51 protein-coding genes and 2 pseudogenes (1 of these 53 cut by a window edge) are annotated in these 56,254 nt (G+C 71.5%); 30 read left to right on the forward strand and 23 right to left on the reverse strand.

The window, feature by feature from the left end:
- Positions 1 to 324, reverse strand: a 324-nt coding sequence (locus QSK21_RS27495; RefSeq protein WP_502871602.1) for a hypothetical protein, incomplete at its 3' end; no start/stop codon positions are given.
- Positions 325 to 617: 293 nt separating this feature from the next.
- Here QSK21_RS27495 and QSK21_RS27500 point away from each other — a divergent pair.
- Positions 618 to 1,823, forward strand: coding sequence for a helix-turn-helix domain-containing protein (locus tag QSK21_RS27500; protein ID WP_285700128.1), 1,206 nt, complete (start codon positions 618 to 620; stop codon positions 1,821 to 1,823).
- A 17-nt stretch (positions 1,824 to 1,840) separates the two neighbouring features.
- The gene (locus QSK21_RS27505; RefSeq protein WP_285700129.1) at positions 1,841 to 2,353 is read left to right on the forward strand and encodes an NUDIX domain-containing protein; all 513 of its coding nucleotides are present in this window, start codon (positions 1,841 to 1,843) and stop codon (positions 2,351 to 2,353) included.
- A gap of 118 nt (positions 2,354 to 2,471) precedes the next feature.
- Here QSK21_RS27505 and QSK21_RS27510 read toward each other — a convergent pair whose 3' ends face one another.
- Positions 2,472 to 3,446 (reverse strand): helix-turn-helix transcriptional regulator, encoded by a 975-nt coding sequence (locus QSK21_RS27510; RefSeq protein WP_285700130.1) that lies wholly within the window; start codon positions 3,444 to 3,446, stop codon positions 2,472 to 2,474.
- 93 nt (positions 3,447 to 3,539) lie between these two features.
- On the opposite strand from QSK21_RS27510, the gene QSK21_RS27515 reads away from it, so the two are divergent.
- Complete coding sequence (locus QSK21_RS27515; protein ID WP_285700131.1) at positions 3,540 to 4,658, forward strand: epoxide hydrolase family protein; 1,119 nt, start codon at positions 3,540 to 3,542, stop codon at positions 4,656 to 4,658.
- A gap of 63 nt (positions 4,659 to 4,721) precedes the next feature.
- Here the strand turns inward: QSK21_RS27515 and QSK21_RS27520 are convergent, their stop codons facing one another.
- The 3 genes from QSK21_RS27520 to QSK21_RS27530 are packed head-to-tail and all read right to left on the reverse strand — an operon-like array spanning position 4,722 to position 6,809.
- Positions 4,722 to 5,993 (reverse strand): cytochrome P450, encoded by a 1,272-nt coding sequence (locus QSK21_RS27520; protein WP_285700132.1) that lies wholly within the window; start codon positions 5,991 to 5,993, stop codon positions 4,722 to 4,724.
- 1 nt (position 5,994) lies between these two features.
- Positions 5,995 to 6,195 carry a ferredoxin gene (locus QSK21_RS27525; RefSeq protein WP_285700133.1) on the reverse strand — a complete coding sequence of 67 codons (201 nt, stop codon included), beginning with the start codon at positions 6,193 to 6,195 and terminating at the stop codon, positions 5,995 to 5,997.
- Entirely contained in the window at positions 6,192 to 6,809 is a 618-nt protein-coding gene (locus QSK21_RS27530) for a TetR family transcriptional regulator (RefSeq protein WP_285700135.1), read from the reverse strand. The genes QSK21_RS27525 and QSK21_RS27530 overlap by 4 nt, the downstream gene beginning before the upstream one ends.
- Positions 6,810 to 7,042: 233 nt before the next feature.
- On the opposite strand from QSK21_RS27530, the gene QSK21_RS27535 reads away from it, so the two are divergent.
- The 5 genes from QSK21_RS27535 (at position 7,043) to QSK21_RS27555 (ending at position 11,570) form a co-directional block, all read left to right on the forward strand.
- Positions 7,043 to 7,642, forward strand: coding sequence for a sulfite oxidase-like oxidoreductase (locus QSK21_RS27535; RefSeq protein ID WP_285700137.1), 600 nt, complete (start codon positions 7,043 to 7,045; stop codon positions 7,640 to 7,642).
- The gene (locus QSK21_RS27540) at positions 7,612 to 8,361 is read left to right on the forward strand and encodes a ferredoxin reductase (RefSeq protein WP_285700138.1); all 750 of its coding nucleotides are present in this window, start codon (positions 7,612 to 7,614) and stop codon (positions 8,359 to 8,361) included. Before QSK21_RS27535 ends, QSK21_RS27540 begins: the two co-directional genes overlap by 31 nt.
- A gap of 5 nt (positions 8,362 to 8,366) precedes the next feature.
- Positions 8,367 to 8,660, forward strand: a complete 294-nt coding sequence (locus QSK21_RS27545) for a DUF6510 family protein (RefSeq protein ID WP_285700139.1) — start codon at positions 8,367 to 8,369, stop codon at positions 8,658 to 8,660.
- A gap of 59 nt (positions 8,661 to 8,719) precedes the next feature.
- Positions 8,720 to 10,603 carry a Na+/H+ antiporter NhaA gene (nhaA, locus tag QSK21_RS27550; protein ID WP_285700141.1) on the forward strand — a complete coding sequence of 628 codons (1,884 nt, stop codon included), beginning with the start codon at positions 8,720 to 8,722 and terminating at the stop codon, positions 10,601 to 10,603.
- 481 nt (positions 10,604 to 11,084) lie between these two features.
- Positions 11,085 to 11,570: a hypothetical protein gene (locus tag QSK21_RS27555; protein ID WP_285700142.1), complete on the forward strand. Its 486-nt coding sequence runs from the start codon at positions 11,085 to 11,087 to the stop codon at positions 11,568 to 11,570.
- Positions 11,571 to 12,351: 781 nt separating this feature from the next.
- Here QSK21_RS27555 and QSK21_RS27560 read toward each other — a convergent pair.
- Positions 12,352 to 12,558: a hypothetical protein gene (locus QSK21_RS27560; RefSeq protein ID WP_285700144.1), complete on the reverse strand. Its 207-nt coding sequence runs from the start codon at positions 12,556 to 12,558 to the stop codon at positions 12,352 to 12,354.
- Between the two features lie 1,594 nt (positions 12,559 to 14,152).
- Here QSK21_RS27560 and QSK21_RS27565 point away from each other — a divergent pair.
- Positions 14,153 to 15,301 (forward strand): NDMA-dependent alcohol dehydrogenase, encoded by a 1,149-nt coding sequence (locus QSK21_RS27565; protein ID WP_285700145.1) that lies wholly within the window; start codon positions 14,153 to 14,155, stop codon positions 15,299 to 15,301.
- A gap of 128 nt (positions 15,302 to 15,429) precedes the next feature.
- On the opposite strand, the pseudogene QSK21_RS36190 reads toward QSK21_RS27565, so the two are convergent.
- Positions 15,430 to 15,651, reverse strand: a pseudogene (locus tag QSK21_RS36190) (protein-L-isoaspartate O-methyltransferase family protein); the annotation flags it as partial.
- Between the two features lie 403 nt (positions 15,652 to 16,054).
- Here QSK21_RS36190 and QSK21_RS27570 point away from each other — a divergent pair.
- The 8 genes from QSK21_RS27570 to QSK21_RS27605 are packed head-to-tail and all read left to right on the forward strand — an operon-like array spanning position 16,055 to position 24,038.
- Positions 16,055 to 16,402: an NADH-quinone oxidoreductase subunit A gene (locus QSK21_RS27570; protein ID WP_285700146.1), complete on the forward strand. Its 348-nt coding sequence runs from the start codon at positions 16,055 to 16,057 to the stop codon at positions 16,400 to 16,402.
- Complete coding sequence (locus tag QSK21_RS27575) at positions 16,393 to 17,586, forward strand: hypothetical protein (RefSeq protein ID WP_285700147.1); 1,194 nt, start codon at positions 16,393 to 16,395, stop codon at positions 17,584 to 17,586. Before QSK21_RS27570 ends, QSK21_RS27575 begins: the two co-directional genes overlap by 10 nt.
- A complete protein-coding gene (locus tag QSK21_RS27580) occupies positions 17,579 to 18,502 on the forward strand; it encodes a complex I subunit 1 family protein (protein WP_285700148.1) in 924 nt (307 codons plus the stop codon). Before QSK21_RS27575 ends, QSK21_RS27580 begins: the two co-directional genes overlap by 8 nt.
- Positions 18,503 to 18,504: 2 nt before the next feature.
- Positions 18,505 to 19,023 (forward strand): NADH-quinone oxidoreductase subunit J, encoded by a 519-nt coding sequence (locus tag QSK21_RS27585; RefSeq protein ID WP_285700149.1) that lies wholly within the window; start codon positions 18,505 to 18,507, stop codon positions 19,021 to 19,023.
- Complete coding sequence (gene nuoK, locus QSK21_RS27590; protein WP_285700150.1) at positions 19,020 to 19,325, forward strand: NADH-quinone oxidoreductase subunit NuoK; 306 nt, start codon at positions 19,020 to 19,022, stop codon at positions 19,323 to 19,325. Before QSK21_RS27585 ends, nuoK begins: the two co-directional genes overlap by 4 nt.
- Positions 19,322 to 21,133: an NADH-quinone oxidoreductase subunit 5 family protein gene (locus QSK21_RS27595; protein ID WP_285700151.1), complete on the forward strand. Its 1,812-nt coding sequence runs from the start codon at positions 19,322 to 19,324 to the stop codon at positions 21,131 to 21,133. The genes nuoK and QSK21_RS27595 overlap by 4 nt, the downstream gene beginning before the upstream one ends.
- A complete protein-coding gene (locus tag QSK21_RS27600) occupies positions 21,130 to 22,626 on the forward strand; it encodes a complex I subunit 4 family protein (RefSeq protein WP_285700152.1) in 1,497 nt (498 codons plus the stop codon). Before QSK21_RS27595 ends, QSK21_RS27600 begins: the two co-directional genes overlap by 4 nt.
- Entirely contained in the window at positions 22,623 to 24,038 is a 1,416-nt protein-coding gene (locus QSK21_RS27605; protein ID WP_285700154.1) for an NADH-quinone oxidoreductase subunit N, read from the forward strand. The genes QSK21_RS27600 and QSK21_RS27605 overlap by 4 nt, the downstream gene beginning before the upstream one ends.
- A 17-nt stretch (positions 24,039 to 24,055) precedes the next feature.
- Here the strand turns inward: QSK21_RS27605 and QSK21_RS27610 are convergent, their stop codons facing one another.
- Both QSK21_RS27610 and QSK21_RS27615 read right to left on the reverse strand, forming a co-directional pair.
- Entirely contained in the window at positions 24,056 to 25,261 is a 1,206-nt protein-coding gene (locus QSK21_RS27610; RefSeq protein WP_285700155.1) for a CaiB/BaiF CoA transferase family protein, read from the reverse strand.
- On the reverse strand, positions 25,258 to 25,944 hold the full coding sequence (locus QSK21_RS27615; protein WP_285700156.1) for a GntR family transcriptional regulator: 687 nt from the start codon (positions 25,942 to 25,944) through the stop codon (positions 25,258 to 25,260). Before QSK21_RS27615 ends, QSK21_RS27610 begins: the two co-directional genes overlap by 4 nt.
- A gap of 55 nt (positions 25,945 to 25,999) precedes the next feature.
- Here QSK21_RS27615 and QSK21_RS27620 point away from each other — a divergent pair, with 55 nt between their 5' ends.
- Positions 26,000 to 26,920: a hydroxymethylglutaryl-CoA lyase gene (locus QSK21_RS27620; RefSeq protein WP_285700157.1), complete on the forward strand. Its 921-nt coding sequence runs from the start codon at positions 26,000 to 26,002 to the stop codon at positions 26,918 to 26,920.
- Here the strand turns inward: QSK21_RS27620 and QSK21_RS27625 are convergent.
- The gene (locus QSK21_RS27625) at positions 26,912 to 27,304 is read right to left on the reverse strand and encodes a DUF2255 family protein (RefSeq protein ID WP_285700159.1); all 393 of its coding nucleotides are present in this window, start codon (positions 27,302 to 27,304) and stop codon (positions 26,912 to 26,914) included. The two genes, QSK21_RS27620 and QSK21_RS27625, sit on opposite strands and share 9 nt — an antisense overlap.
- Before the next feature lie 238 nt (positions 27,305 to 27,542).
- On the opposite strand from QSK21_RS27625, the gene QSK21_RS27630 reads away from it, so the two are divergent.
- Entirely contained in the window at positions 27,543 to 28,733 is a 1,191-nt protein-coding gene (locus tag QSK21_RS27630) for an MFS transporter (protein WP_352231332.1), read from the forward strand.
- Here QSK21_RS27630 and QSK21_RS27635 read toward each other — a convergent pair.
- Positions 28,620 to 29,525, reverse strand: a complete 906-nt coding sequence (locus QSK21_RS27635) for an AraC family transcriptional regulator (protein WP_285700161.1) — start codon at positions 29,523 to 29,525, stop codon at positions 28,620 to 28,622. The genes QSK21_RS27630 and QSK21_RS27635 overlap by 114 nt on opposite strands.
- Positions 29,526 to 29,805: 280 nt before the next feature.
- Between QSK21_RS27635 and QSK21_RS27640 the strand changes: the two genes are divergently transcribed.
- Both QSK21_RS27640 and QSK21_RS27645 read left to right on the forward strand, forming a co-directional pair.
- Positions 29,806 to 30,642 carry a geranyl diphosphate 2-C-methyltransferase gene (locus QSK21_RS27640; protein ID WP_285700162.1) on the forward strand — a complete coding sequence of 279 codons (837 nt, stop codon included), beginning with the start codon at positions 29,806 to 29,808 and terminating at the stop codon, positions 30,640 to 30,642.
- A gap of 15 nt (positions 30,643 to 30,657) precedes the next feature.
- The gene (locus tag QSK21_RS27645; protein WP_285700164.1) at positions 30,658 to 31,791 is read left to right on the forward strand and encodes a family 2 encapsulin nanocompartment cargo protein terpene cyclase; all 1,134 of its coding nucleotides are present in this window, start codon (positions 30,658 to 30,660) and stop codon (positions 31,789 to 31,791) included.
- Here the strand turns inward: QSK21_RS27645 and QSK21_RS27650 are convergent.
- Positions 31,788 to 32,336 carry a YciI family protein gene (locus tag QSK21_RS27650; RefSeq protein ID WP_285700166.1) on the reverse strand — a complete coding sequence of 183 codons (549 nt, stop codon included), beginning with the start codon at positions 32,334 to 32,336 and terminating at the stop codon, positions 31,788 to 31,790. The genes QSK21_RS27645 and QSK21_RS27650 overlap by 4 nt on opposite strands.
- Before the next feature lie 84 nt (positions 32,337 to 32,420).
- Positions 32,421 to 34,067 (reverse strand): serine/threonine-protein kinase, encoded by a 1,647-nt coding sequence (locus QSK21_RS27655; RefSeq protein WP_285700168.1) that lies wholly within the window; start codon positions 34,065 to 34,067, stop codon positions 32,421 to 32,423.
- 223 nt (positions 34,068 to 34,290) lie between these two features.
- Here QSK21_RS27655 and QSK21_RS27660 point away from each other — a divergent pair, with 223 nt between their 5' ends.
- The 4 genes from QSK21_RS27660 to QSK21_RS27675 all read left to right on the forward strand — a co-directional run bounded on the left by QSK21_RS27660 (position 34,291) and on the right by QSK21_RS27675 (position 38,638).
- Positions 34,291 to 34,905: a Dps family protein gene (locus QSK21_RS27660; protein WP_285700169.1), complete on the forward strand. Its 615-nt coding sequence runs from the start codon at positions 34,291 to 34,293 to the stop codon at positions 34,903 to 34,905.
- Between the two features lie 133 nt (positions 34,906 to 35,038).
- A complete protein-coding gene (locus QSK21_RS27665) occupies positions 35,039 to 35,587 on the forward strand; it encodes a PadR family transcriptional regulator (RefSeq protein WP_285700170.1) in 549 nt (182 codons plus the stop codon).
- A complete protein-coding gene (locus tag QSK21_RS27670) occupies positions 35,584 to 36,438 on the forward strand; it encodes an ABC transporter ATP-binding protein (RefSeq protein WP_352231333.1) in 855 nt (284 codons plus the stop codon). Before QSK21_RS27665 ends, QSK21_RS27670 begins: the two co-directional genes overlap by 4 nt.
- Positions 36,422 to 38,638: an FtsX-like permease family protein gene (locus QSK21_RS27675; protein ID WP_285700171.1), complete on the forward strand. Its 2,217-nt coding sequence runs from the start codon at positions 36,422 to 36,424 to the stop codon at positions 38,636 to 38,638. Before QSK21_RS27670 ends, QSK21_RS27675 begins: the two co-directional genes overlap by 17 nt.
- A gap of 136 nt (positions 38,639 to 38,774) precedes the next feature.
- On the opposite strand, the gene QSK21_RS27680 is transcribed toward QSK21_RS27675, so the two are convergent.
- The 4 genes from QSK21_RS27680 to QSK21_RS27695 form a co-directional block, all read right to left on the reverse strand.
- On the reverse strand, positions 38,775 to 39,206 hold the full coding sequence (locus QSK21_RS27680) for an SMI1/KNR4 family protein (RefSeq protein ID WP_285700173.1): 432 nt from the start codon (positions 39,204 to 39,206) through the stop codon (positions 38,775 to 38,777).
- A gap of 1,832 nt (positions 39,207 to 41,038) precedes the next feature.
- A complete protein-coding gene (locus tag QSK21_RS27685; protein WP_285700174.1) occupies positions 41,039 to 43,363 on the reverse strand; it encodes a SpoIIE family protein phosphatase in 2,325 nt (774 codons plus the stop codon).
- Between the two features lie 100 nt (positions 43,364 to 43,463).
- Positions 43,464 to 45,704: a hypothetical protein gene (locus QSK21_RS27690; RefSeq protein WP_285700175.1), complete on the reverse strand. Its 2,241-nt coding sequence runs from the start codon at positions 45,702 to 45,704 to the stop codon at positions 43,464 to 43,466.
- 37 nt (positions 45,705 to 45,741) lie between these two features.
- Entirely contained in the window at positions 45,742 to 46,362 is a 621-nt protein-coding gene (locus tag QSK21_RS27695; protein WP_285700176.1) for a hypothetical protein, read from the reverse strand.
- A 121-nt stretch (positions 46,363 to 46,483) separates the two neighbouring features.
- Here QSK21_RS27695 and QSK21_RS27700 point away from each other — a divergent pair, with 121 nt between their 5' ends.
- Positions 46,484 to 47,338, forward strand: coding sequence for an SAM-dependent methyltransferase (locus QSK21_RS27700; RefSeq protein WP_285700178.1), 855 nt, complete (start codon positions 46,484 to 46,486; stop codon positions 47,336 to 47,338).
- Positions 47,339 to 47,357: 19 nt separating this feature from the next.
- Here QSK21_RS27700 and QSK21_RS27705 read toward each other — a convergent pair whose 3' ends face one another.
- The 5 genes from QSK21_RS27705 to QSK21_RS27725 form a co-directional block, all read right to left on the reverse strand.
- Complete coding sequence (locus QSK21_RS27705; protein WP_285700179.1) at positions 47,358 to 49,502, reverse strand: serine/threonine-protein kinase; 2,145 nt, start codon at positions 49,500 to 49,502, stop codon at positions 47,358 to 47,360.
- Between the two features lie 60 nt (positions 49,503 to 49,562).
- A complete protein-coding gene (locus QSK21_RS27710; RefSeq protein ID WP_285700181.1) occupies positions 49,563 to 51,623 on the reverse strand; it encodes a serine/threonine-protein kinase in 2,061 nt (686 codons plus the stop codon).
- An 82-nt stretch (positions 51,624 to 51,705) separates the two neighbouring features.
- On the reverse strand, positions 51,706 to 51,882 hold the full coding sequence (locus tag QSK21_RS27715) for a hypothetical protein (protein ID WP_285700182.1): 177 nt from the start codon (positions 51,880 to 51,882) through the stop codon (positions 51,706 to 51,708).
- A gap of 102 nt (positions 51,883 to 51,984) precedes the next feature.
- Positions 51,985 to 52,353: an enoyl-CoA hydratase-related protein gene (locus tag QSK21_RS27720; protein WP_285700184.1), complete on the reverse strand. Its 369-nt coding sequence runs from the start codon at positions 52,351 to 52,353 to the stop codon at positions 51,985 to 51,987.
- A 15-nt stretch (positions 52,354 to 52,368) separates the two neighbouring features.
- Positions 52,369 to 53,412, reverse strand: a complete 1,044-nt coding sequence (locus tag QSK21_RS27725; RefSeq protein WP_285700185.1) for an acyl-CoA dehydrogenase family protein — start codon at positions 53,410 to 53,412, stop codon at positions 52,369 to 52,371.
- On the opposite strand from QSK21_RS27725, the gene QSK21_RS27730 reads away from it, so the two are divergent.
- Genes QSK21_RS27730 through QSK21_RS27745 form a run of 4 tightly spaced genes read left to right on the forward strand, consistent with a single transcriptional unit; the run spans position 53,405 to position 56,005 of the window.
- The gene (locus tag QSK21_RS27730; protein WP_285700186.1) at positions 53,405 to 53,749 is read left to right on the forward strand and encodes a MaoC family dehydratase; all 345 of its coding nucleotides are present in this window, start codon (positions 53,405 to 53,407) and stop codon (positions 53,747 to 53,749) included. The genes QSK21_RS27725 and QSK21_RS27730 overlap by 8 nt on opposite strands.
- Complete coding sequence (locus QSK21_RS27735) at positions 53,746 to 54,222, forward strand: LLM class flavin-dependent oxidoreductase (protein ID WP_285700187.1); 477 nt, start codon at positions 53,746 to 53,748, stop codon at positions 54,220 to 54,222. The genes QSK21_RS27730 and QSK21_RS27735 overlap by 4 nt, the downstream gene beginning before the upstream one ends.
- Positions 54,219 to 54,878, forward strand: coding sequence for a CoA transferase (locus tag QSK21_RS27740; protein WP_285700188.1), 660 nt, complete (start codon positions 54,219 to 54,221; stop codon positions 54,876 to 54,878). The genes QSK21_RS27735 and QSK21_RS27740 overlap by 4 nt, the downstream gene beginning before the upstream one ends.
- Positions 54,875 to 56,005, forward strand: a complete 1,131-nt coding sequence (locus QSK21_RS27745) for an MmgE/PrpD family protein (protein ID WP_285700189.1) — start codon at positions 54,875 to 54,877, stop codon at positions 56,003 to 56,005. The genes QSK21_RS27740 and QSK21_RS27745 overlap by 4 nt, the downstream gene beginning before the upstream one ends.
- 32 nt (positions 56,006 to 56,037) lie before the next feature.
- Here the strand turns inward: QSK21_RS27745 and QSK21_RS36195 are convergent.
- A pseudogene (locus QSK21_RS36195) lies at positions 56,038 to 56,254 on the reverse strand (hypothetical protein) (its annotated part continues 68 nt past the right edge of the window); the annotation flags it as partial.

Consider the following 56,254-nt stretch of genomic DNA (forward strand, 5'->3'; position numbering starts at 1 on the left):
CAGGGCATGCGGGTCGGGCTTGATGTCCGCCGGCGACAGGTGCTCGACAGGCGCGGAAATGGGCAGCGCGTTGGAGGCATCCCACACGCCCAGCAGAACCGCTCCCGGTTCCCGCGTGAACCGGGTCGTGATGGCATCGTCGGGTGTGGCCTCAATGGCATTGGCCACAAGTTCCCCGGCGATCAGGTAGACGTCGTCGGCGAGGGAGAGCAATCCCCACTCGGTGAGCCGGAATTTGATGTGCGAGCGCACCCGGGCGGGGGCGGTCCACGCGGCAAGACATGTCAGGTCCAGCTCAGCCGTGACCGCCCAGTCGGCACTCACCGGCCGCACGCTGCCACCCAGGACACACCGCGACGGGTGCAGGTGCTGCCCACTCGCTCACCTAGGACGGCAAGGTGCGAGACGGGGCGTGAACTAGCATCACTCATTGGGTCCGACCCCCTGTGTCGGATCAAGGCCCCGGGCATGCCCGACGTTGTGCGCGTCGGGACCGGGGCCGCCTTGTGGAACGGCCCCATGTAAGCGGCCCTGTGAGTTACCGTGAAGGTGGTTCATGGTGCAGCTTGGTTAAGCACCATGAACCAGGGTGACGACCGGAAGGAGACATAGCGGGCATGGCGGACGCGATGACCTTCGGTGAATTGATGCGCTCCCTTATGCGGGAACAGGGATTGTCGCTGCGCGGACTTGCTCGCAAGGCGCACTGCAATCACGGGCACCTATCCAAAATTTCGCGCGATCAGTGCGCTCCTTCGGAAGATTATGCGAAGCATCTGGACAAAATTCTTAAGGCAAACGGAAGACTGTCAGCGCTAGTCCCCAAGAAGGCAAAAGTCACCTATAAGCAAGGTGCGGAGAGTAACGCTTGGACAGTTGCTCCTATATCGGATAGTGGGCAGTTGCGAGCGGCGCGGGATATGGGCATCATGGAAGCCTTTCGTGCTGCTGATAGGCAGATAGGCGGCGGTCGACTTTATCCGACTGTGGTCAACTACCTTAATACTGCCATCGGCCCCCGCCTGTTCGGTGGAACAGATGATTACAGCGACCGAACGGTTTTCGCATGCGCTGGAGCCATGACTGAAATGGCGGGATGGATGGCATATGACGGAGGTCGGGGCACTATTGCTCGTCAGCATTTCGAGCGATCGCTGAAGTTGGCTTCTGCAGGAAATGACTTCCAACTGAAAGCGCAAATATATGCAAGCATGAGTCATCTTTACTTGCACATGGGAAAGCCTGATAGGGCCATTCAGTTGGCACAAACGGGACAAGTCGTGCTGAAGCGAAACCCGGTGCCTTCCCTAAGCGCCCGACTGCTCGCCATGGAAGCACGCGGCCTTGCAGACCACAATGAACCCACGGCATGCATGAAAGCACTAGTACGCGCTGAGAGGACACTCAGCAAGGAATCAGCAAACACAATATCGCCATGGCTCAGCCCATTTGATGAGGCGTCCCTTGCCAGCGAAGCGGCTCGTTCCATGCTGAGGACCAGCCAACTCCCGAACGCTGAAACTCGGGCTCGGATGGTTATTCGAATGCGCAGTGAAACGCATACTCGAAGCAGAGCGTTTGGTCAGCTTCTCTTGGTTGCGGCGCTGATCGCTCAGGATGAGCTGGAAGAGGCATGCATTGAAGCCGCTAGGGTGCTGTCTGTTGCGGACTCCTTGAGTTCGTCTCTCGTCGTCGAGCAATTGCAGGCTATTCGGGAAAGCTTGCTGCCGCACCGGTCATTTGCTCCGGTTGCGATGTTCCTTGACAAGGCACATGATCCGCTGCGCGGTTGGATGCCTACATACCGGACGCACCTAACATAGAGAGGCAGCTTCACAACATGTCGGATCGCCCACTGTTCGAGCGGGACCCCAATGCATGGCGGGACTATCTTGCCGAGGGCAATGCCACTCAACCACGGAAGCGCATAGGCGCCGACCTACTGCTCCGCAATGAACATGGTGACTGCTTGCTGGTTGACCCGCGATACAAACCAGATTGGGATATGCCGGGTGGAATGAGTGAATCCAATGAAGCGCCAGATGAGACTGTACGCCGGGAACTATTGGAGGAATTAGGGCTAGAAGTCACCATAGGCCCGCTCTTGGTTGTTGATTGGGTATCACCACACGACCCTTGGGACGATTCGCTTATCTTCATCTTTGACGGTGGCGTTTTGGATGACTCGGCTATCGCCAATCTAAGACTGTCCGACAACGAGCTTCAAGCCTACGACTTCTGCGATAGAAGTCAGGCGGCCACAAGACTACGGCCTTATGTATGGCGACGTCTTCAGGTGGCCTTCACTGCACTGGAAACAGGTCGAGCTCGATATACGCGCGATGGATTCTAGAAGCGACTATCATCGATGGCTTACAATAACATGAATTCCCCCGAGCGGCATCGCTCGGAGGAAGCTGTGCTCGGCCCTTGAGGCCGGGTCACGGATTCTCGCTTTCCTGCGACGCTCATTATGGCCCGGAGGCGGTGCTGGTGGTGATGGCCTGGTGGTAGCGGGTGGCGAGTTTGTGGAGGGCGTTGAGTAGGTCGGGGGAGTCGATGATGGTGAAATCGGCGTCGAGCATTCCCAGGTAGAGGGCGAGCATTTCGGGGTGGTCCGAGCCTGGTTCGAAAGTGCAGCGGTTTTCGCCCAAGGGCTTCACGTCTACGGGAATGGGGATCCGGGCGCGGACGTGGGAGGCGGGGGCGTGCACGATCACTCGGGCTCTGTAGCGCCAGGTGGCTTCTCCCATGCCTTGGGCTACTCGGGCGGCGATGTCTTCGTCGGGTGGGAGCGGACGAGGGGTGAAGCGGGGGCCGGGTGGGAGCTCGGGGGTGATGCGGTCGACGCGGAAGGTGCGCCAGTCGTCGCGGTCCAGGTCCCAGGCCATCAGGTACCAGCGGCGGCGGTCGTTGATCAGGCGGTAGGGCTCTACCTGGCGGCGGCTGGTGGTGCCGGAGTGGGTCCGGTAGTCGAAGCGGAGGCGTTCATGGTCGCGGCAGGCGCCGGCGATCAGGGTGAGGACGTCGGGATCCACCCGGGTGCCGGGTGAGGGCAGGGTGAGCGCGGCCGTCTGGTAGGCGCTCACGCGGTGGCGCAGGCGGGACGGGAGTACTTGCTGAAGTTTGGCGAGGGCGCGTGCCGCGATCTCTTCGATGCCCGCGATCGAGCCGCCGGCGGCGGTGCGTAGGCTGATCGCGACCGCCACGGCTTCGTCGTCGTCCAGGAGGAGGGGCGGCAGGGCGCCGCTCGTGCCCAGGCGGTAGCCGCCGGCCACGCCTGGGCGTGCCTCGACCGGGTAGCCGAGGTCGCGGAGGCGATTGATGTCGTTGCGGATCGTGCGGGTGGTGACGTCCAGGCGCGACGCGAGTTCGGTGCTGGTCCAATCGCGCCGGGACTGCAACAGGGACAGCAGGCGCAGGAGCCGCGCAGAGGTTTCCAACATTCTTTGATCCTGGCGTTCTATCTAGGAACGATCCTTTCCGCGATTGTTCCTAGTCTCGGCTCATCCGCACAAACCCTGGCGAGGAGAGGCACGATGAGCATTGGGCCGTTCCGGATCGAAATCCCTCAGGACGACATCGACCACCTGCACGATCGGCTCGCCCAGGCTCGGTGGCCCGGGGAGCTGCCCGGCGTGGGGTGGACGCGGGGCATCCCGCTCGACGAGGTGCGGGAACTCGCCGAGTACTGGCGGACGGGGTACGACTGGCGTGCCCAGGAGGCGCGGCTCAACCGGTTCCCGCAGTTCGTCACCGAGATCGACGGGCAGCGGATCCACTTCCTGCATGTACGGTCGCGGCGGCCCGGCGCCAAGGCGCTGCTGGTGACGCACGGGTACCCCAGCTCCGTCGCCGAGTTCCTGAGCCTGATCGAGCTGCTGGTCGACCCCGCGGAAGGGCAGGCGTTCCACGTCGTCGCGCCGTCCCTGCCCGGGTACGCGTTCTCGACCCCGCTCAGCGGGACCGGCTGGACGATGGGACGCACGGCACGCGCCTGGGCCGAGCTGATGGACCGTCTGGGGTACGAGCGCTACGGTCTGCACGGCGGTGACGTCGGCGGCGGTGTGTCCGGGATCGTCGCGGACCTGGACGGGGACCATGTGATGGGCCTGCACGTGGTGACCGATCCGATGACCGCGGCCGCCACCGCCACGTTCCTCCCCGGGATGGCCGACGGGCTGGACGATGGCGATCCGGTCGACAAGCTGATCCTGGAGCGGATGGAGGAGTTCGACCGGGAGGGCTCCGGTTACCTGAAGATCCAGAACACGCGCCCGCAGACGATCGGCTATGGCCTGGCGGACTCCCCGATGTTCCTGCTCGCCTGGATCGCCGAGCGGGTTCATGTATCGACCGATCTGCCGGTCGACCGCGACCAGGTGCTCACCAACGTGAGCCTGCACTGGTTCACCGGCTCCGGCGCCACGGCCGCGCACACCCTGTACGAGCAGGCGCATACGTCCGATTGGGGCGCGCCGCCGACCGTTCCGCAGGGCTTCGCGGTCTTCGGTGCGGACGAGACGGTGCGCAAGCTGGTCCCCGCACCGGACGGCGCGCACTGGACGGAGTTCGAGCGCGGCGGGCATTTCCCCGCGATGGAGGCCCCCGCCCTGCTCGCGGCCGACCTCCGAACCTTCTTCGGGCCGCTGCGATGACCGACGTGCCGAGTCGGCATGTCCGATGAGCACGGCCGATGAGCAGGACGGCCCGATGTCCGTTCAGGCGATGCGGACGGGGAGGGTGCGCGGCCCGCGGACCTGGCCCGCCGACCAGGTCACCGCGGCCGGGTCGGCCAGGGTGAATTCGGGGACCCGCTCCAGCCACACCTCCAGGGCGACCCGCAGCTCCATGCGCGCCAGATGCGAGCCCAGGCAGCGGTGGATGCCCAGGCCGAACGCGGCGTGCCGGTTGACCTCGCGGTCGATGACGACCTCGCCCGCCCGGTCGAACTGCGCCGGGTCCCGGTTGGCGGCCGGGAACGACAGCAGGATCCAGTCGTCGGCCTTCATGTCCACGCCGTTCCAGCGCATGTCCTCCTTCACCAGCCGCGCCATCGTGACCGGCGCGTAGGCGCGCAGGAACTCCTCCATCGCCGTCGGCAGCAGCGCGGGCTCGGCGACCAGCCGCTCGCGGTCGGACGGTGTCTTGGCCAGATGCCACAGCGAGGCGCCGATCGCGCTCCACGTCGTGTCGATCCCCGCGATGAGCAGCAGCGCCATCGTCCCCGCGACATGGGAGGGCTCCAGCTTGCGCCCGTACAGCTCGGCGTTGATCAGGTACGTGGTGAGGTCGTCCCGGGGATGGTCGACATGGTCGCGGATCTGCGCGAGCAGGTAGTCGAACAGCGTCTCCAGGTTGGCCAGCCGGTCGTCGGGCGGCAGGTTGATCGCTTCCAGCGCGTTCTCGACGAACGCGCGGAAGCGCGGCCCGTCCTCCTCGGGAAGGCCGAGCATGTCCGCGATGACCCGTACGGGGATGTGCTGGGCGTAGTCCTGCGCGGCGTCCACGACGTCCCGTCCCTGGAACGCGTCGACGAGCGCGTGGCAGTAGTCCCTGGTGCCGGGCTCCAGCCTGCCCACCGCCGATCTGGTGAACGCCGGAAGCAGCAGCCTGCGCGCGTCGCGGTGGAACGGCGGATCGGACGAGATCGGCGGGACCCCGCCCACCGGCGCGGTCTCCCGCGGCGGCCGGAAGTTGCTCACGACGACCGAGCGCGAGGAGAACCGCTCGGTGTCGTAGGCGATCGCCGCGACGTCCTCGTAGCGGGTGGGCAGCCAGCCGCCGCCGAACCGGCCGGTGTGCGCGATCGGGCAGCGTTCCCGCAGGTCGTCCTGGATGGGGTACGGGTCGGCGGCCCATTCGGGCTCCAGATGGGAGAAGTCGCTCGCCCAGTCCTCGACGGGACCGGTGACGATCTCGTTGCGGACGCCGTCCGGCCGGTCCTGCTGCATCTCCCGGAAGTCCTTGGTGAAGCGCTCGTCGGTGGTCATCTCAGGTCTCCTCGACGAGGTCGATCGCGCGTTCGGGACAGTTGGACACCGCGAGCCGGGCCTGCTGCTCCTCGCCTGCCGGGACGACGCCGCCGTTCAGGACCGTCCCGTAGCCCTCCCCGTCCTCGCCGAAGACGCCGGGGGCGAGGTCGTAGCAGCGGCCGTGCCCCTGGCACCGGCCGGTATCGATGTGCACTTTCACGGCATGTCTCCCATCTGTCGCGTTCCGGCGGGCCGCGCGAGATCGGCCACGATGCGGGCCAGCAGCGCCGCCCACTCCCCGTCGTCCACCGGGTGCAGGTCTCGTGGCACGAGGGCGCCGCCGATCGCGAGCAGCAGGCAGAAGTGGGCGAGCGCGTCCGGGGGGAGCTCCGGGTCGACCTGGCCGTCGGCCTGCGCGAGCCGGATCAGACCGGCGAGCCGGTCGGCGCGCTCGCCCAGGTAGTCGCGCATCAGCCTGGCGACGTCCCGGTCACGGCGGGCCGCGACCAGTGCCTCCACGATGAGGTGGCCGCGGTCGTCCCAGCGCTCGGGCAGGCACCGGCCGCCCGCGAGCAGCAGGTCGGCGATGGGACGGTCGGGCTCGGCGGCCAGCAGCTCGGCCAGGAGCTGCCGCCCGTGCGCCCGCAGGGCGGCCACCAGCAGCTCGGCCTTGGAGCCGAAATGCGAGTACAGCGCCCCGTTGCTCACCCCGGCGGCGGACGCGATGTCGGCGACCCGCGTCCCCTCGTAGCCGTGACGGGCGAAGGCGTCCGCCGCGGCACGCAGCAGCCGGTCGCGGGTCTCGGCCGCGGTGACCCCGGCGATACGGCCCATTCCTGAATTAAAAGAGCGTTCATTTTGTTGGTCAACCCCCGTCCAAGAGCCGCCGTGAGGCCCGCAAGATCACGCCGAGCCGGCCGTCGCGCGGTCCTGGACGGGTGGTTAGAGATCGCTCATGGGGAAGACACCGAGGATCGGGGGCGGCGCAACGGAACGGGGCGGCGTCACGACATCGGCCGAGCAGCCTCCGGGCGGGTACGCGCGGCGGCACACGGAAGGAGCCGACGATGGCGATCGTCTCGCGCGGTTTCCACGGCAGACGGCGGGAGTCCGGCGCGCAGTTGCCACCGGGCCAGTACCTGGTGAAGGACTTCCCGGTGCTGTCGGCCGGGCCGACACCGCGGATCCCGACCGCGGAATGGGAGTTCACGATCACCACCGAGACGGGACAGGACCACCGGTGGTCGTGGGAGGAGATGCTGGACCTGCCGCACGAGACGCCGACGGTGGACATCCACTGCGTCACCAAGTGGTCCAAGCTGGGCACCAACTGGCAGGGGGTGTCGCTGGACACGCTGCTGTCCGGCGTGGACACCACGGCGGGTTACGCGCTGGCCTACTCCTACGGCGGCTACAGCACCAACCTGCCCTTGCAGGACCTGCTCGACGGCCAGGCGTGGGTGGTCTACCGCTACGAAGGCGGCGACATCCCGCCCGAGCACGGCGGCCCCGCGCGGCTGCTCGTCCCGCACCTGTACTTCTGGAAGTCCGCCAAATGGCTCCGCGGGATCCGCCTGCTCGAACGCAACGAGCCGGGATTCTGGGAGACCGCCGGCTACCACGACTACGGGGACCCATGGCGGGAACAGCGGTACCAAGGGGACTGACGTCGCGTCCGCTGGTGTGGCGGGCCGCGCGGCTGGCCGCCGAGCGCTGGGAGACCCCGACCGCGCGGACGCTGACCTTCGACGTTCCGAACTGGCCGGGCCATCTGCCGGGCCAGCATGTCGACGTCCGGCTGACCGCGCCCGACGGCTACAGCACCCAACGGAGCTACTCGCTCGCCCAGCCCGACCGGGTGGAGCTGACCGTGGAACGGCTGGACGACGGCGAGGTGTCGCCCTACCTGGCCGACATCCTCGCCATCGGCGACCAGATCGAGCTGCGCGGACCGGTCGGGGGCTGGTTCGTGTGGCGGCCCACCGGACGGCGCCCGGTGCTGCTGCTGGCGGGCGGGTCGGGCCTCGTGCCGCTGATGGCCATGATCCGGGCGCGCCGCAAGGAGAGCAGTGGAACGCCGTTCCGGCTGCTGTACTCGGTGCGCTCGCCCGCCGACGTGTACTACAAGAACGAGCTGGGACGCCCCGAGCCCGGACTGGACGTCACCTGCCTGTACACCCGCGAGGCCCCGGAGGGCTGGCCACGCCCTCCCGGCAGGCTGACCGCGTCCGACCTCAGCCGGCGCGCCGGGCTCGCCGACTCCGACCCCGACTGCTTCGTCTGCGGCCCGACCGGATTCGTGGAGGCCGCCGCGAACCTGCTGGTCGCACGCGGCCAGGACGCACAGCGGATCAAGACCGAACGCTTCGGCCCGACTGGAGGCTGACCGATATGACCATGGAAAACCAGGGCGACGGCGGAGACCACCACATGGACGGCAACGTGCTCGCCGGCCCGCTGGGCGAGCTGTTCTCCGTGGACGTCACCGCGGCCACCGGCACCTGCGCCCAATGCGGCCGCACCGGCCCGGTCGCCGGGCTGCCCGTGTACGCGAACGCGCCGGGGATGGTCGCCCGCTGTCCCGGCTGCGACAACGTCCTGATGCGGCTCGTCCGGTCGCCGGACTCGGCCTGGCTCGACTTCGGCGGCTTCACCGCGCTGCGCATCCCGGTCCCGTCCGGGTGACCCGCCACCGCGGCGCACGTGCGGACCCGGTGAGGCGATGACGGAAGGCTGGGCAGGCTTTGGGGGGACCGTTCTCCGATACGACCGCGTGGGCGCGGAGCCTGCGGACGCCCCTGCGGAACTTCCTGCGCACCGAGGCCGGCAGCGCCATCATCCTGCTGGCCGCGACCATCGGCGCGATCGTCTGGGCCAACCTGGACACCTCCTCGTACCTGGGGGTGTGGGAGACGCCCCTGTCGATCGGCGTCGACGATCACATGCTGTCGCAGGATCTGCGCCACTGGGTCAACAACGGGCTGATGACCCTGTTCTTCTTCAACGTCGGCCTGGAGGCGCGCCGCGAGTTCGACATGGGGGAACTGCGCGACCGGCGGCGGGTCGCGCTGCCGCTGGCCGCCGGGCTCGGCGGGATGGCCGTGCCGATCGCCATCTTCCTGGCGTTCAACGCGGGCACCCCGGTCATCCACGACTGGGGCGTGGTGATGCCGACCGACACGGCGTTCGCCCTCGGCGTGCTGGCGCTGTTCCGCCGGAGCTTCCCGGCCCGGTTGCGCACGTACCTGCTCACCGTCACCGTGGTCGACGACATCGTCGCGCTGGTGGTGATCGCGCTCGTCTACACCGAGGATCTGGAGGCGATGCCGCTGCTGGTGGCGCTGGCCATCTTCGCCGTGATCGTCGTGGTGCGCGCCTTGGGCGTGGGACAGGTCCCGGTGTACGTGCTGCTGAGCGTGGCCGCGTGGGTGGCGCTGTCGTTGTCCGGGGTGGAGCCGATCCTGCTGGGACTGGCCCTGGGGATGCTGACCTTCGCCTATCCGGCGACGCGCGTCGACCTGGAACGCGCCTCGGAGGTGTTCCGGCTGTTCAGGGAGCAGCCGACACCGGAGCTGGCGCGGTCGGCACGGGTCGAGGTCGCCGCGGCGATCTCACCGAACGAGCGGCTGCAGCAGATGATCCACCCGTGGTCCAGCTACGTGATCGTGCCGCTCTTCGCGCTCGCCAACGCGGGACTCGTCCTCAGCGGCGACGTCCTGGCCGACGCCTACACCTCGTCGCTCACCCAAGGGATCATCGCGGGCTTCGTCATCGGAAAGCCCCTGGGCATCTCCCTGCTGACCTGGCTCGTCTGGCGGCTCAGCGGGCGCAGGCTGGCTCCCCCTGTGGGATGGGCGTCGGTCCTGGGCGCCGGCGCCATCAGCGCCATCGGCTTCACCGTGGCCCTGCTGATCGCGACGCTGGCCTTCACCGGCGAGCGGCTGGAGGAGGCCAAGGTCGGCATCCTGACCGCCGCGATCCTCGGCCCTCTCATCAGCTGGCTCGGCGCACGAGCGGCCGCCAAGCTCCCGACCCGCGCGCGGTTGCGCGCGCTGCTGGGCACCGCGGAGGACATCATCGATCTGGCCGCGCCGGTCGACCCGGACCGCGACCACATCCGCGGGCCCGCCGACGCCCCCGTCACCTTGGTCGAGTACGGCGACTTCCAATGCCCGTATTGCGGCCGGGCCGAGCCGATCGTCCGGGAACTGCTGGCGGGTCATGGTGACGTCCGGTACGTGTGGCGGCACCTGCCGCTCAGCGACGTCCACCCGCAGGCGCGGCTGGCCGCGCTGGCGTCGGAGGCGGCCGCGGCGCAGGGCGCGTTCTGGGAGATGCACGATCTGCTGCTGGAGCACCAGGACGCGCTGGAGGTGCGCGACCTGGTCCGCTACGCCGAGGAGTTGGGGCTGGACGTCGATCGGTTCCGGGACGACCTGCGCCGAGGCCGCGGGAACGACCGGGTGTCGGAGGACGTCGACTCGGCCGACCTGAGCGGTGTCTCCGGCACCCCGACGTTCTTCGTCAACGGGCGGCGGCACCACGGCGCCTACGACATCGAGACGCTTTCCAAGGCGGTGGGGATCGCCCGGAAACGGGTGGTCCTGGAGTCCCGGCAATCCCGCTGAGAAAGGCCGATTTCAAGATCCGGCCTTGGCGCGGCGGCGCGAAGCGGTCTTAGGGAATCTCCGGGATGGGGGGATTGCGGAGGGCGCGCCGAGCCGGTTCGAGAAGCCGCCGGAATCGGTTCCGGAAGCCCTGCGGCATGCCCCCGGACGGCGCCGCGACGCCCAAATGCCCACACGATCGGTGGGGAAGTCCGCGCCCGCGCCCGCGTCGGCGCCGAGGTGCCGCCAGGACCGGAGCCAATCCGGAGGATTGCCCGCTCCGAGGGGCCGCGAGGATGATGACGGAGCATAGCCCTCGGTACATTGGGTTGTCGAGCGCGGCGGACGCGCCCGCCCACACGCCGGGGACCTCGGCCGATGTTGGCCGTCGATCTTTGGCTGCCCCTACACTCACCTTCCGGGGGGCGATGAACACGGTCATGCAACCACCCCGCTGACTGAGATCGATGGTGGAGTTCTTTTGAGCCGGCTAGATGACTTCGTGGTCCTGTGGAAGAGGCACGGCCACGATTGGACATGGGCCGAGTACGCGCACGCGCTGGCGACAATGGGACACGGTGGAACGAACGAGTCGAACCTGAAGGTGTGGGTTTCGCGAAACCGCGAGAAGCTGCGCCGGGAGCACGGCATCGACGTGGGCCAGAAACGCGTCAGCGCTGCTGACGAGTTCAATGCGTGGCCGCCACTGCCCCGGGCGCTGCGCAATCATTCCATTTATCGGCTGCTGGAGTACCATGCGCGTGTTCGAGCGCTGGGAATAGAGAACCTCGCGCCATCGCTGAAGAATCCCTATCTCTGGCAGGTCGGCGCCATTCGCGAGAATAATCTCGTGATCCGCTGGGATCCGGACCGTGGTTTCTATCGCAGTGAACGCACCTCCAGAGAAGCGTTGCTCGATCCCGGATATTCGCGCATCTCCGAACCACGCGAATCGTATCTAGCGCGACATCCCGACGAGGCCGGTTGAGTCGTCAACATCCTTGCAGCACCCCTTACGGCAAGACTACGCTGCTAATGGCGGGAGGAAATCAGTCGGGGGAGCATGGAGGGATCGGGTTGAGAGGTGACAGCGGGCCGAATGTAATCGAGGACAGGCGCGGCGAAATCTTGGCGGCCCCGGGACGCAGCGCTTACGTGGACGACCAACTGGACGTTCTCGCCGTGTACGACTGCGGTGAGAGCACCACTGAAGAGGACAACGCCTGGTTGGACAGGGTGCTGGAGTCGCATGGCGTGACCCACTTGCCGGCATCCGAATACATCACCGAAGGACCGCTTGCCGGATGGCGTTGCTGGACCATTGAGCTGCGTTCGAGGTCGTGAAAGCGGGAACCCCGCGGCCCCGGCCCGGTAAGGGCCGGGGCTCCTGGACCCCCGCGCTCCCGCCTACCCGTGAGACCTCGAAGACCGTCCTTCCGCTCCACCCGAGAACACCAGAGCCGCCGGCGCCGTCATTCGGCGCCGGCGGCTCTCCCCCGCAATGGCCGTGCTTTATTCTCCGCTTGCGCGGAACGCCGTCCGGCCGACGGCGAATTCCCGCCACAAAGGGCAGGCGATCAGTGGTGCACGCCTTTCACGGCGCCGGGCGCGCCGAGGTGTATTCCGCTGCCCGCACATCGCCGTCCCGGCCGGAGGACGGCGATTCGTGAATGGCCGTTCGTCCCGTGGGAACGCCGGCCGCCGCGGACCGCCGGAAAAATGCGCTCCACGTGACGGGCATCCGTACGGAACGCCGCCGTCACGGATGGTCAGGCGGGCTGATGCGCGACCTGCCGCGCCCTGGCGCTCTCCTGGCCCTGGCCGATCATCGAGATATGCGCCACCCGGAAGGGGCTGGGCGCGCCCTCGGGATAGACGGCATGGACGATCAACAGTCCGGCCGCGCACTGCGAGCACACCCGCAACGGCGTGTGCGACGCATGGGTGACCAGATTAACCAGGGTCATCTCCAGCACGGGAATCCCCGGACACTCCGGCTGTCCCTGGCACCTGTCCGGATCTGGCGGCATGCCTCCCCCTCGTTTGGTGATAAGCGCTGCCCGGCTTGGGAAACGCGGCCGCTTGGTAACCGTGCCTGTGCCGGCCGCTTCTGCGAATCTTCATCCGAGGGGGCTTCTTGCGGTTACGGCCGATGTAGCCGTGTTCGGCGAGGACGACGACGATCAGCACGCAGAGCAGAATCAGCGAGACGTAGGACGTCGAGCCGAGTGCTCCTTGTAGCCGGGCCAAGTCGTCTAGTATGAGCCCGTCCATGGCTCCTCTCTTGGCATCGAGTGGCGGCTGTTGACAAAAGGACCCTCTACCGCTGCCACGGTGGAGGGTTCTTACGTTACATGGGCTATGTCCACCCTCGGTGGTACGAGTGTAACCGTTGGGTAACGTTTGGCTGATGGTGCCTGAGTGTCGCCGGCGGTCCGGACGTGCCGGGACGGGCTGTTCGATCGGACGTGTTCATGGCGTCGGCTCCTCGCTCGGGCGGGCTCACCTGGTGGCCGGCTGATCTCGACCACTGTCGTGCCGGAGGGCCCCGGTCGCACCCGGGAAGGCCACTGGTCCGGTCCCTGGGGAGCCGCGGTCTCTCGCCGGTTCCGCGAAGCGAGGTGGCGATGGCCCGGTGAAGCCGGCCTGGAAGGCGGGCGCGGTGAGGTCACCCTAGAACAGGAGACCCGCGATCTCCCGGACCGAGGCCCCGGCCACGCCGGTGTGTCGCGTCACCGGCCGCCCACCCCGAGGGAATCGACGGCATCCGACACGCCGGGGTCGAAATCCGCGGGCCGATTGGACAACCCGCGGCCGATGGTGTTACATGGGCTATGCACAACCCCGGGGGAACGGACCGCGTCGGGGGGTCGCGGCCACCAGCTGGGTTGTGCGTCAGGGGTCGCCCCCGAGCGACCCCGAACGAGGGCCCGTCTCGCGCATTTGGGGGTGCGGGGCGAGGCGGGCCCTCCCGTTCCCCCCTTCTCCGGCCCAGGCAGGAGAAGGTAAGGCCCATGTCGTGTCACGAATTCATACCACAAAGCGTGCTCGTCGGTCCGCCTTCCGACTCGTCGCCCGACGTGCACGAGTGAGGGAATGGGTTCCTCCGATGCCCTCACGAGGACGCCTCCGGCGCTCGCGGCCGGGGGCGTCCTCCTTTTTGTGACCCGGATTCCGCCGTTGCGGCACACCTGCACGTAACATGGGCTATGATAAGACCGAACCCGGAGGGGCTGCCGCTGAGCGGAGAGCGCTACCCGTCCCTGGGAGCGAAGTGGCAGGAGCCTCGCCCCTCCGGGTTCCTCCCCGCCGGTCGCAACGGGGGCCCGGCGGGGCTCACGCCATCACCTCACCATCACACGACGAGGGCGCGTTTCCGGCAGGGGACGCGCCCTCCGTCATTCCTCGGGTGCCGTCCGGCCTGCGCGTGCGTCCGTTAGCGGCCGGGCGCCCTCCCCGAAGGTATGGATTGCCGAATGAAGTTCTAGTAAGAAAGGGGCACTGGACCGTGTCCGTTGTGCGGCGTCGGAAGCGCGACCGAAACGACGGCTGATGCCCGAGGGGGCGCCAATGGAGACCCGAGCGGCGATCCTGTGGGAACCGCGCACCGACTGGAGCGTCGAGGACATCGAGCTCGACGATCCGAAGGCAGGAGAGGTCAAGGTCAAGTTCGCGGCCTCCGGCCTGTGCCACTCCGATGAGCACATGGTCACCGGGGACATGGTCCTCGACCCGGAGATCGCCGCGCTGCTTCAGCTCGAACAGTTCCCGATCATCGGCGGGCACGAGGGCGCGGGGGAGGTCGTGCAGGTCGGCCCCGGCGTCACCACGCTTCAGGAGGGCGACCACGTCGTCCTGTCGTTCATCCCGTCCTGCGGCCGCTGCCCGTCCTGCGCGAGGGGCCGTCAGCACATCTGCGACCTGGGCGCCGTGCTGCTGGCCGGACGCCAGATCGGCGACATGACCGCGCGCCACCACTCCAAGAGCGGCAAGGACCTGGGGATCATGTGCTGTACGGGCACCTTCGCGCCGTACACCGTGGTCAACGAGGCCACCTGCGTGAAGATCGACAACTCGATTCCGCTCGACAAGGCGGCCCTGGTCGGTTGCGGTGTCACCACCGGGTGGGGAGCGGCCGTCAACGCCGCCGGCGTCCAGCCCGGCGAGACCGTCGTGGTGATCGGGATCGGCGGCATCGGCATGAACGCCGTGCAGGGCGCCGCCATGGCCGGTGCCCGCCATGTCATCGCGGTCGACCCGATCGAGTGGAAGCGCAAGGAGGCGGAGACCACCTTCGGCGCCACCCACAGCGCGGCGTCCATCGAGGAGGCGGCGGCCCTGGTCGGCGAGCTCACCTGGGGCGCCAACGCCGACAAGGCCATCCTGACCACCGGCGTCGCCACCGGCGACCTGATCGGCCCGATGATGGGCATGGTCGCCAAGGGCGGCCGGGGCGTCGTCACCGCGGTCGCGCCGATGATGCAGGAGGACGTCAAGCTCAACCTGTTCGACCTGGCGATGCAGCGCAAGGAGCTGGTCGGCTGCATCTTCGGCAACGCCAACCCGCGCCGCGACATCCCGCGCCTGCTCCAGTTGTACGGCGAGGGCAGGCTCAAGCTGGACGAGCTGGTCACCACGACCTACACCCTCGACGAGGTGAACAAGGGCTATCAGGACATGCGGGACGGCAAGAACATCCGCGGCATGATCCTGTACTGACTCACTCGCGCGGGAAACCGTACCGGCCGACCAGGCGGACGAAGGACGCGGGCGTGAGGACCCGCAGCGGCGTCAGCCCGTCGGGGTCGCGCCGATAACACACCACGTCCTGGCCCGCCGCCGGTCCGGAGCTGCACGACCAGCGGCGGCGGGACCTCGGTGAACGCGGCCGAGACCACGATGGCGTCGAACGGCGCGTGGTCGGACGCGTCCTCGGTCCCGTCGCCGACGAGCACCGTGACGTTGCCGATGCCGTCCGCCTCCAGGTGACGGCGGGTCTCGTCGGCGAGGTCGGGCCAGATCTCGACGCTCACGACCCGGGCGGCGAGGCGCGCGATCACGGCCGCCTGGTCCCCCTGACCGAGGCGCGGGGCAGAGCCCCGCCGGGGTCAGTGGCCACCACCGCGAGCCGTCAAGGCGAGCGGCGTGGTCCGCTGGCCCCGCACCGGGGGGTGTGGGGGTCGTCCCCCACAATGACACGAGAGCCTCATGGGGGTGTTGGGGGCGGAGCCCCTGACCGGGGCGCGGGGCAGAGCCCCGCCGGGGTCAGTGGCCGCCGCTGCGAGCCGTCAAGGCGAGTGGCGGTGGTCGCTGACCCCGCTTCGGGAGGTGTGGGGGGTCGCCCCCCCACAATGACAAGAGCCCCCTACCGGGGTGGGAGGCCGTGGCCCGGAGCGAGTTCTACGAGCGCAGGGACGCGGCATCCCGCCCCGCTTCGGGGGGTGTGGGGGGTCGCCCCCCCACAATGAATAGATGCAGTCGTATGCGGCAGTGCTCGCTCTGCTCGGGTCGCTGGGCGCGTTCCTTTCGGCCGTGTACGCGGTGGCGCGGCTCGCCGGGGTGGGCGGGACGCTGGGCGGCGGTCCCTTCCTGTCGGGCGGGCGCCCGCTGGAGCACGCCGCGTCGCGGTACCACGTGCGCTGGTACGTGGTGACGATGGTGTTCCTGGCCTTCGACATGGAAATGATCTTCATGTACCCGTGGGCGCTGGTCGTCGCGTCGATCGGGACGAAGGCGGTGGTGGAGATGTTCGCTTTCCTCGGCCTGCTGATGGTCGGCGTGGTGTACGCCTGGCGCGAGGGGGCGTTCCGATGGGCCTGAGCGCGCGGCTCGCCCGATATGCCGCGTCCGCTCCGCGTTCCTTCCTGGTGGACGTGCCGGGCGGCGCGCGGACCAGGACGGTCGTGGACGGCGAGCTGCGGCGGCGGGGCTGGTTCGAGGCGGACGCGCCCACGTCGGCGGACCTGCTGGTCGTGTGCGGTGATCCCGGAACGGACCTGGCGGGGGCCGTCCACACGGCCTGGGAGGACGTTCCCGGGCCCAGGGCGTGGGCGTGGCTGCCGTCCGATGCGTCGGTGCCGGCGGTCCGCGGGGCGCTGGATCGCGCGGTGGCCGAGCTCGCCGATATCGGGGCACAGCGCGACCAGGCGATGGCGCGGGCGGCGGCGGGTCCATGGCGGCCCGAGGAGGCACCCGTCCACCACGGCGGGCACGACGAGCACGGCATGCACGGGCATCACATGATGGGTGCTCCGGGCGGGTTGGCGATGGCGGATCGGGCGCCTGACCGGGACGGCCTGAAGCTGGACGTCCTGCGGGTGCCGCTGGGTCCCGTGCTGAGGGACTGGCCCGCCGGTCTCAAGGTGACGCTCACGCTCCAAGGCGATGTGGTGCAGGCGGCGGAGGTCCACGTCCTCGCCGGAGGGCCGGGATCCGCGGAGGGGTTCTGGGACGAGCCCTGGAGGGCGGCGGCGAGAGGTGAGGCGGTCACGCGGGGGGAGGCCGAGCGGCGGCGGGCGGCCGCTCACCTCGACAGCCTGGCCCGGTTCCTCGGCGTCGCCGGGTGGCGCGACCAGGCCGGCCGGGCACGCGTCCTCCGGGACGCCGTGCTCGCCGGAGGGGACGCGGGCGGCTTCGACCGCTTCGCTCGCCGCACCGCGCGTTCCCGCGCGCTGCGCTGGATGACCCGGAAGGTCGGTGAGATCGATCCGGCGACGGTGACGCGGTACGGCCTCACCGGGCCGGTGGCACGCCGCCCCGGAGACGCGGCGGCCCGGGTGACCGGCTGGCTCACCGAGATCCGCGAGGCGCTGGCCGCGATGGACGATCCCTCGCCGCTGGACGACGACGAGGGGCCGCGCGGGCCGGTGGGGCGGGAGCCGAGCGCGCGGCTGCTTGCCGCGCTCCCCTCGTTGCTGGACGGTGCGGAACTCGCCTCGGCACGGCTGGTCGTGGCGAGCCTCGACCCGGACATCACCCAGGCCACGGCGATGACCCATGGGTGAGACACCGCTGTGGACCCTGGTGGCGTCGCCGGTGGCGCTGGCGCTGCTCGCGTACGCCGCCGCCGTCCTGGACAGGTCGCTCGGCGCGGTCGCGGCCGGGCATCGCGGCGCGCTACGGGCGTGGGGCGAGCCCGCGCGCGGCGCCGTCCGGCTCCTCGTACAGCAACGCCGCGCCACGTTCGCGTCCGACCGCCTGCTGGCGCGGATCGGCGTGCTCGCGCTGCCGGTCGCGGCGCTGCTGGCCGCCGTGGTGATCCCGCTGGGGACGGAGGCGGTCGCCGGGATGCGGGTGGGCGTCGTGTGGTTCAACGCGATGGAGGTGGGGGTCTGGGGCGCGGTCTGGCTGACCGGATGGGGAGCGAACTCGGCGTATGCGCTGATCGGCGGGTACCGCTTCCTGGCGCAGGGGCTGGCGTACGAGCTGCCGCACATGTTCGCGCTCATCACGGCGGCGCTGGGCGCGGGCTCGCTGGACCTGGCGGAGGTGGCGGCGGCCCAGCACGACCTGTGGTTCGCGGTGTGGATGCCGGTCGCGTTCGCCGTCTACCTGATCTCGGCGGCGGCGATGGTGTTCTGGGGGCCGCTGGACCATCCGGTGGGCGCGGATCTGGCGGGCGGGGCGGCGGTGGAGCTGTCGGGCCCTGACCGCCTGGTCTTCATGGCGGGACGGTACGCGCTGCTCGTGGTCGTCGCGGCGGCCGCCGTCCCGCTCTTCCTGGGCGGCGACGAGGGGCCGCTGCTGCCCGCGCCCGCCTGGTCGCTGATCAAGACATCGGCCGTGCTCGCGCTGCTGGTGTGGACGGCGCACCGGCTGCCCGTGCTGCGCATGGACCGGTTCGTGGCGGCGGCCTGGACGGTGCTGATCCCGGCGGCGCTGCTCCAGGCGCTGGTCGTCGCGATCGTGGTCGTGGGGTAGCCGTGCGGGATGTCGCGTTCTGGATCCTGGCCGTCGCCGCGGTGGCGAGCGGCGTCGCGGTGTTCGTGGTCGGCTCGATGGCGCGCGCCACGTTCGCGCTGCTGGCCTCGTTCCTGTGCGTGGGCGTGGAGCTGCTCCTGATCGACCAGCACTATCTCGGCGTGCTGGTGGTGCTGATGATGATCATGGAGATGCTGGTGATGGCGGTGTTCATGATCATGTACATGATGAACCCGGCGGGGCTGATGCCGATGACCATGGTCCACAACCATCGCGGTGCGCTGGCCGTCGCGGGCGGGGTCTTCGCCGCGCTGGCCGCCGGGATCCTCCTGGCCGACTGGCCGGAGCGGGCGGGCGCGCCGCCGCGCGACCCGGCCGTCGCGCTCGGCGAGTCCCTCATGGGTCCGACGATGCTCGTCATGATCGTCATCGGGGTGGCGATCCTGGCCACGATGATCGCCTCGGTGGTGCTGGCGACCCACCGCGGCCGGTACGGCGACCGGGACGGTGACGTCCCATGACGTTGCAGGCGTTCCTGCTGCTCGGCGCGGCGCTGTTCGCGGTCGGGCTGTACGGGGCGCTGTCCCAGCAGTCGATCGTGATGGTGATGATGGGCCTGGAGCTCATGATCAACGGGCTGGTGGTGGCGGGCGCCGCGTTCTGGTTCTTCGTGGCGCCGTCCACCGCCGACGGCCAGGTGCTCGTGCTGGTCGCGATCACCGTGATGGCGCTGGAGATGGCGATGGGCTTCGCCGTCGTCACCGCGCTGTTCCGCGCCCGCGACGCCGACCTCACCGACCAGGCCGGGGACCTCAAGGGATGACGGCGCTCGGCTGGGCCCTGCCCGGGCTGCCCCTGGTGGCCGGGGCGCTGCTGCTGGTCTCGGGGCTGGTCTTCGGACGGTGCAAGCACCGGGTCGCGGACCGGATCGCGCCGGTCGTATCCGTGCCGGCAGCCCTCGGCATGACGGCGTTGGCGATCGCCGCCGCGGCCGTCCGTCCCGCCGTCAGGGTCCCGTTGTTCGGCGGGTTCGAGGCGGGCATGGCGGTGGACGGGCTGTCGGCCGTGCTGGTCGTGATGGTGGCCGCCGTGACGCTCGCCGTCCTGGTGTTCGCCGCCGGAGACCTGCCCGCCGCGGAGGCTCGGGCGCGCTTCCACGGCCTGATGCTGCTGTTCGCCGGGTCGATGCTGGTCACCGTCACCGCCACCGACCTGGCGCTGCTGCTCATGGGCTGGGAGGTCATGGGCGCCATGTCGTACGCCCTGATCGGGTTCTGGTGGCGGGACCGGGGCCGGGTCGGCTCGGCGGGCGTCGCGTTCCTCACCACCCGGGCCGGTGATCTGGGGCTCTACCTCGCCGCCGGATGCGCCGTCGCGGGGACGCAGGCGCTCTCCCTCGACGCGCTGCCGGACGCGGCGGCACCCTGGCGCGACCTGGTCGCGGCGGGGATCGTCGTCGCGGCTCTGGGGAAGTCGGCGCAACTGCCGTTCTCCTTCTGGCTGTCGAGGGCGATGGCGGGCCCGACGCCGGTCTCGGCGCTGCTGCATTCGGCGACCATGGTGGCCGCGGGCGCGTACCTGCTGCTGCGCGTCCGGCCGCTGCTGGACGCCACCGGGTGGGCGGCGACACTGGTGGCGTGGGCCGGGGCGCTCACCGCGCTGCTGCTCGGCGCGGTCGCGCTCGCGCAACGCGACCTGAAGCAGGTGCTCGCCGCCTCGACCTGCGCGCAGATCGGGTTCATGGTGCTGGCCGCCGGTGCCGCGTCCACCGAGGCGGGAACCGATCAGATCGTCGCGCACGCCGCCGTCAAGAGCCTGCTGTTCCTGGGCGCGGGAGCCTGGGCGGCGGCACTCGGGACCATGGACCTCGGCGAGTTGCGCGGTGCGGCCCGGCGCCATGGCGTCGTCGGCGTGACGTTCGCCGTGGGGGCTCTCGCCCTGGCAGGGTTGCCTCCCCTGTCTCTCTGGGTCACGAAGGACGCCATCCTGTCCACGGTCGCCGAGCACTCGGCTCCGCTGTACGTGGTCGGCCTCGCCGCCGGGGTGCTGTCGGGCGCCTACTCGGGACGGATGCTTCTTGCGGTGTCGCGGCGGCCCGCCGACCCCGGGCGGCTTGAGCGTGTCGGCCTTCTCAGGCAGGCGCCGCTGCCTGTGCTGGCCATCGCCGCCGCGTCGCTCGGGGTCGTGGCGCTCCCCGCCCCGGACCTGGCGTCCGATCTGGCGCTCTCCGGTGCGCTGGCGGTGGCGGCCCTCGTCCTCGTATGGCGCCGGCCGTTCAGCTCTCGCCGGTGGCGGCCCGCTCCGGCGGTGCACTGGCTGTACCTGGAACGGCTCGCTCACCAGGGCGTCGTCCGTCCCGTCCGCGCGCTGGCCGAGGCCCTGGCCCGGTTCGACGACCGTGTGATCGACGGGGCGGTGCGGGCGGTGGCGGCGGGGGGACGCCGCGCCGCCGCCCTCACCGACCGCCGCGCCGAGCGAACGGTGGACGGCCTGGTCGACGCGATCGGACGGGCGGCCAGGACGCTCGGCGCGCTCGCCCGCCGCCCGCAGACCGGCCTCGTCCACACCTACTACGCGCAGGCCGCGGTGCTGCTCACCGTGCTGACCGTCGTCGCGGTCCTGGCGGTGTGACCGTGCCGTCCCTGACGATCTTCCTGCCGCTGGCGGCGGGGCTCGCGCTGGCGGCGACGCCCCGCCTCACCGGCCGGACGGCCGTCCGGGTCTGGATCGCCGTGGCGGCCCTCGACCTCGCCCTGGTCATCGCGATGTGGATCGGCCACGACGGCGGCGGTCTCGGCTACGAGACGCGGTTGCGCTGGATCCCCTCGGTACGGGCGGGCTACCACGTCGGCGTGGACGGGCTCTCGCTGCCCCTGATGGCGATGACCTCGGTGCTCTTCCTCTGCTGCGCCGTGTACTCGCTGCGGCTCACCCACCGGGTGCGGGCGTTCGCCGCGCTGTTCCTCTTCCTCCAGACGGTCTGCCTCGGGCTGTTCGCGGCGCTGGACCTGCTGCTGTTCTTCGTCTTCTTCGACCTGTCGATCGTCGGGATGTACTTCGTCATCGCCTACTGGGGGCACGGCGACCACGCCCGTTCCGCGCTGAAGTTCTTCCTCTACACCTTCTTCGGCTCGCTGGTGCTGCTGCTCGGGTTCATCGGCCTCTACCTGGGCTCCGATCCCCACACCTTCGACATGGTCGAGCTGACCCGCGCGCCCCCGCTGGACGGGTCGCCGGGGCTCGCGGCGCTCGTCCTGCTCGCGATCGGCATCGGGCTGGCGGTGAAGACGCCGGCCGTCCCGTTCCACACCTGGCTGCCTCCGGCGCACACGGACGCGCCCGCGGCGGGATCGGCGATCCTCGCGGGCGTCCTGCTGAAGATGGGCACCTACGGCCTCGTCCGGATCGCGATGCCGACGCTGCCCGAGGCGTGGCGCCGGTACGCGGGGGTCATCATCGTGATCGGTGTCGTCGGCGTCCTGTACGGGGCGCTGGTCGCGCTCGCGCAACGGGACCTCAAGCGGCTGATCGCGTACACCTCGGTCAACCACATGGGCTACATCGTCCTGGCGGTGGGCGCGGCCGGTCTCGCGCGGGACGCCGCGGCCGGGCGGCTCGCCGTGACCGGGGCGGTGACGCAGATGGTCAGCCACGGCCTGATCACCGGGGCGCTGTTCCTGCTGTCCGGCGTCCTGTACGACCGTGCCCGCACCTATGACCTCGATCGTTTCGGCGGTATCGCCGCCCGCGCGCCGCTCTACGCGGGGCTGGTGGCGGTGGCGGCGTTCGCGTCGCTGGGCCTGCCGGGGCTGTCCGGCTTCATCGCGGAGTTCCAGATCTTCGCCGGGACGATCGGCACCGGCACCGCGACGGCCGCCGTCGCCGGGGCGCTCGCCGTGCCGGGCATTCTCATCACCGCGGCGCTGTTCCTGCGCGTCCTGCACCGCGCGTTCCTCGGGCCGCCGGGCGAGCTGACCGGCGGCGTGGGCGACGTCCACCCCGCCGAGCTGTGGGCGGTCGTGCCGCTGCTGGTGCTGTCGCTGGTCATCGGGGTCGTCCCGCGCTTCCTCCTGGACGTCATCGAGCCCGCCTCGGCCGCCGTGCTGTCCCTGGTGTCGCGATGATGCGCGAGAACCCCGCCGACCTGGCACCGGAGCTGTGCGTGCTGGCCGGTGCCGTGCTGGGGCTGCTGACCGGCATCTTCCTGCCCCGTGCCCGCCAGTGGATCGCCGTGGTGATCTGCGCGGCCGGCCTCGTCGCCGGGCTGGCCTGCACGGTGATCGCGTCACGGCGTCCCGATCTGATGGCGTTCGGCGCGTTCACGGTCGACCCGCTGACCCACCTCACGCGCGGCGTGGTCCTGGGCGCGACATCGCTGGTGCTGGGGCTGGCGGCCGGCCCGCTGCGCGGGCACGCGCGTGAGACCGAGTTCTCCGTGCTCACCCTGCTCGCCGCTCTCGGGACGATCACGCTGGGCGCGTCCTCCGACCTGCTCGTCCTGGTGGCGGCGTACCTCCTGGCGAGCATCCCCGGGTACGCGCTGGCGGGCTTCGGCAAGGACGCGCCGGGCACCGAGGCCGCGCTGAAGTACTACCTCATGGGCGCGTTCATGGGCATCTTCATGCTCGCCGGGGTGACGCTGCTGTACGGGCTGGGCCGCGCCACCTCCTACGAACCCCTGCGGCAAGGGCTGGCCACCGCACCCGGCGCCGCCGTCACGGTCGGCGCCGTCGCGCTGCTCGCCGGGCTGCTGCTCAAGGCCGGTGCGGTGCCGGCGCACTACTGGGTCCCGGACGTCACCGAGGGCGCCCCGCCCGTCGTGGCGGCCTTCGTGACCACCGTCCCCAAGATCGGCGCGTTCACCGCCCTGTTCCGGCTGGCCGCCGAGGCCCTGCCCTCCACCGTGAACCGGCCGTTGCTGATCGCGGTGATCGCCACGGTCACGATGACGCTCGGCAACCTCGCCGCCTTCGGCCAGGACAATGTGCGGCGCCTGCTCGCCTACTCGACGATCAGCCAGGCCGGCTACCTGCTCGTCCCGGTCGCCATGGCCGGCCGCGCCGCCCTGGCCGAGCCCGCGCTGCTCTTCTACCTGGCCGCGTACGCCGTCACCAACCTGGGCGCCTTCGCCGTCGTCGTGGCGGCGGGCCGGGACACCATCGCCGGGTACACCGGTCTGGCCAGGCGCTCACCGGCGCTGGCCCTCGCCCTGGCCGTCTGCCTGCTCGGACTGGTCGGCACCCCGCCCACCGCCGTCTTCGTCGGCAAGCTCCTGATGTTCGGCTCCGCGCTGCAAGGCGGTTACGCCTGGCTCGCCGTCGTGGCCGCGCTCAACTCCGTGGCCAGCGTCTTCTACTACCTCCGCTGGATCGTCCCGGCCTTCGGCCGTCCCCCTGAGCCGGACCCTGGGCCGCACTCTGAGCCGTACTCTGGGCCGCCCGTCACCCTCCGCCGTGGCGCTCAAGCCGTCGCCTACACCGCCGCCACGGCCTCGCTCGCCCTCGGCGTCGCCAGCGGGATCGCCCTCACCGTCTGACGTTCGGAGAACCCCGGTCAGATCGTGCCGGCGGCGCTGAGGTCGGACAGTTCCTCGGCGGTCAGGTTGAGGAGGCCGCCGTAGATCTCGGTGTTGTGCTGGCCCAGGGACGGACCCAGGGTGCGGACCTCGCCGGGAGTGTCGGACAGCTTCGGGAAGACGTTGTGCATCGGGAAGTCGCCGAACTCGGGATGGGCGAGACGGATGATGGCCTCGCGTGCGCGGAAGTGCGGGTCGGAGAGCATGTCCTTGGCGCGGTAGGTGAGCCCGGCGGGGACGCCGTTGTCGTGCAGGAGCTCCAGCAACCGAGCGGACTCCTGGCCGGCGGTCCATTCGGCGATGAGGTCGTCGAGTTCCTCGGCGTTGGCGCCGCGCGCGCCGTGGGTGGCGAAGCGCTCGTCGTCGGCCAGCTCGGGACGTCCCATGAGCGCGGCCAGCCGCCGCCAGATGGTGTCGCGGTTCGCGGCGATGAGGACGGGGCCGTCCTTGGTCGGGTAGACGTTGCTGGGCGCGACGTTGGGCAGCACGGAGCCGGTGCGCTCGCGCTGGTAGCCGGCGATCTCCCATTCGGGGATGAGCGACTCCATCATCGCCAGGACCGCCTCGTACAGCGCCGAGTCCACGATCTGCCCGCGCCCGGTGCGCTGCCGCGCGTGCAGGGCGACCAGCGTGCCGAGCGCGGCGAACGTGCCGGCCAGCTCGTCCCCGAGGGAGATGCCCGCGCGGGACGGGGGCCGGTCGGGATCGCCGGTGACGTAGCGGATGCCGCCCATGGCCTCGCCGATGGAGCCGAACCCGGCGCGCGGCGCGTACGGGCCGTCCTGCCCGTACCCGGTGACACGGGTGATGATCAGCCCCGGGTTCTCGGCGTGCAGCTCGTCCGGCCCCAGCCCCCAGCGTTCGAGGGTGCCGGGACGGAAGTTCTCCACCAGCACGTCGGCGTGCGCGAGGAGGCGGCGGGCCAGCGCCTGCCCCTCGGAGCCGCGCAGGTCGAGGGTGACCGACTTCTTGTTGCGGGCGAGGATCGGCCACCACAGCGACTTGCCGTGCGGCTTCTCCCGGCCCCACTCGCGCATCGGGTCGCCGGTGCCGGGCGGCTCGACCTTGATGACCTCGGCGCCGAAGTCGCCGAGGAGCTGGCCGCAGAAGGGGCCGGCGAGGAGCTGGCCCATCTCGACGACCCGCAGGTCGCCGAGGGGACGGGAGAAGGTGTCGTCGCTCATCGTTGCCCGTCGCTCGGGACGTCCGTGGAGACGTCGCTGGTCAGATCACCCTGGAGGTCGGCGTCGAGGTGGGCCGCGGCGGCGCGCACGTGGGAGCGCATCACCGACTCCGCCCATTCGGGGTCGCCGGCGGCGAGCGCCGAGACGACCTCGCGATGGTGGTGCATGCTGCGTTCCATGGCCTCGGCGTCGTACCGGCGGAAGGTGCCGAGGATCAGCGGGGCGTGCATGACCGAGGTCAGCATCGTGGGGAGCCGCCGGTTCCCGGACGCGTCGATGATGGCGACGTGGAACCGGGAGTTGAGCTCGGCGACCTTCGCGAGGTCGTGACCGGCCACCGCCCGCTCCATGCCCGCGCACAGCTCGTTCAGCTCGTCCAGCACCGCCTGGCCGGTGCCGAGCCGGGCGGCGCGCGCCGCCGCGTACGGTTCCAGCAGCGCGCGCAGCTCGAAGATCTCGTCGAGGTCGTCCCGCGTCCACCGGACCACCCGGGCGCCGCGGTGCGGCAGCACCTCGACCAGGCCGTCGGCGCCGAGCCGCTGCAGCGCCTCGCGCACGGGGGTGCGGGACAGGCCGAGGGTCTCGGCCAGTTCGGCCTCCCCGAGGCGGGTGCCCGCCGCGGCCTCTCCGGACAGGATCATCTGACGCACCACCTCGTACGCGGTGTCAGTCGCGCGGGCCATCAACACTCCTTGCCATTGCATGCAATATAGTCACAAGGACGGCGAAAAGGCGAGCATGGGGGTCGAATTGCATACAACCGTACTGGAGGTCGGTCCGCGGGACGGCCTGCAGAACGAGGAGCGCGCGCTCTCCCCCGAGGACAGGATCGCGTTCATCACCCGTTGCGTGGAAGCCGGGGTACGCCGGATCGAGGCGGTCTCGTTCGTCAACCCGAAGCGGGTGCCGCAGATGGCGGGCGCGGAGGAGGTCATGGCGGGGGTCCCGCGCCGCGACGGCGTCTCCTACAGCGGCCTGGTGCTCAACCGCCGGGGCCTCGACCGCGCCCTGGGGGCCGGGGTGGACGAGGTGAACGTGGTCGTGGTCGCCACCGACACGTTCTGCGTCCGCAACCAGGGCCGCACGACCGCCGAGATGCTGGACGCCTGGGACGAGATCGCCGCCGCCTCGGCCGACGCGGGCGTGCCCGTAGGGATGACGATCGGCGCCTCGTTCGGCTGCCCGTTCGAGGGCGAGACGCCGCCGGAACGGGTCGCGGAGATCGCGCGGCGCGCGCACGCGGCGGGGGCGTTCGAGATCGCGCTCGCCGACACGATCGGCGTGGGCGTGCCGGCGCAGGTCCGCGACCTGACGCGGCGGGTCCGGGAGGCGGCCCCGGGGACGCCGCTGCGCTTCCATTTCCACAACACGCGCAACACCGGGTACGCCAACGCCCTCGCCGCCGTCGACGAAGGCGTGACCGTCCTGGACGCGAGCACCGGCGGCTTCGGGGGCTGCCCCTTCGCGCCCGCCGCCACCGGCAACATCGCGACCGAGGACCTTCTGTACGCGCTGCACCGCAGCGGCGTCGACACCGGCATCGAGATGGAGGCCGTCGCCGCCACGGGCGCCTGGCTCGGCGACCTGCTGGGGGTACCGGTCCCCGGCCTGCTCGGCCGGGCCGGCCCCTTCGTGCCGCTGGGGGACGGGTCAGGCTGACGAGCGCGGGACGAGCTTCATCGTGCAGGCCCGCGCCTCCGGCGCCACCATGGGGTCGACGTACTGGCGCGGGTACTTGCCGTACTTGGAACGGTAGGCCCTGTCGATGCTGTCCATGAGGTCGCCGTCCGACTCTTCGGTGAAGACGACGTCCTTGTCGACGCCGCCCGCGCGGATGTGGCCCCGGCGGGTGGCCTTGGCGGCGCGGTACCAGACGCCCTCCGGACCCCGGTAGGAGCGGATGTAGAGGTCGTCGCCGTTCCGGACGACCCAGATGGTGGTCGGCCTGCGCGGCCCGCCGTCGCTCATCGGCGCCACCTGCAGCTCGTCCGCGCCGCCGATCTTGTCGAGCTCCTCGCTGGTCCAGGTCGTCGTGGTCGCCATGGGATCCTCCCGATGATCGGCTCTGCCGGTTGTCGTCTCCCTTCCTTGGGTGTGTGCGGAGCCGGGACGGCCAAACGCGGAGAACGTGCCGTTTGGCCGGGGGTGGCGGTCCGCTTTGCAGCCTTTTTGCCGGATCTGCTCCGGCTCGCGATCCCGCCTCCGCCCACGGCGGTCGGACGATCAACCGCACGCGTCACACGATCAACCGCACGGGCGCGGGCGCGACGACGCTGGTCACATGCCAACCGCTCGGTCATCACCGTCACGTTCAGATGTCCTTCAGGCCACGGCGCGCACCGGCGCCCGTACGACCTGGTCTCCGATCGTCGCACTCGCCACAGGGATCGCGGTGCTGGTGTCCAGCGAGTTCCTGCCCGCGAGCGTGCTGCCCGCGATGGCGGCCGACCTCGGGATCAGCGAGGGCACGGCGGGCCTGGCGGTCGCGGCCACCGCCATCGCGGGCGCGGTCACCGCGCCCAGCATCGCGGCCCTGCTTCCGCGGGCGGACCGGCGCACCGTCCTCGTCGGGCTCCTGGTCGCGGCGACGGTCTCGAACCTGGCGGTGGCGGTCGCCCCCGGCTTCGCCGTCCTGCTCCTCGGCCGGCTCGTCCTGGGCGTCGCCATCGCGGGATACTGGTCGTTCGCGTTGGGCGCCGGCACCCACGCCGTGCCGGGACGGGACAGCGTGATCTCCACGTCCCTCGCCCTCGGCGTCACCCTGGCGACCGTCGCGGGGGTGCCGCTGGCCTCGCTGGTCGGCGACGCGGTCGGCTGGCGCACCGTGTTCGGCATCGCGGCCGGGCTCGGCGCCGCCACCGCGATCGGTCTGGCCGCGATGCTGCCGCCCGTACCCCCGCACCCCGCCGCCGGGCTCACCATGCTGCGCCAGGCGATCGGCAGCCGGCGGCTGATGGCCGGTGTGCTGGGCGTGGTCCTCGTCGCGTTCGGCAACTTCTCCGCCTACCCGTTCATCAGGCTCGCGATCGAGGAGATCGACAGGCGCGCCACGGTGTGGCTGCTGCTCGCCTGGGGCGTCGGCGGCCTGGTCGGCAACCTCGCGGCGGGGTGGTTCGCGGGACGGTTGCGGGTGGTGGTCTCCGCCGCGCCCCTGCTGCTCGGTGCGGGCCTGCTGATCACCACGACCGCGCCATCGCTTCCGGTACTGGCCGTGGGCGTCGTGCTGTGGGGTGTGGCCTTCAACATGGTCCCGGTCGCCACCCAGCTCTGGGTGACGCGCGTCGAGCCGGAGCGTGCCGAGTCGGCCCTGTCGTTGCAGGTGACCGCGTTCCAGGTGGCGATCACCCTCGGGTCGGCCTCAGGAGGCGCGCTGCTGGACGGCCACGGGCTGAGGACGGCGTTCGTGGTCGGCGCCGCCTTCGCCCTCACGTCCGGAGCACTCTTCTCCGCCCTCCGCGCCCCGCGCGGATGAGGCGTCACGCCATACCTGCGGTGGGACGCCGTGATGGGACGAGAAGGCCCGGCTGAAGGCGGCGGTGGAGCCGTAGCCGACGGCGGACGCGACGTACTGCACGGAACGCGAGGGGTCGCCGAGCAGGCGGCGCGCCTCCCGCATCCTGGCCTCCCTCAGCACCTCGGCGGGGCTGCGGCCGAGCGCCCGGCGGAACCGCTCACCCAGGGCGGAACGCGACAGATGCACCAGGCGCGCCATCCGCTCCACCGTCCACGGCTCGCCGGGCCGGGCGGTCACCGCCGCGACCACCGCGGCGACGGCCTCGTCCGGGGCGGCGGCGCCGTCGCGATCCCGCCCCTCCAGCCAGGACACGGTCATCGCCGCACCGATCACCGTCCCGTAGCCGGAGGAGAACAGGGACGGGTCGCACATCTGCTCAAGAGGGCAGATGCCGACGAGCGCCGCGACACCCTCGTGCCGCGTGGCGAAGCCCCAGACCACCAGCGGGCTCGGCAGCCGATGGACGGGGACGGCCAAACGGAGATCCCCGACGACCATGACGGACTCCTCGACCCGTCCCGACGCGGTCACCCGGTGGGCGGTACGAGCGTCGACCAGCGCCGCATCGCCTTCGCGGAGGAGGTAGGACCCGGCCGCGGCCTCAAGCGTGATCTCGCCCGCCGACACCAGCACCCACCGCGGGCCGGGCCGATCGGTGAGTTCTGCGCCGGCCGGCAGCCGGACGCGGCGCATGCTCGACATCTCCCAGACCGGCCCCAGTGAGGCGGACGGATCCGCCTGGTCTCGCACACCAGCCACGCGAAGTGCAGCGCGGGAGAAGCCGCCGCGTATTCCCGCCGCCTATTCCCCGCTGTGCGCCCCGCTGTGCGGACCCTTTTCGGGGACTGTCCGGGACGTGACAGTTCTCTCGATGCGCCGTTCAGCCTTCTGTGGTGAGCGGTCCCCTTCCCGGCCACGGAAGACGACGGCTAGTGTCCTCTCCGTGACGTCAGGTAGTGATCCAGCGTCCACCCGTGTGATCCGTGCGTTCAGCGATGCGAAACCCCCGGCCTGGAAAGGGGACCCTCCCATGACCATCGCCAGCGACTACCAGAACGACGTCGCCGACTACTGGAACGCCGAACGCAATCCCGTCAACCTGCGCCTCGGCGAGGTCTCCGGGCTCTACCACCACCATTACGGCATCGGCGAGGTCGACTGGTCCGTCCTGGAGACCAGCGACGACGCCCGGCGCGAGGAAGCCGTCATCGCCGAGCTGCACCGACTGGAGAACGCCCAGGCCCGGCTGCTGCTGAGCCACCTCGGCGACATACGGCCCGAACACCGGCTGCTGGACGCGGGCTCGGGGAGGGGCGGCACCGGCTTCATGGCCCACGCCGCCTTCGGCTGCCGGGTCGACGGCGTGTCCATCTCCCGGTCCCAGGTGGACTTCGCCAACGACCAGGCGGCCAAGGCCGGCGTGTCCGACCGGGTCCGGTTCCACTTCAGGAACATGCTCGACACCGGCTTCGAGAGCGGAGTCTTCCGCGCGATCTGGAACAACGAGTCGACGATGTACGTCGTCCTCGACGATCTCTTCGCCGAGCACTCCCGGCTGCTGGAACACGGCGGCCGGTACGTCACCATCACCGGCTGTTACAACGACGTGTACGGGCTGCCGTCCCGCGCCGTCTCCACCATCAACGCCCACTACGTCTGCGACATCCATCCGCGCAGCGGCTACTTCCGGGCCATGGCGTCCAACCGGCTCGTGCCCGTCAGCGTCATCGACCTGACCTCCCGGACGATCCCGTACTGGGAGCTGCGCCAGAAATCGTCGGTCGCCACCGGCATCGAGAGCACGTTCCTGGACGCGTACCGCGACGGCGGCTTCCAGTACCTGCTCATCGCCGCCGACCGGGTCTGAACAGGTGAAACGACCATGCTTGAGCCATGCAGGAGCCTGCGTCCCCCGCGGATCACGCCCCCCGAGTGGGGCGCCCTGGGAACCACGGCGGCCCGGCTGCCCTCGCTGCTGGCCGCCGCGCGTCCCAGCCGCGACTCGCCGATCAGCCTCGGCGTCCCCTCGGCCTACGCCGAGCGGCCATGGGGCGACGGCTCCCACTCGCCGCTCTACTGCCCCGCGCCGGAACGCGTCGACGAAAACCTCGCCGGTGAAGTGGAGGCCCGGCTGCTCGCCTGGGCACACGACCGGGGATTCCGGGAGGACGAGCTGGCCGCCCTGGCCGAGGCCGGGTTCGGGCGGCTGGTGACCCTCGCGCATCCCGACACCGACGACCCCGACGCGCTCCTGGTCGCCGCGCAACTGAACGCCTCCTGGTGGGCCGCGGACGACTACTACGCGGACGACACCGCGCTGGGAGCCGTGCCCGCGCTGCTCCCGCCGCGGCTGGCGCTGGTGATGGCGGCCATGGACCCCGTCCCGCCCGCCGGTGACCTCACCCCGCCCCTCCAGGCGGCCCTGCGCGACGATCTGGTCCGCCGCATGCTCGGCTCGGCCACGGAGCATCTGAGCCGCCACGCCACCCCGGCGCAGGTCCAGCGGGTCTGCTACTCGACCTTCGCGATGTTCGTGAGCTGGACGGCCTACGCCGCCTGGCGGGAGACCGGCGAGCACCCGCCCGCCTGGGAGTATCTGGCCGCCCGCCAGCACGACAGCTTCTACACGTCCATGACCTTGATCGACGTGGTGGGCGGCTACGAGGTCCCGGCCGCCCTCTTCTCCGAGCCGCGCGTCCGCCGCGCCGCGATGCAGGCGGGCACCGCCAGCGTGATCGTCAACGATCTGCACTCGGTGGCCAAGGACGCCGCCGACGAGAAGCCGGTCTGCAACCTGGTCCTCCTGATCGCCGCCGACCGCGGCTGCTCCGTCGACGAGGCGACCGAACGCGCCGTGGACCTCCACAACGGCCTCGTCCGCGATTTCGAACGCTCACACCAGGCCCTGACCGTGATCCCGTCCCCCGACCTGCAACGCTTCCTGCGCGGGCTGCGCGCCTGGATGGCCGGGGGCCTTGAATGGCACGCCACCAACAGCCGCTACCGCACCGCCTAGCGGCGCCCGCCGAACGCCCAGTCGTGCACCTCGATGTCCGCGTATCGTCCCTCGGTCAGAACGCCGCGCGCCGCGTCCGGGCCCTCCGCCCGGACGAGCACGGCCGTCCCCAGCCAGGTGTCCCCGTCATCGGACAGCAAGGGCCCGTACGCGATCAGCTCGTCCCGGTCGTCCGGCACGGCCAGGTCCACCGGCCGTCCCGCGCCGAGACCGAGCACCAGATACCGGTCGCCTTCGTCCCGGCCGCCGGCGAACTCCCACATCGTTCGTCCGAGCAGGTTGCGCCACCGGCGCAGCAGGACGTCCCGGTACACGCCGGCCTGGTAGTTGGGCTCGTCGAACGCGAACGCCCGTGCCGACGCGGGATCGGGCAGATCGACGATGTGCACGCTCCCCGTCGGCGTGACCCCGTCCTCGGCGAAGGTCGGCCCGCGAGCGATCATCCCCTTCGCGAACCGGTCCATGTAGGACCAATGCGTCTCGGCCAGTTCCTCGCGCAACGGTAAGGATCCGGGCCGGTCCCGGTGGTAGACGAAGAATTCCACACCGTCCAGTCTTTACCACACGGAGCGCTTCAGGCCGGTGTCGCGGCGCGGGTGAGCGCGGCCAGGACGGCGGCGACGGAGCGGCTACGAATCGGCCGGGTGGGTGCTCACCACCTGGCCCTTCGTGTTCACGGCGAGGTAGCCGCCGTCGTACTCGTCCGTAAAGTAGATCATCATGGTCGGCCGGTTGCCGTTGAAGACCCAGGCGGCCCTCACGAGGATGTACCTGCTGGTCGGCTTGGGGACTCTCAGCGTGCGCTCCGCGCGGCGCATCAGGCTCGGCAGCGCGTCCCAGTTGAAGGTGTTGAGGTCGACCTTCGCGTTCCCCGTCGTGATGGCGATGCTCGGCCGGCTGCGTACCGCCGCGTCCGCTCCCCGTTCGTAGGTGTAGTTGTCGAACGCGGAGCGGCGCCCGGGCACAGGGGCGTCGGCGTTGGCGCGTTGCTCGTACACCGCGAACTGGGCGAAGAGCTTGCTGCCGGAGGCGGCCTCGAACTTCTTGATGACGTCGCGGATCGCCGCCGGTGTCAGCAGGGTCCCGCCCTGTGCGGCCCCGCCGCCACGCTGGTTCCCCAGCGTGGTGCTCTTGGACGCGCTCGGCACGGTGTCGACGGGGGCCTGCGTCTCCGTGATCGTCAGGCGAAAGCCCTCCACGACCCTCGGGACGACGATGAAGATCGCCGCGAGAACCGTGGCGAGCGTGCCGACGGCCAGCACGCCGAGCACGACCGGGACCGTGGCGGAACGGCGGCGCCTCACGGGCGGGGGAGCGGTGTGCGGGCCGTTGGGGAAGGGGGCGTTCGGGTTCGTCGTCGGCCCGGGGACGGGTGACGGCTGAGGGCCTTGCATGGGGGCCGACATAGGGGCCGACATAGGGGCGGGCGTGGGCTGCGCGCCGCCGGTGCCCGCGGCTTGGGCGAGCATCTGGTCGAGCTGTGCCGTGGTGGGCCGGGCGGCCGGGTCCCGTACCAGTAAGGCTTGCAGGACGGGCGCAAGGGGACCGGCATTGCGAGGCGGCGGGATCTGGCCCGCCATGACCGCGGCCAGCGTCGCCGCCGTGGTGGAACGGCGCAGGGGGTTATGTCCCTCTACCGCCACGTACAGCAGAACGCCAAGGGACCATAGGTCGGACGCGGGATCGCCTTCCCGGCCGTGCAGGCGTTCCGGGGCGATGTACTCGGGCGACCCGACCAGCCCTCCGGTGGCGGTGACGCGGGACGCGTCCTCCAGGACGGCGATGCCGAAGTCGGTGAGCACCGGTGTCCCGTCCATGCGCAGCAGGACGTTGGCGGGCTTGACGTCGCGGTGGCGGATCCCCGCCTGGTGGGCGGCGGCGAGGGCGGCCAGGATCCCGCGGCCGATGGCCGCCGCCTCGCCGGGCGGGATCCGTCCCTCTGCCAGCCGGTCCTGGAGGGACTGTCCGCGGACGAGCTCCATCACCAGCCACGGGTGCGGCAGCTCGGGCGAATCGACGATGTGGTGGATGGTCACCACGTTCGGATGGTCGAGCCGGGCGAGGGCGCGCGCCTCCCGCATCACGCGTTCGCGCCGCATCCGCGCGATGCCGGAGTTGCGCTCGGCGTCGTCGGTCTCGGTGAGGCGGACTTCCTTCAGGGCGACCTCGCGTTCCAGGGCGAGGTCGAGCGCGCGCCAGACCGTCCCCATCCCGCCGCGGCCGAGCTGCTCCTTGAGCTGGAAGCGGCCGTCGATCACCGTTTGCCCAGGGGTCACAGCGGTCAGCCTAGAACCACAGCCTCGGGCGAATCACGCAAGCCGCGTAAATGGGTTCCGGCCGGGCCTGGTCGTGTGCTGCGTGCGGGCGCACGGCGAAGTGAACGGGCGGTCGCTCGCCCAAGTTTTTTTGGCGCCCTGATGATCCGGGCCGGGGGCGGCATCCGCGGGTTTCCGGGAACGGTGAACCTGTTCGTTCCGTGATCGTGAGGGGAGTTGTCCGTTGGCCGCCCGACGCACCAGCCAGGAGACCGTCAAGACGCGCAGCCAGCCGTGGGTGCACGTCGACGGCAAGCAGATCCAGGAATTCGGCACGGTCCGGATGTTCCCGCTCGGGCTCTCGTTCGAGTCCCGGATGTACTCCTGCCAGAACCTCAACCAGATCCTGGCCGACACCCAGATCCTCTACAGCCTTTACAAGAAGTACCACTGGCTGATGCGCGGCCCGACGTTCTTCCAGCTCCACCTGCTGCTCGACAAGCACGCCGACGAGCAGCTCAAGCTGGTGGACCTGATGGCCGAGCGGGTCCAGACGCTCGGCGGTATCGCGGTGGGAGACCCCCGCCATGTCGCGGAGATCACCGTGGTGCCGCGTCCGCCGGACGGGGCGGAGGAGGTCCCGGCGATGCTGTCGCGGTTGATCCAGGTGCACGAAACGATTTTGACCACGTGCCATGAGGTGGCGGCCCGCGCGCAGGAGATGGGCGACGACGGCACCAACGACATTTTGATCTCCGACGTCATCCGTACCGGCGAGCTTCAGACCTGGTTCCTGATCGAGCACCTGGTCGACACGCCGCTGGTGGAGGCGCCCCACGACGGCCGGCGCAAGAGCTGACCGCGGGGGCCGGCGCCACTCGACCAAGCCCTCACCCCATCGGCCGCTGCGTGAACCGGCCGGAACAGCGAGCGGAAACCCCGCCTTCGACGGCTCTACACAACGGGTATACCCGCTGTGTATAGTTTCCGGCATGACTGTGTCGTACGCCATGTTGGGGTTGATCGAGGAGTCCGCTCGCCACGGCTATGACCTGAAACAGTCCTACGACCGCCGGTTCGGCGACGCGAAGCCGATCCGCTTCGGCCAGGTCTACCGGACGCTGGCCCAGTTGGTACGCGATGGCCGTGCCGAGGTCGTAGGGGTGGAACCGGGTGCGGGTCCGGAGCGCAAGCGCTATGCGATCACCCCGGAAGGGGTGGCCGATTTGGACCGTTGGCTGGCCGAGCCGGAGGATCCACAGCCCCAGCTCCAGACCGTGCTCTTCACGAAGGTGGTGCTGGCGCTGGTCTCCGGCCGGTCGGCCGAGCGCTTCCTGGACGCCCAGCGCGCCCGCCACATGGCCGCGATGCGCGCGCTGACCGCGTCGCGGCGCGAGTCGCGGGTGGTACGGGATTCCCTGCTCGCCGACTACCGGCTCTTCCACATCGAGGCCGACCTGCGCTGGATCGACCACGCGGCCGGGCGGCTCGCCGACCTGGCCCGCGAGGTGCGGGACCGTCCCCAGGTGGGGCAGGGATGAGCGGCATGGTGGTGCTCGCCGGGCATGACCTCCACAAGAACTTCGGTCTCACGCCCGCGCTGCGCGGCGCCGACGTGTCCCTGCACGACGGCGAGGTGCTCGCGGTCATGGGGCCCAGCGGGTCGGGCAAGTCGACGCTGCTGCACTGCCTGGCCGGGATCCTCACCCCCGACTCCGGCGTGGTGACCTTCGACGGCCAGCGCATCGACTCGCTGGGCGACCGCCGTCGCAGCCGCCTGCGCAGGATGGTCTTCGGGTTCGTGTTCCAGTTCGGCCAGTTGGTGCCGGAGCTGCCGGTGGCGGAGAACATCGCGTTGCCGCTGCTGCTGGGCGGCCATGGCCGCCGCGCCTCGCTCGCCGCCGCCCGCGACTGGCTGCCCCGGCTGGGCCTGGACGGGCTGGCCGACCGGCTGCCCGGCGAGCTGTCCGGCGGCCAGGGGCAGCGGGTCGCGGTCGCGCGGGCCCTGATCGCGGGTCCCCGGGTGGTGTTCGCCGACGAGCCGACCGGCGCCCTGGACTCGGTCGCGGCCGACCAGGTCATGGACGTCCTGACGGACGAGGTCAAGGCGCAGGGCGGCTGCATGGTGATCGTGACCCACGAGCCACGGGTGGCCGCCTACGCCGACCGGACGGTCATCGTCCGGGACGGCGTCGTCGTCGACCCGGAGGCGGGCGACCCGGGGGCGGGCGACCCGGGCGAGGCGGGTCCGGGGGCGCCCGTCGCGGCGATCTCGGCGCTCCAGTCCCTCGGGTGGTCGCCACGCGACGTCCTCGACGGGACCCCGCCGCGCATGCGCAGCCCGGAGAAACAACCGCCTGAGCAGGGAGCCCCCGATGAAGAACCCGGTTAGGACGGATGTCAACGCGGGCGCCGTCACCGCTCTGCTCGGCTTCAGGCTGGCGCTCGCGGGGGGACGCGAGGGCCTGGCCCGGATCGCCCTGACCGGGTTCGGTGTCGCGCTCGGGGTCGTCTTCGTCCTGTCGGCCCTGGCCGGCGGGTCCGCGTTGCAGGGGCGGGCGGAGCGGTCGGCGTGGCAGAACACCGTGGACTCGCTCCAGTCCGGTGTGCCCACGAGGGTCGAGGAGGCGCCCGACCCGGCGCTGTGGCTCGCGGTCAGCGACCACTACGCGGGCAGGCCGGTGCACCGGGTCCATGTCGCCGCGCTCGGTCCGCGGCCTCCCGTCCCGCCCGGTCTCGACCGGTTGCCGGGGCCCGGCGAGGTGGCCGTCTCGCCGGAGCTGCGGCGGCTGCTGGCGGTCACACCGCCCGACCGGCTGGGCGACCGTTTCCCCGGCCGTGTCACCATGACGATCGGCCCGGAGGGGCTGCGGCATCCGGACCATCTGGTGGCGGTGGTGGGCCACACCCCGGAGGAGATGCGCCGGTGGGGCGCGGAGGCGCAGGTGCGCGGGATCGCCACCCGGTCCCTGGACCTGTTCCCCCTGCTCCGGGTCGCCCTGTTCGCCGGCGCGATCGTGCTGCTGTTCCCCATCATGATCTTCATCATCATGGTGACCATGATCGCCGCGGCCCGGCGGGAGCAGCGGCTCGCCGCGATGCGCATGGTGGGGGCGACCAAGCTCCAGATCGCCGCGATCGCCGCGGCCGAGGCCCTGCTCGGGGCCGTGGCGGGCGCCGTGGCGGGGCTGCTGGCCTTCCTGGCGCTGCGGCCCGCGCTCGCCTCCCTCCGGTACGGGGACTACCAGGGCGGACGGTTCTTCGTCGAGGACCTGACCGTGCCGGCGCAGCAGATCGCCGCCGTCATGGTCGCGGTGCCGGCGCTGGCGGTGTGCACCGCCGTGTTCGCGTCCCATCGGGCGCGGATCACCCCGCTCGGCGTCGGTGCGGGGCGGAGCGTCCCCGGTCCGCCGCCCGGCGCATGGCGGGTGCTGCCTGCCCTGGGAGGCATCGCGATGCTCAGCGTGCTCGCCGTCGCGCTCCGCGACGATCCCGACTTCGCCCGGCGGCCCTGGGTCGGCCCGCTCGCCAACCTCGCGTTGCTCTGCACCCTGGCGGGCGCCGCCATCAGCGGCCCGTGGGTCTGCTTCGTGGCCGGTCGCGCGATGGCCCGGTACGGCCGGAAGGTCACCACCCTGATGGCGGCGCGGCGGATCGTGGCCGCCCCGCGCGCCACCTACCGTGCGGTCGGCGGGGTTTCGCTGGCCGTGTACATCGCCACCCTCTTCGCCGGCACGGTGGGCATCGCCGCCACCGGCACCCCCGGCGAGCGCCTGGGGTTCGACGGACGGCAGCGCCCCGGGGTGGTGGAGATCTACGCCGGTGGGGAGCCGGAGGCCACGCTGGCGCCGCTGATGTCCGATGGGGTGGTCGTGGCGCGGCGTGGACCCGGCCGCCAGGTCTCCGTGGCGTGCACCGAACTGGCCCGCGTCGTGGACGTGCGCTGTCCGTACCCGAGGAATCTGATGGAGACCCACTTCCCGGACTCCTCCGCCATGGGGCTGTGGGCCACCGGCGGCGACGTGGTCGAGCCCGGCCCCGGCGCGGCGGCCCTGCCGGTGCACGCCCTGTACGTGCCGACCGACGGCAGCGCGGCGGCCGTGGAGCGCCTGCGCACCCGCGTCGCGACGCTGCTGCCGCAGGCGATCGTCAGCACGCGGGACGACGACTTCCGTCAGCAGTCCGACCTGTCGGGGCTGTTCGGCGACGTCAGCGCCGGAATGCGCATGGTGATGCTGTTCGTCGTCCTGGTCGCGGGATGCAGCCTGACGATCTCCGTGGTCAACGGGCTGATCGAGCGGCGCCGTCCCTTCGCGCTCCTGCGCGCGTCCGGGGTACGGATCGGCGAGCTGCGCCGCGTCACGCTGCTGGAGACGGCGGTGCCGCTGGTGCTCACGGTGGCGCTCGGCGGCCTGCTGGGGTCGGTGCCGGTGCTCGCGACCGCCGTCGCCACGGGCATGCCGTACGCCGGGCCGGGACTGGACTTCGCCGCGCTCCTGGTGGGCGTGGTGCTGGTCTCCCTGGCCATCACGACCCTGGCCTTCCCGCTGATGAAGGCCGCCACCCGTTACGACGCCATCCGTTTCGAGTAAGCACGCCGGTGCGAGCACCGGACGGGCCGCGGACCTGTCCCCGTCGGCGTGGACGGCGGTGCGCTGACCGGCCAGGCGCGCGCTGGCCATGCCGGTACGGGCGGGCGGACCCGGCTCTCCGCCCGCCCGTACCGGCTCACAGCCGGATCCGGCCGGTCAGCCAGGACTCGATGAACTGCTCCAGGGACGGCGCGACGCAGCGGCGGTTGTCGGTCCGGTGGTCCCAGACGAAGATGTCCGGGCGTCCCTCGGGGACGAGCGCGTAGGCGAACAGGTTGCCGTCGGCCGGCACGTCCGAGAAGAACAACAACTGGTCGAACGACATGTAGAGCCGTCTCAGCGCGGGATAGGTGCGCATCTCCAGGTTGCCCTGAAGGAGCTGCTCGGCGGAGAACACCAGGTTGTAGCCGTTGGCGTCGACCACGCCGTCGGTCTCACCGAGCAGCTTGACGAGGTCCTCGGGCAGCAGGTGTCCCAGCGTCTCCTCGGTCCGGCGCAACGCCTCTTCCGTGGCCGGAGGGGCGAACCGTGCCTGGGAGGTGTGTTCTTCGATCAGCTCGCGCCACATTGCCGAATCATGACGAAGCCGCGCGCCCGCCGTCCAGTCGGCCCCCTCGCTGATTGGGGTTGCCTTACGGGGCGTAGGCACAGGTACCTTGCACCCACAATTCCGCCTTGTCCGCGTTCGACCCCGACCCCCGGAGCCGATCATGGTCCCTTCGTCTTCCGTGCCCATGGCGCCTTCGCCATGGCCTTCCCAGCGGCCGGCCCAGAGCGGCCCGCTGCGGACCGTGCTCGGACTCGCGCTGATCGGGCCGGCCGCGCTGGTCGCGCTGATCTCCCTGATCGTGCCCACCATCCAGACGATCCGGTTCAGCTTCCAACGCGGCATATCGATCTCACCCATAAGCGGCGGGCCCCGGATCGAGCCCGAGTTCGTCGGCGCCGACAACTACCTCGACGTGCTGGGTACCGGCGGTTTCTGGACGTCGCTGGGGTTCACCGTCTCGCTGGCCGCCCTCCCGCTTCTCGTGGCGGTCGTCGTGGCCCCGCTGCTCGCCTGGGTCCTGGACGCCGCCGGACCATGGCCGCGGCGCGTCGGCCGGCTGCTGATGTCGGTGCCGTTGGTGCTGTTCGCCCCCGTCGCCTTCGCCGCGGCCTGGCTGACCGGGATGCGTGACGGAGGGCTGGAAACGGCGTTCGGCGAGTTCGGCAGCCCGAACTCGGCACGGGTCGCGGTGGTCGTGATCAGCGGGCTGACGACGTTCGGCTCGGTGTGCGGGCTCGCCCTGCTCGGCTACCTGGCGGTGCTGCGCGACCGCGGAAAGGGACGGCGGGTGCTGCCGGCGGCGCTCGCGGTCGGCGGCATCGCCGCCCTGGCCACGTTCGCGGTGAGCTTGCAGGCGTTCTCCCTCGTCTACACCATGACCCGTGGCGGACCGGCCAGGGCGACCGAGACGCTGTCCCTGTTCCAGTTCAGGCAGTCGTTCATGGCCTTCGACGTGGGTCACGGCGCGGCCGTCGCCACGATGACCGGGCTGCTCCTCGGTGTCCTGGGGATCGCGGCCACGGTCATCGCGATCATCGCCGCGCTGCGCATCGACCTCGCTCCGTCCGAGCGCGCCACCCCCGGCGCGGACCGCCCAGGCAGCCCGGTCGCCGTCCTGGGCGCCGGGGCGGCGCTGGCCGTGGTTCTCGCCATCGTCCTGATCGGCGCGTGGCCATGGCTGTCGGCGTTGATCTCCTCGGCGGACCCGCGCGTGCCCGGACCCCGGTCCCCGGCCGACATGCAGACGTACGTCAACACGTGGGTGCCGCCGTTGCCGAGCGCGCTCGTCTCGGTCGGCGCCGCGTTCCTGGCCGCGCTGGGCATCGGCGGGCTGCGGCCGATGGGCCGGCACAGCGAGTGGCTGCTGCTGCCGTTCGCGCCGTGGCTCTTCGTCGGCATCGGGCCGCTCAGCGTCGCCTACTGGGACAACGCCAGGAACCTCGACCTGAACGGTACGTTCGCGGGCCTGGTGCCGCCGATCCTGATCAGCGTTCCCGCGCTGGTCGTGCTGACGCTGTTCTGCCGCGGCCGGGCACCCCTGTGGCAGGCGCGGGTCGCGGCCGGTGGCTCGGCGGCCGCCGAATTCCTGCGCGTCGTCGTCCTGCCCGCGCTTCCCCTGGCCGCCTTCCTCGGCGGCGCCACCGTCCTGGTCAACGCGCAGAGCCTGCTGTGGCCGCTGCTGATCGCCGACGACCCCCGCGACGCGACGGCGCCGGTCGCGCTGGTCCGGAGCCTGTTCGAGTTCGGGCGGTCCGGCATCGAGGTGGGGTACGTGACCCCGCTGGTCGTGGTCGCCGTCGCGCTGCTCGCCCTGGCCGCGCTGCAAGTCTTTTACCTGGACCGTCTCACGATCACCGTCGGCCGTCCCGCTCCTGACGCCGATCCGGTTCCGCACCATCAGATCGTTCCGCGGCCGGCTCCACAGCCGGGTCCGCAGGTCCCTCCGCAGGCCCCGCCGATGGCCGCTCCGCAGGACGGTCCGAAGGCCGCTCCGCAGCACGACGATCCGCGCGACGATCCCGAGGACAACCCTGAGGACAATCCTGAGAACTAGGGAGGGTCCGGGCCACGAGGAGGGCGACGTCGTCCTCCGCCTCGTCCCGGATCATCGTCTCGATGACGCTGTCGCAGATGCGCTCCAGCGGAGGCTCGGCGTTCGCGAGGGCGGCGCCGAGCCGGTCGATCCCCGCCTCGATGTCGGCGTCGCGCGTCTCGACCAGGCCATCGGTGTAGAGGACGATCAGGCTGCCCTCGGCGAGCTCCAACTGGACGGACTCGAACGAGCCCATCCCCACGCCGATCGGCGTGCCGGCCGGCGGGCGGAGGAAGCCGACCTCGCCGCCGGGGTCGACGATCGCGGGGGGCGGATGACCGGCCGTCGCCATGGTGCACATCCGGGTGTCGGCGTCGTACACCAGGTAGAGACAGGTGGCCCCGACGGAATCGAAGAGCCCGCCGTCGCCGTTCCCGGCCTCGCCGTAGTCGCCGACCTCCCCCCGGCTGATCAGGTCGTCGAGGCCGGCGAGCAGCCGGTCCGGCGGCAGGCCCATGTACGCGAGGGTGCGCACGGCGGTGCGCATGCGTCCCATCATGGCCGCGGCGCTGATGCCGTGCCCGGTCACGTCGCCGACGACCAGGGCGATCCGTCCCGGGCTCAGCGGGATGGTGTCGTACCAGTCACCGCCGATCGTGTCGCGGTGGCCGGAGGGCAGGTAGCGTGAGGCGACCTCGACGGCGCCCCCGCCGGTCAGGCGGCGCGGCAGGAGGTCGCGTTGCAACAGGAGGGCGGCCGTGCGCTCGCGGGTGTACTGCCGCGCGCTGTCGAGGCTCAACGCGGCCCGCGCGCTCAGGTTCTCGGCGAAGCGCAGGTCGTCCCTGGTGAAGGGCGCGGGGTTGGTGTTCCGCGCGAACTGGGCGATGCCGAGGATGTCGCCGCGCGCCTGTAGCGGAACGATGATCAGCGAGTGCATGCCGGACTCGCGGATGACTTTGGCGCGGTCCGGATCCGCCGTGAGCCAGCCGCCGCGCGAGATGTCGACCACGGGCTCGAAGTGGGAACGGCCCGTGGACATGACCTCGTTGAAGGGCGAGGACGGTGCCATGTACACCGGCTCGCCCCGACGCCACAGCGTTTCGGGTGCCCTCTCGTCGGCGGACGCCAGGCCCGCGCGGTGGAACACGGGGACGCTCGCTCGCGCGGACGCCAGCCGGTCCAGGGACTGGGGGCCTGCGAGAACGGACTCGGCGAGGTCGACCGCGACGAAGTCGGCGAAGTACGGCACGGCCAGATCCGCCATCTCCTGTGCCGTCTTGGTGACCTCCAGCGTGCTGCCGATACGGACGCTGGCCTCACCGAGCAGGGACAGCCGGTCCCGGGTACGGGCGTGAGAGATGTCCACGGTCACGGTGGACGCGCCCAGCGGCCGGCCTTCCGGGCCGTTGAGGCGGTAGATGAAGACGGAGAAGACGCGCTCCTCGCCTCCGCCCGGCGGGGTCAGGCGCAGCTCCCGCTCGATCTGGGGGGTGCCGTCGGCGAGGACCCGGCGCACGGCCTGTTCGAGGGCCTGGCTTTCCGGCCCGAGCAGCGGCTCGGTCAGGGAACGCCCGACGCGCAGGTGGGGGAGGACCGGTTCCAGGCTCTCCGCCGCCTGGTTGAGCCAGACACAGCGGAGATCGCAGTCCCAGATCGCCTCGGCGACGGGCGTACGGAGGCTGAGCGCGTTCGGCGGCGCCTGCGCCAGGCGCGAGGCGGTGGTGACCTCGTCCGCGAGCCCCTTGCCGGGGTCCCGGACGACCGGTCTCATCGTCACGAGCCAGCGGCGGCCGGGGGCGTCCGGCATGTTCAGCGGGGCCCGGTCCGAGTGCAGGAGGACCCTGTGCCCCTCGCGGTGGCGGGCCTCCACGAGCCCCGACCAGTACTCCGTGCCGCCGTCCCGCTCCTCCCGGGTCGGCACGAGGACATCGGGCGTGAAGACGGGCTCGCCGTCCTCGCCCCTGAGGTCGGTCCCGTGGTAGCCGAGCAGGTCCTCGACCGTGTTCGTCCAGCCGGCCACGGCCCCTTCGGCGTCGACCACGACGGCCGCCGCCGGAGCCGGAGGGGCGTGGCCGTATCGGCGCGTGGTCGCCGCACGCTCCGGGTCGTCTGCCTTGGCCTCGCCGCCTTCGGATGGTTCCATCCCTTCCAGGCTAGGAGCCGGTACTTCCGGGATGACCCCTGGCCAGGAGTTATCTCGACAAAGAGGGCCGGTGAGAAGAGGGCCGGTGGAAGGGCCGGCCCTAGACGGAGTAGGGCGAGGTCAGCTCGGTGAGGGTCTCCTCGCTCGGCAGGTGACCGTCCCAGAGCCGTGCCATCCTCTCCGCGGTCTGCCTGGTGACGAGCGGCCCGGGGGACGGGTCGTCGCGGGTCGAACGGTCCCAGCGAGCCAGGGAGTCGGCGTACCAGACGCTGATGTCGCCCCTGGAAATGGTGATCTCCCGGACGTGACCGGACGGTTGGAGGCCGGAGGCGTGGTAGCGGAAGGCGCCAGGCGGCGGCGCGGAGACGAGCCGGCCCGTCCATTCCGCCACCAGGGTGACCTCGCCGTCCTCGTCGACCAGGCGTTGACGGCGCCAGGTCAGGTCTTCGGCCGTCACGCCCATCCGGTCGAGCCGCTCCGAGACGACGGCGGCGTCCAGGGGACGCTCCGCGAGCACGATCGCCTCCAACTCCGGCTCGGTCCGGCTGGTCAGACGGCACTTCGCCCAATAGCGGGCACCGTAGACCCGCTGGAGGAATGGCGAGTATTCCGCGCACCGCAGGCTTTCCAGGGCCTGTGCCGCGGCGCGGCTCAGGTGCCCGTCGTCCGGGGGGACGGTGGTCCCGAGGGCGCGTGCCAGGCGTTCGGCCTGCTCCCGGGTGACCAGGAAGCGGCTCTCGCCGTTGGCCAGATGAGGGAACCTGAGGTCGTCCCCATGGGCCCACCAGGAACGGGGCAGGTCGGCGGTCCACAGCAGCGGGCGCCAGCGCCCGTCATCGGGGTCACAACCGACATGAACGGGCGGGTCGGTGAGGCGCCGTTCGAGATATCGGATCTCGTCGTAGCCGGTGCCGTCGCAGACCGCCGTCACCGGGTCGTCCCAGCACCGCGGGGTGGCGGCGGTATCGGCCATCCACTCGCCCGGCGGCCAGTCGCCGGGCCGGACGGCGGTGACCGGCACGCCCAGCTCCTCCAGCGCGCGAGCGACCGCGGGCGGGGTGAAGGGCTCGTCGCCGAACAGCAGCACCGCGAACGCCGCCCAATCCGCCCACCCCGTCCACGCCTCCCACCTCGGCCGCGGCGTCAGCCGTACGGTCGTGCAGTAACGCGCGCCGATCGCCTCCCGGAAGCGCGGGCCCAGTTCCCGGCCTCGCGTCAACCGTGTCAGCGGGGACGGCGGATCCGGTTCTCCCGGCCGGTATTCGCCGCCCAGGGCGACGAGCGTGTCCTCGTCCGGAAGGTCGAGGCCCAGGGCGCGCGCGAACCGCTCGGCCTGCTCGCGGCCGACGAGGAGCAGTTCGCTGTCATCGTCGTTCACGTCGTCCAGGCGGTGCGGCGCGTATCCCGCGCCGGGGATGCGGTCCGACCAGCGCTCCCAGCGGCCGGTGCGCCGGCTCAAGTACAGGTGGGCCTGGCCGAGGCTCGGGGTGAGCCACCGGATCGTGTCCGCCCTGTCGTACTTGCCGCGCCGGACGCGATAGCGGAGTCGGCCCCGCGGCGGCGGGGCGGCCAGGGTCGCGACCCACCGGTCGGGATTCCACTTGCGGCTCTTCCACTCGACCGTGAGCGGTTCGAGATCGAGCGCCCGCAGCCGCGCCGTCACGATCTCCGGTGTCAGCGGCTCGTCGGCCTGGATCAGGACGTGGTCGTCGGGGCTCTCCCGTCGGCCGATGCGCAGCTCGCAGATCGACCAGTAACGCGCGCCCATCGCGGCCCGGTCCTCCGGCGCGTACTCCGCCGCCTTCAGCAGGCCGGGGTCGGTGTCGTCCGCGTCGGCGGGAGCGGCGGCCAGGTCGCGGACCTCGTCCGGTGACGGCAGCGTCGCCTGGAACACCCGCGCCCACCGCTCCGCCTGCTCCGGCGTCACCCGCAGGTGGAGGGTGAGCCAGCCGAAGGCGCGGCGCCACCACCTGCGTTTCCAGCGGCCGTGGCTGTCCGGCCCGACGCCGGCCAGCGGCCACGGTTCGCCGGGGATGACCAGGCTGTGCGCCTGGTCCGGCCTCCCGCTGGGGCACCACACTTCGTAGACCTGCGCGTCCTCGTCCCGCCATGGATCCTGGTCGTCCTGAAGTTCGGCCTGCCAGTCCATCGGGTAGTCGCCCGCCCACACGGCGGCGATCCGCAGCCCGAGCCGGGTGAGCGCCGCCGCCACGACCGGGGCGGTGAACGGCTCGTCCCCCTCAAGCAGAAGATCCTTTCCACCGACGCGGCAGGTGGCGCAGTAACGAGCGCCCAGGACGGCCTGAAGCGGCGGCGGATATTCACGGAAGCGAGCCAGCACGGTCCCAATCTATGTAAGAAGACGTGACAGGTGGCCGCTAAGCGTTGACAGTGCGCTCGACATAGGGACGCAAGGCGGCCCGCAGTTCCTTCGTGTCGGGTTCCTGGAAAAGGGATCCGCCGGAGCCCTTGGTGTAAGTCGATGGGCATGCCGGGCCGCCCGGCACCTGGAGCAGGCCGACCGGCTTGGCGGTCTTGGCCTCGTACAGCCGGACGACGTACCTGGCCTTCAACAGCGGGACTTTCGTCGCCTCCTCGGGGTCGGCCCGCACGTTCAGGGAGTGGCCTGTGTACAGGCAGTCGCGGACTTTCCCGCTCGTGCCCACGCTCTCCTGATAAACGCAGGCCACCAGCCGGGGCTTGGGCCCATCGGCGGCCATGCCGGCATTCCATTGCTCGGGCAGTTCCGCGCGACCGTCCGGGGCGGAACTCCAGTCGACGGCGACCCGGTGCGGACCGGCGCCGCGGTACGGTTCCGCCTCGTCCCTGTAACCGGTGTCGGTCCGCGCCGCTCCCGTGGGACCGTCCGGGCAGAACTCGGATGTCGGCCGGGGCGCCGCGGGCGGCTCGTCCAGTATGGCCGCCACCTGGACGCCGCCGAGAATTGCGGCGATTCCGACGCCCAGGGCGATGAACGACCACCGATCTGATCTGCGCACGACGCCCATTCGTATCAACCGGCCCCGTGCCGCGCAGCCCCCGGGTCCGAAATGACGCACGAAACGCGGACGTTGGTTACTCTCGCAACGACGGGCGTGGGCGAGCGGAAGGCGCAGGGTCATGACTGATCTCGACGACGGCCGGCCGGAGGCCACTTCGCCGGCCGACCAGGCCGGCACGGAAGTGGACCTCGGCACCGACCGTGCGCACGGCGCGCGGATCTACGACTACATCCTGGGCGGCAAGGACAACTACGAGGCGGACCGCGCCGCCGCGGAGGCCACGTTGCAGGTGTGGCCGGCGCTGCGCATTCATATGCGGGCCAACCGCGCGTTCATGCATCGCGTGGCCCGTTACCTGGCGGCCGAGAAAGGCATCCGCCAGTTCCTGGACATCGGCACCGGGATCCCCACCTCGCCCAACTTCCATGAGGTGGTCCAGGAGGTCGCGCCCGATTCCCGGGTGGTGTACGTGGACAACGACCCCATCGTGCTCGTCCATGCCGAGGCGCTGATGACCAGCACCCCGGAGGGCAGGACCGCCTACATCGAGGCGGACATGCGGGAGCCGGAGAAGATCCTGTCCGCTCCGGCGCTGCTGGACACCCTCGACCTGAAGCGGCCCATCGGCCTGACGCTGATCGCCATGGTGCATTTCATCGAGGACGACGACGAGGCGTACCGGGTGGTCAAGCGGATCGTGGACACCCTCCCGTCGGGCAGCTACTTCGCCGCCGCCATCGCCACCGACGACTTCGCCCCCGAAGAGCTGGCCCGCGTGCAGGAGGTCTACCACGCGCACGGAGAGACCTTGAAGTTCCGGACCCATGAGCAGGCCGTGAAGTTCTTCGACGGTCTGGAGCTGGAGGAGCCCGGCGTGGTGCAGATCCACAAGTGGCACCCCGACCCGGTCGAGGTCGGCACTGTCGACGACCGCGACATCGCCATGTACGGCGGCATCGCACGCAAACCCTGACGGTGATGCCCGCCCGGCGCTAGGAGCGGGTGGGGATGGCCAGGATCTCGCCGCCGGAGGTGGCGTGGTAGAGGGTGCCGCCCGAGGCGTACAGGTTCTCGGCGTGGATCGGGCGGGAGCGGTGGTCGGCGCCGATCCGCCTCACCAGCCGCCCGGTCGCCGGGTCGAACGAGGACAGCCCCCGGTCGCCGATGTGCAGCAGGCCGTCGGCGAGCACCGGCCCACCGCGGCTGTCGGGATGCAGCCGCTGCTGCCACAGGCCGCGGCCGTTCGAGGCGTCCACGGCGACGAGCAGGCCGTTGCGCGTGTTCGCGAACAGCCGGCCGGGGGTGGAGATCACGGGGGGCGGGTCGACGGAGGTCCGCACCGTGCCGAGAGGGTACGTCCAGCGGCGCCGCCCGGTGCGGCGGTCGAGCGCGTGCAGCACCCCGGCCGACCACACCATGGAGATCGTGTCATCGTCGGCCAGGGTCAGCATCCCGTCGCCGGAGACCGGAGCGGCGAGGTCGGCCTCCCACCGCGGCCGTCCGTCCGCGGCGGTGAAGGCGAGCACCCGGCTCGGTGGCGCCTGCGGCGTGCCGGTGACGGCCAGGATCAGGTCACCGGCCTTCTGGAGGGGCACGGACACGGGTTGCGGGAGGTCGGCGGCCCACGTGCGGCGGCCCGTCGCCGCGTCGACGCCCTCCAGCCGGTCGCCGCTGGGCAGGTGGCACACCATGCGTCCCGAGGCGACCGGGGCGTGACCCGACAGGGGCCCGCGGTTCCACCGTGGCCGGCCGGTGCGGGCGTCGAAGGCCATCAGGGTGTTCTCGCGGAGGACCGGGACGCACACCACGCCGCCCGCCGCCACCACGCGCGGGCGCGAGGAGCCGAAGCCGAGGGCCCGTGACCATGCCTCCCGGCCCGTGGCGATGTCGTACGCGCCGAGCCGGCCGTCCCCGAGCAGCAGGTACAACCGTCCGGCCGACCACGGCAGCCGCTCCACGGTGTCGGTGACGACGTCGGGGACGCTCCACAGGACCCGGCCGGCGCGCGGGTCGACGGCGGCGAACGTGGTGCCGCCGGCGACGAGCAGCACCCCCTCCGCGATCACGAGGTCGCGCTCCCGCCACACTTCCCGGCCCGGCAGCCGTGCCATCCAGCGCACCGGTCCCGGCGGGGTCGCCGGCCGGTTGCGCATGTCGTCGACCACGAGGAACGCGGCGGCCCCCGTGATCGCCCCGCCGGCGAGCAGCACCCGCCGCGGGATCCGGCGCCGCCGGGGGACCGGCAGCGGCGGCGGGACGGGCTCGGCGGCCCGGGCGCCGATCCCCGCCACGACCTGGTGCGGCAGCCATCGCGTGCCGTGCAGCTCCATGGTCGCGGAGTCGGCGAGCCGTGCGGTCACCCGTTCGGGGCCGGGACGTTCGGCGGGGTCCTTCGCCAGGCAGGCGGCGGCGAGGTCGCGAAGCACGGGGTCGGGCACCGCGTCCAGCCGCGGCGGTTCGTGGACGGTGCGGTGCAGGATCCGGTGGACGGGCCCGTCCCCGAACGGCCCGGTCCCGGTGACGGCGAAGACCAGCACCGCCCCCAGGGCGAACACGTCGGAGGCGGGCTCGGCCGCTCCGCGTGCGATGTGCTCGGGCGCGATGTAGCCCGGGGACCCGATCACCTCGCCGCTCTGCGTGATCGCGGCGGAGTCCGCGGCCCGCGCGATGCCGAAGTCGATCACGCGTGGCCCGTCCGGCGCGAGCAGCACGTTGGCCGGTTTGAGGTCGCGGTGCACGACACCGGCCCGGTGGATGGACCGGACCGCCTCCGCCAGCCCCACCGCCAGCGCCCGGACGCTGGGCGGCGGCAGCGGCCCGTACGACCGGACCGCCTCCTCAAGGGACAGGCCGGGCAGGAAGGACGTGGCCAGCCAGGGCCGTTCCGCCTCCGGGTCGGCGCGGAGCACGGGTGCGGTGAAGACGCCGCTGACCGTCTGCGCGATCTCCACCTCCCGTTGGAACCGGGCGCGGAACCCGGGGTCGTCTGCCAGCTCACGGTGGATCAGCTTGATGGCCACCGGCCGTCCGCCGGGGGAGGCGCCGAGGAAGACCTCGCCCATGCCGCCCTGGCCCAGCCTGGCGAGCACCGTGAACTGGGCGAGTTGCCTCGGGTCGTTGGGTTGCAGGGGTTCCATCGGTTCTCCATGGCGGGGCCGAAGGCGGTCCGTGCCGTTCAGGGGGTGTGCAGGGGGCGGTCAGGGGCCGGTGACGGCGACCAGGTCACCGGTGGAGCAGACGACGATCCCGTCCACCGCGGCCACCCCCTCGACCTCGGCGCCGAGGCCGACGCGCCAGCTCAGGCGCCCGCGGTCGAGATCGATGGCGTGGACGGTGTCGGCGCCGGGCGCGTAGAGGGTGCCGCCGACGCGGGCCGGCGGTGCCGTCGCCGTCTCGGAGCCGCCGGCCTTGACGGGCACGGAGAACCGCTGCCTTCCGGTGTTCCGGTCGAACGCGCGCACGGATCCGTTCAGGTCCTGGACGACGACGGAGTCGCCGTACACCAGGGGAGGCCGGACGACCTTCCCGGCGGCGGCACTCCAGCCGACCTTGCCCCGGCGCAGGGCATGGAGCCGGCCGCTCGGGTCGGTGAGGTAGACCGTGTCCGCGTCCTGTACGGCCGCCGCCAGGCCCTCGGCACGGCGCCTCCACTCGGTCGCGCCCGACGCCGTCTCCAGGACCCGGACCTCCTCCTTGGTCAGGAGGCAGAGCGCCCCGCCGCCCGCGGTCATCACCGGATGGCTCGCGGCCCAGCCGAGCGAGCGCCGCCACCGTTCGGCCCCGGTACCGGCGTCGAACGCGATCAGCGCCTCCTCGGCCACGATGACCAGCCCGTCCGCGGCGAGCGGCGGCTGTACCGGGGCCGTCAGCGGCACCGACCAGCGCCGTCTCCCGCTCGCGGCGTCGAAGGCGGTGAGCCCCCAGCGCGCCCCCCGGGCGGCGTCGCGGAGCCCGCCCGCCTCCAGCGCGATGACCTTGCCCTCCGCGACCATCGCCCGTTCGGAGGAGCGTTTGATGTCGCGCTTCCAGCGCTCCTTCCCGGACCTGACGTCGATCGCCAGGAGCCACCCTTCGCCGCCCATCGGATCGCCGGTCGAGGTCGGCACGTAGGCGGTCTCCGCGTCGGTGACGGGAGCCGCCTCCGTCCTCTCGACCCGCCACCGCCACAGCACCCGTCCCTGGGCCGGGCCGCCGCCCGCGGGACCCCCGGCCGCCGCGGCGGGTGACTCGGGGCTCGGCGGCGGCGCGTCGTCGTCGCGGGACCGCCACCACGCGGCCAGCTCGCCCAGCCCGGCGCTCGCTGCGCCCACCGCGACGAGACCGCCGACGATCAGCAGCCGTCTCCTGCGCACCCTTCCCGGGAGCGCCATGGTGGCCGGAAGCGGCTTCCCCTGCCTGGCCCGTACCGCGTCGGCCAGCGGCGCGGGCAGCCAGCCGACCCCGACCGGCGCCGCGCCGGTCCAGCTCAGCCGGTCCAGGAGCATCGCCGACGTGGGACGCAGCGCGGGATTGCGGGTTAGGCAGTCGGCGACGAGGCCGCGCAGGAACGCGTCGGGGATCCCGTCCAGGTCCGGGTCCTCGTGCAGCACCCGGTGGACCAGGACCGCGATGGGGCCGTCGCCGAACACGCGATGTCCGAGGACGGTGAACCCCAGCACCGCGCCGAACGCGAAGACGTCGCCCGCCGGGCCCACCTCCTGGCCGGCGGCCTGCTCGGGCGCCATGTAGCCGGGTGTTCCCAGCACCCCGCCCGGACGGGTCAGCGCGTCGTCGTCGGCCGCCCTGGCGATGCCGAAGTCGATGATCCGCGGGCCCTCACCGCTGAGCAGCACGTTGGACGGCTTGAGGTCGCGGTGGACGACACCGGCCCGGTGGATGGAGTCCAGCCCTTCCGCCAGCCCCGCCGCCAGCGCCAGGGCCGCCTCCGTCGGGAACGGCCCGTGCGTCTTGACCGCCTCCTGGAGCGACAGGCCCGGCAGGTAGGCGGTGGCCAGCCACGGCATGGGCGCGTCGGGGTCGGCCTCCAGGACGGGCGCGGTGAACGCGCCGCTCACCGACTGGGCGTTGGCGACCTCGCGCCGGAACCGAGCCCTGAACCGTTCGTCGCGGGCGTACCGCTCATGGATCACCTTGACGGCGATCGGGGTCCCTGCGGGCGTGCGGCCGAGGTAGACCTGCCCCATGCCACCGGCCCCGAGCCGTGCGACCAGCACATGGTCACCGATACGCGCCGGGTCTTCCGGGGTCAGCGGTTCCATGGCATCAATGACGCACACCGCCGCCCCGGAGATCGACCCCTTCGCCGAAAAAGTACTGGATTGGTGCGTTCGCGTTGCGGCGTCAGGCGTCGGCGGTGCGGGCCTGGAAGGCGGCGACCTCGGCTTCGTAGCCGGCCGCGGCCTGTTCTCGTTCGCCCCAGCTCCGGCGGGCCAGGGCGACGAGGCCGGCGGGCTTGCCGAGGACGTCGCGGGCCGCCGTCGTGGCGACCGTGAGGACCTCGTCCGGCGGGCAGACCACGGCGGCGGTGAGGGCGGTGGCGGGAATCCGTTCCGAGGTCAGGAGGGCGCGGGCGGCAAGGGCGGGCCGGGACCAGGCGGCCCAGGATGGCGTGGCCCACCGTCACGCCGACGTCGAGCTCGGGAGCCTCAGCCAGGCGTCCGAGGCGATGACCGGGATGTCGGCGGCGGCGAGGAGCAGGGCCCCGGCGCCGATCGCCGGACCCTGGGCCGCCACGACGACGGGGGCTGGGCAGCGCAGGACGGCGGTGAGGGCGGCGGCCCCGATGGCGAGGCTCTCGCCGTCGGCCGGCTCGGCGCGGTCGTGCCCCGCGCTGAAGACGTGGCCCGTCGCGTCGATCAGCAGGCATTCGCCGGGACGCATGGCGGTGCAGATCGCCCTGAGTTCCCGGTAGGTGGCCGAGTCCAGGGCGTTCACCGGCGGGCGGGAGAGGGTCGCCCGGGTGAGCCGCCCTTCACGTCGTACGCGCATCACGTCGTACGCGCATCAGTAGGACCTGGGCAGGGACAGGCGTTTGTGGGCGACATGGTTCAGCAGCATCTCCGAGCTGACCGGGGCGATCCGGAAGAGGCGGACGAGCCCGTGCAGGGTGGCCAGGCCGTACTCGCGGGACATCCCGTTGCCGCCCAGGGTCTGCATGGCCGCGTCGAGTGCGGTGGAGGCGGTCTCGGACGCCGTCAGCTTCGCCATGGCCGCGTCCACGCCGCCGGGCTCGCCGGCGTCGAAGGCGCGGGCGGCGGACGCGGTCAGGAGGCGGGAGGCCGCCAGGGCCGTTTCGGCCCGGGCCAGCGGATGGGAGACCGCCTGATGCGCGCCGATCGGGACGTTCCACACGATGCGTTCGCGTGCGTAGGCGGCGGCGATGTCGATGGCGTACCGGGCGATGCCGTTGAGGAGGGCGGCGCTGACGATGCGTTCGGGGTTGAGCCCCGCGTACAGGACGGCCATGCCGGCGTTGGGCCCGACCAGCGCGGAGTCGTCGAGGCGGACGTCGTCGTAGAAGACGTTGTACTGCCGTTCGGGCGACAGGATCTCGACCTTGATGGGGCTCCTGGTGAGGCCCGGCGCGTCGGTGGGGACGAGGAACACCTTCAGCTCGTCCTCGACGCGGGCGACGGTGAGGAGCGCGTCGGCGTTGTCGACGTGCGAGACGTAGTACTTCTGCCCGGAGAGCACCCAGGAGCCGCCGTCGCGGCGGGCGCGCATGCGGAGATTGTGGGTGTTGGACCCGGCGTCGGGCTCGGTGATGGCGAAGCCGAGGACCCGGGAGCCGTCCGCCAGTCCCGGCAGCCACTCGGCCTTCTGCGCGGGCGAGCCGAAGCCGTCGATCATGGTCGCGCAGACGGCGGGTGACAGCGCGATCAGCATGAGCGGGACGCCCGCCTCGGCGATCGCCTCGGCGACGACGGACAGGGCGTGGACGCCGGCCCCGACCCCTCCGTGCTCCTCGGAGATGCTCGCGCCGAGGGCGCCGATCGCGCCGAGCGCCTGCCAGAGCTCGCGTGCGTTGTCGCCACTGGTGGTGTCCACGCTGACCGTGGCGATCGCGGTCGGGCAGAGCGTCATCGACACCACCCAGAACGCGTTCGCCAACCTCGGCTGGGAGGACATCAGGATGTCGCATCCCGTGTTCGCCGGGGACACGCTGTACAGCGAGTCGATCGTGCTGGAGAAGCGCGAGTCGGCGAGCCGCCCGCACGCGGGCATCGTCACCATCCGCACCCGGACCCTCAACCAGGACGGCGAAGAGGTGTGCACCTTCCGCCGCACCTTCCTCGTCTACAAGCGCGGGGCCGAGCAACTGGAGAACCAGTTCCCCGAGCCGAAGCGGCCGCTGACGCTCGACACCGCGGACGAGCGGGCATGAGGATCGGCTTCGCCCCTTGGGGCGAGACGCTGGAGGAGCTGGCCGACGCGGCCCGCCGCGCGGAGGCGGCGGGCGCCGAGTCGATCTGGGTGCCCGAGCTGCACCGCAGCGCCACGGTCACCGCGGCGGCGGTCGCGACCGCGACGCGCCGGGCGCGGATCGGGACGGGCATCGCGCTCGCGTTCACCCGCAGCCCCATGATCACGGCGCTGGAGGCGCTGGACCTCGACGAGCTGTCGGGCGGGCGGTTCGTGCTCGGCCTCGGGACGGGCGTGCGTTGGCTCAACGAGGACTGGCACAACGTCCCGTTCGGCAAGCCCGTCGGGCATCTGCGGGAGACCGTGCGCAACCTGCGCCGGTTCTGGGAGTCGTGCATGACCGGGGAGCCGATCGACCTGCCCGGCGAGCAGGAGCCGATGCGGATCCGCGGCTACCAGCGGCCCTTCGCCGTGCCGCGGTCGCGCACGACGTGAGCCTGTACGACACGGCCATCGGGCTGCTGACCTACCCGGCGACCTGGCATCTGAACGCCGGGTACGAGCCGGCGCGCACCCGCCACTCGGCGCATCCGTCGCTGGTGCCGTTCCAGGCGTTCGAGGCGAGCGACGGCTGGTTCATCGTCGGCTGCGCGAAGAAGAAGTTCTGGCGGCGGCTGGCCGCCGTCGTCGGCCATCCCGAATGGGCCGAGCCCGGGGCGGGGTTCGCCGCGTTCGCCGACCGCCGGCGCGAGAAGGACACGCTGCTTCCCCTCCTGGAGGAGATCTTCAAGCGGCGCACCGTGGCCGAATGGCTTGAGGACCTGTACGCCGCGTCCATCCCCTGCGGTCCCATCAACGACGTCGCGCAGACCCTGCGGGAGGAGCACACCGAGGCGCGCGGGCTGCGGGTGACGACCGAGCACCCGCGGTTCGGGACGGTCGAGCAGATCGCCTCGCCCGTCCGGGTGGGGAACGAGCCGGTCGAGTACCGCAGGGCGCCGCGGCGCAACGAGGACTTCGACCTGGTGATCCGGGAGATCGTCGGCTACGACGACGCCACGGTGGAGCGGTTGCGGGCCGAGGGCGCGTTCGGCGACACCTCCGAGCCTTCCGCCGAGCCCGCCGCCGAGACGGAGGCGGCGTCGCGATGATCGCGCGCGAGCTGGCGAGCTGGGCGCTCGGCCTGGACGAGGTGCCCGCGCCGGTCGCCGCGGCCACCGCGCGGCACCTGCTGGACGGGTTCGGCACGGCGCTGGCCGCCGCCCGTACCGGCGCGGCGGCGCCCGCCATCGAGGTGGCGCGCGGGCTCGGCGGCCCGCCGGAGGCGGCGGTGCTCGGCACGGACGACCTGGTGTCGGCGCCCGCCGCCGCCCTCGCCAACGGCACGCTCGTGCACGCGCTCGACTTCGACGACACGCACGCGGGCGGGCTGGTGCACGCGACGGCGGTGGTGCTGCCCGCCGCGTTCGCCGTCGGCCAGCAGGTCGGCGCGTCCGGACGGGACGTGCTCGCCGCCGCGGTCGCCGGCTACGAGACGGCCTGCCGGGTCGCCGCCCCGGCGCCGCACGGCTTCCATGAGCTCGGCCTGCTGGCCTTCCTGGGCACCGGGGCGTCCACCAAGCAGCTCCACCCGGGGTTCGCCTCGCAGTCGGGGATCGTCGCCGCGCGGCTGGCGGCGGCGGGCGCGACCGGGCCCGAGACGGTCTTCGACGGCCCGCGCGGCGTGTTCGACGCCCTCTCCGCGCATCCGGCCGACCCCGCGTCCATCCTGGACGGGCTGGGGGAGCGCTGGGAGACCACCCGCATCGGGATCAAGCCGTACGCGGCGTGCCAGCTCTCGCACGCCACGATCGACGCGGTCAGGGACGCGATGGCGCGCGAGCCGTTCGGCCCTGAGGAGGTCGCGGGCGTGCACGCCGTGGTCCATCCCGACTCGGCTCCGGTCGTCTGCGACCCCGGCCGCGACCTGACCCGTCCCGCCGGCCCGTACGCGGCGAAGTTCTCGATGCCGTGGACGGTCGCCGCGCTGATCGCGGACGGCGACCTGAGCGTGCGGACCTTCGAGCCGGACTCGATCGCCCGGCCCGAGGTGGCGCGCCTGGCGGCCCGCGTCCGCTGGGAGGTCGCCGCCGAACCCGGAGTCGTGGCCGCCGACGCCCCGGGCCGCGTCACGATCACGCTGACCGACGGTCGGGAGGTCACCGGGTCGGTGCCGCGCAGCGAAGGCGGCGGCGACCGGCCGCTTGCGGCGGCGGGCAGTGGCCAATGGATCAGATAGAGGTCGACGTAGCCGACCCCGAGCCGCGCACGGCTCTCCTCGAAGCCCCGCAGCGCCTCCTCATAGCCGTGCCGTGCCCCGCGCAGCTTGGTGACCAGGAAGATCCCAGGCCGAGCGCCCCGCGCACCGCCGTGCGCGCGGTGGCGTCGTCCATCGGATAGGTGCCCAGCCCGAGCCGCGACATCGTCCGGCCGTCCGAGAGCCTGACCGTCGGTACGGATGTCATCGTCATGGGACGTCCCTCCCCCT

Source organism: Actinomadura sp. NBRC 104412, assembly GCF_030269515.1.
GTDB lineage: Bacteria > Actinomycetota > Actinomycetes > Streptosporangiales > Streptosporangiaceae > Spirillospora.

Excerpts from the sequence above, each read along its gene's own strand:
- QSK21_RS27500 (WP_285700128.1), top strand. The coding sequence starts at position 618 with ATGGCGGACGCGATGACCTTCGGTGAATTGATGCGCTCCCTTATGCGG.
- QSK21_RS27505 (WP_285700129.1), top strand. The coding sequence starts at position 1,841 with ATGTCGGATCGCCCACTGTTCGAGCGGGACCCCAATGCATGGCGGGAC.
- QSK21_RS27510 (WP_285700130.1), bottom strand. The coding sequence starts at position 3,446 with ATGTTGGAAACCTCTGCGCGGCTCCTGCGCCTGCTGTCCCTGTTGCAG.
- QSK21_RS27515 (WP_285700131.1), top strand. The coding sequence starts at position 3,540 with ATGAGCATTGGGCCGTTCCGGATCGAAATCCCTCAGGACGACATCGAC.
- QSK21_RS27520 (WP_285700132.1), bottom strand. The coding sequence starts at position 5,993 with ATGACCACCGACGAGCGCTTCACCAAGGACTTCCGGGAGATGCAGCAG.
- QSK21_RS27530 (WP_285700135.1), bottom strand. The coding sequence starts at position 6,809 with ATGGGCCGTATCGCCGGGGTCACCGCGGCCGAGACCCGCGACCGGCTG.
- QSK21_RS27535 (WP_285700137.1), top strand. The coding sequence starts at position 7,043 with ATGGCGATCGTCTCGCGCGGTTTCCACGGCAGACGGCGGGAGTCCGGC.
- QSK21_RS27540 (WP_285700138.1), top strand. The coding sequence starts at position 7,612 with ATGGCGGGAACAGCGGTACCAAGGGGACTGACGTCGCGTCCGCTGGTG.
- QSK21_RS27545 (WP_285700139.1), top strand. The coding sequence starts at position 8,367 with ATGACCATGGAAAACCAGGGCGACGGCGGAGACCACCACATGGACGGC.
- QSK21_RS27565 (WP_285700145.1), top strand. The coding sequence starts at position 14,153 with ATGGAGACCCGAGCGGCGATCCTGTGGGAACCGCGCACCGACTGGAGC.
- QSK21_RS27570 (WP_285700146.1), top strand. The coding sequence starts at position 16,055 with ATGCAGTCGTATGCGGCAGTGCTCGCTCTGCTCGGGTCGCTGGGCGCG.
- QSK21_RS27575 (WP_285700147.1), top strand. The coding sequence starts at position 16,393 with ATGGGCCTGAGCGCGCGGCTCGCCCGATATGCCGCGTCCGCTCCGCGT.
- QSK21_RS27580 (WP_285700148.1), top strand. The coding sequence starts at position 17,579 with ATGGGTGAGACACCGCTGTGGACCCTGGTGGCGTCGCCGGTGGCGCTG.
- nuoK (WP_285700150.1), top strand. The coding sequence starts at position 19,020 with ATGACGTTGCAGGCGTTCCTGCTGCTCGGCGCGGCGCTGTTCGCGGTC.
- QSK21_RS27595 (WP_285700151.1), top strand. The coding sequence starts at position 19,322 with ATGACGGCGCTCGGCTGGGCCCTGCCCGGGCTGCCCCTGGTGGCCGGG.
- QSK21_RS27605 (WP_285700154.1), top strand. The coding sequence starts at position 22,623 with ATGATGCGCGAGAACCCCGCCGACCTGGCACCGGAGCTGTGCGTGCTG.
- QSK21_RS27610 (WP_285700155.1), bottom strand. The coding sequence starts at position 25,261 with ATGAGCGACGACACCTTCTCCCGTCCCCTCGGCGACCTGCGGGTCGTC.
- QSK21_RS27615 (WP_285700156.1), bottom strand. The coding sequence starts at position 25,944 with ATGGCCCGCGCGACTGACACCGCGTACGAGGTGGTGCGTCAGATGATC.
- QSK21_RS27620 (WP_285700157.1), top strand. The coding sequence starts at position 26,000 with ATGGGGGTCGAATTGCATACAACCGTACTGGAGGTCGGTCCGCGGGAC.
- QSK21_RS27625 (WP_285700159.1), bottom strand. The coding sequence starts at position 27,304 with ATGGCGACCACGACGACCTGGACCAGCGAGGAGCTCGACAAGATCGGC.
- QSK21_RS27630 (WP_352231332.1), top strand. The coding sequence starts at position 27,543 with ATGCCAACCGCTCGGTCATCACCGTCACGTTCAGATGTCCTTCAGGCC.
- QSK21_RS27640 (WP_285700162.1), top strand. The coding sequence starts at position 29,806 with ATGACCATCGCCAGCGACTACCAGAACGACGTCGCCGACTACTGGAAC.
- QSK21_RS27645 (WP_285700164.1), top strand. The coding sequence starts at position 30,658 with ATGCTTGAGCCATGCAGGAGCCTGCGTCCCCCGCGGATCACGCCCCCC.
- QSK21_RS27665 (WP_285700170.1), top strand. The coding sequence starts at position 35,039 with ATGACTGTGTCGTACGCCATGTTGGGGTTGATCGAGGAGTCCGCTCGC.
- QSK21_RS27670 (WP_352231333.1), top strand. The coding sequence starts at position 35,584 with ATGAGCGGCATGGTGGTGCTCGCCGGGCATGACCTCCACAAGAACTTC.
- QSK21_RS27675 (WP_285700171.1), top strand. The coding sequence starts at position 36,422 with ATGAAGAACCCGGTTAGGACGGATGTCAACGCGGGCGCCGTCACCGCT.
- QSK21_RS27680 (WP_285700173.1), bottom strand. The coding sequence starts at position 39,206 with ATGTGGCGCGAGCTGATCGAAGAACACACCTCCCAGGCACGGTTCGCC.
- QSK21_RS27685 (WP_285700174.1), bottom strand. The coding sequence starts at position 43,363 with ATGGAACCATCCGAAGGCGGCGAGGCCAAGGCAGACGACCCGGAGCGT.
- QSK21_RS27700 (WP_285700178.1), top strand. The coding sequence starts at position 46,484 with ATGACTGATCTCGACGACGGCCGGCCGGAGGCCACTTCGCCGGCCGAC.
- QSK21_RS27705 (WP_285700179.1), bottom strand. The coding sequence starts at position 49,502 with ATGGAACCCCTGCAACCCAACGACCCGAGGCAACTCGCCCAGTTCACG.
- QSK21_RS27710 (WP_285700181.1), bottom strand. The coding sequence starts at position 51,623 with ATGGAACCGCTGACCCCGGAAGACCCGGCGCGTATCGGTGACCATGTG.
- QSK21_RS27720 (WP_285700184.1), bottom strand. The coding sequence starts at position 52,353 with ATGCGCGTACGACGTGAAGGGCGGCTCACCCGGGCGACCCTCTCCCGC.
- QSK21_RS27735 (WP_285700187.1), top strand. The coding sequence starts at position 53,746 with ATGAGGATCGGCTTCGCCCCTTGGGGCGAGACGCTGGAGGAGCTGGCC.
- QSK21_RS27745 (WP_285700189.1), top strand. The coding sequence starts at position 54,875 with ATGATCGCGCGCGAGCTGGCGAGCTGGGCGCTCGGCCTGGACGAGGTG.